This is a genomic window from Afipia sp. MLSD5-FHT05B12, assembly GCF_058793355.1.
Genome location: NZ_JBXAFS010000002.1, coordinates 1 through 57,469, shown reverse-complemented (window position 1 = coordinate 57,469; position 57,469 = coordinate 1). Strand labels below are relative to the sequence as shown.

General features: G+C 63.0%; 49 protein-coding genes, 1 other RNA gene, 1 pseudogene and 1 riboswitch. Of the genes and pseudogenes, 21 read left to right on the top strand and 30 right to left on the bottom strand.

Annotated features, from left to right (window positions below):
- Positions 1 to 30: 30 nt before the first annotated feature.
- From ligA to AC1Q6J_RS02555, 8 genes are all read right to left on the bottom strand, one after another.
- Positions 31 to 2,190, bottom strand: a complete 2,160-nt coding sequence (gene ligA, locus AC1Q6J_RS02590) for an NAD-dependent DNA ligase LigA (RefSeq protein ID WP_492277775.1) — start codon at positions 2,188 to 2,190, stop codon at positions 31 to 33.
- A 6-nt stretch (positions 2,191 to 2,196) separates the two neighbouring features.
- Complete coding sequence (gene recN, locus AC1Q6J_RS02585; protein ID WP_492277774.1) at positions 2,197 to 3,870, bottom strand: DNA repair protein RecN; 1,674 nt, start codon at positions 3,868 to 3,870, stop codon at positions 2,197 to 2,199.
- A 126-nt stretch (positions 3,871 to 3,996) separates the two neighbouring features.
- Complete coding sequence (locus tag AC1Q6J_RS02580) at positions 3,997 to 4,890, bottom strand: outer membrane protein assembly factor BamD (protein ID WP_492277773.1); 894 nt, start codon at positions 4,888 to 4,890, stop codon at positions 3,997 to 3,999.
- Between the two features lie 266 nt (positions 4,891 to 5,156).
- Complete coding sequence (lpxC, locus tag AC1Q6J_RS02575) at positions 5,157 to 6,116, bottom strand: UDP-3-O-acyl-N-acetylglucosamine deacetylase (RefSeq protein WP_492277772.1); 960 nt, start codon at positions 6,114 to 6,116, stop codon at positions 5,157 to 5,159.
- 365 nt (positions 6,117 to 6,481) lie between these two features.
- A complete protein-coding gene (gene ftsZ, locus AC1Q6J_RS02570) occupies positions 6,482 to 8,239 on the bottom strand; it encodes a cell division protein FtsZ (RefSeq protein WP_492277771.1) in 1,758 nt (585 codons plus the stop codon).
- Between the two features lie 87 nt (positions 8,240 to 8,326).
- Positions 8,327 to 9,649 carry a cell division protein FtsA gene (gene ftsA, locus AC1Q6J_RS02565; protein ID WP_492277770.1) on the bottom strand — a complete coding sequence of 441 codons (1,323 nt, stop codon included), beginning with the start codon at positions 9,647 to 9,649 and terminating at the stop codon, positions 8,327 to 8,329.
- On the bottom strand, positions 9,646 to 10,629 hold the full coding sequence (locus AC1Q6J_RS02560; RefSeq protein ID WP_492277769.1) for a cell division protein FtsQ/DivIB: 984 nt from the start codon (positions 10,627 to 10,629) through the stop codon (positions 9,646 to 9,648). The genes ftsA and AC1Q6J_RS02560 overlap by 4 nt, the downstream gene beginning before the upstream one ends.
- The gene (locus tag AC1Q6J_RS02555; protein WP_492278146.1) at positions 10,596 to 11,522 is read right to left on the bottom strand and encodes a D-alanine--D-alanine ligase; all 927 of its coding nucleotides are present in this window, start codon (positions 11,520 to 11,522) and stop codon (positions 10,596 to 10,598) included. The genes AC1Q6J_RS02560 and AC1Q6J_RS02555 overlap by 34 nt, the downstream gene beginning before the upstream one ends.
- Positions 11,523 to 11,648: 126 nt before the next feature.
- Between AC1Q6J_RS02555 and AC1Q6J_RS02550 the strand changes: the two genes are divergently transcribed.
- A complete protein-coding gene (locus tag AC1Q6J_RS02550; RefSeq protein ID WP_492277768.1) occupies positions 11,649 to 12,446 on the top strand; it encodes a bestrophin-like domain in 798 nt (265 codons plus the stop codon).
- Here AC1Q6J_RS02550 and murB read toward each other — a convergent pair.
- From murB to AC1Q6J_RS02530, 4 genes are all read right to left on the bottom strand, one after another.
- Positions 12,443 to 13,366 carry a UDP-N-acetylmuramate dehydrogenase gene (murB, locus tag AC1Q6J_RS02545; RefSeq protein ID WP_492278145.1) on the bottom strand — a complete coding sequence of 308 codons (924 nt, stop codon included), beginning with the start codon at positions 13,364 to 13,366 and terminating at the stop codon, positions 12,443 to 12,445. The genes AC1Q6J_RS02550 and murB overlap by 4 nt on opposite strands.
- Positions 13,363 to 13,842: a DUF6653 family protein gene (locus AC1Q6J_RS02540; RefSeq protein ID WP_492277767.1), complete on the bottom strand. Its 480-nt coding sequence runs from the start codon at positions 13,840 to 13,842 to the stop codon at positions 13,363 to 13,365. Before AC1Q6J_RS02540 ends, murB begins: the two co-directional genes overlap by 4 nt.
- A 12-nt stretch (positions 13,843 to 13,854) precedes the next feature.
- Positions 13,855 to 15,258: a UDP-N-acetylmuramate--L-alanine ligase gene (gene murC, locus AC1Q6J_RS02535; protein WP_492277766.1), complete on the bottom strand. Its 1,404-nt coding sequence runs from the start codon at positions 15,256 to 15,258 to the stop codon at positions 13,855 to 13,857.
- A 143-nt stretch (positions 15,259 to 15,401) separates the two neighbouring features.
- Positions 15,402 to 16,595, bottom strand: a complete 1,194-nt coding sequence (locus AC1Q6J_RS02530) for an MFS transporter (protein ID WP_492277765.1) — start codon at positions 16,593 to 16,595, stop codon at positions 15,402 to 15,404.
- Between the two features lie 113 nt (positions 16,596 to 16,708).
- Here AC1Q6J_RS02530 and AC1Q6J_RS02525 point away from each other — a divergent pair, with 113 nt between their 5' ends.
- The gene (locus AC1Q6J_RS02525) at positions 16,709 to 17,614 is read left to right on the top strand and encodes a LysR family transcriptional regulator (RefSeq protein ID WP_492277764.1); all 906 of its coding nucleotides are present in this window, start codon (positions 16,709 to 16,711) and stop codon (positions 17,612 to 17,614) included.
- A 166-nt stretch (positions 17,615 to 17,780) separates the two neighbouring features.
- Here AC1Q6J_RS02525 and murG read toward each other — a convergent pair whose 3' ends face one another.
- The 9 genes from murG to rsmH all read right to left on the bottom strand — a co-directional run bounded on the left by murG (position 17,781) and on the right by rsmH (position 29,112).
- Positions 17,781 to 18,881, bottom strand: a complete 1,101-nt coding sequence (murG, locus tag AC1Q6J_RS02520) for an undecaprenyldiphospho-muramoylpentapeptide beta-N-acetylglucosaminyltransferase (RefSeq protein WP_492277763.1) — start codon at positions 18,879 to 18,881, stop codon at positions 17,781 to 17,783.
- A 10-nt stretch (positions 18,882 to 18,891) separates the two neighbouring features.
- The gene (gene ftsW, locus AC1Q6J_RS02515) at positions 18,892 to 20,043 is read right to left on the bottom strand and encodes a putative lipid II flippase FtsW (protein ID WP_492277762.1); all 1,152 of its coding nucleotides are present in this window, start codon (positions 20,041 to 20,043) and stop codon (positions 18,892 to 18,894) included.
- Between the two features lie 175 nt (positions 20,044 to 20,218).
- On the bottom strand, positions 20,219 to 21,616 hold the full coding sequence (gene murD, locus AC1Q6J_RS02510) for a UDP-N-acetylmuramoyl-L-alanine--D-glutamate ligase (protein WP_492277761.1): 1,398 nt from the start codon (positions 21,614 to 21,616) through the stop codon (positions 20,219 to 20,221).
- A gap of 4 nt (positions 21,617 to 21,620) precedes the next feature.
- Positions 21,621 to 22,706: a phospho-N-acetylmuramoyl-pentapeptide-transferase gene (gene mraY, locus AC1Q6J_RS02505; protein WP_492277760.1), complete on the bottom strand. Its 1,086-nt coding sequence runs from the start codon at positions 22,704 to 22,706 to the stop codon at positions 21,621 to 21,623.
- A gap of 10 nt (positions 22,707 to 22,716) precedes the next feature.
- On the bottom strand, positions 22,717 to 24,153 hold the full coding sequence (locus tag AC1Q6J_RS02500) for a UDP-N-acetylmuramoylalanyl-D-glutamyl-2,6-diaminopimelate--D-alanyl-D-alanine ligase (RefSeq protein ID WP_492277759.1): 1,437 nt from the start codon (positions 24,151 to 24,153) through the stop codon (positions 22,717 to 22,719).
- Complete coding sequence (locus tag AC1Q6J_RS02495; protein WP_492278144.1) at positions 24,150 to 25,598, bottom strand: UDP-N-acetylmuramoyl-L-alanyl-D-glutamate--2,6-diaminopimelate ligase; 1,449 nt, start codon at positions 25,596 to 25,598, stop codon at positions 24,150 to 24,152. The genes AC1Q6J_RS02500 and AC1Q6J_RS02495 overlap by 4 nt, the downstream gene beginning before the upstream one ends.
- 181 nt (positions 25,599 to 25,779) lie before the next feature.
- Positions 25,780 to 27,519, bottom strand: a complete 1,740-nt coding sequence (locus AC1Q6J_RS02490) for a peptidoglycan D,D-transpeptidase FtsI family protein (RefSeq protein WP_492277758.1) — start codon at positions 27,517 to 27,519, stop codon at positions 25,780 to 25,782.
- Complete coding sequence (gene ftsL / locus AC1Q6J_RS02485; RefSeq protein WP_492277757.1) at positions 27,516 to 27,926, bottom strand: cell division protein FtsL; 411 nt, start codon at positions 27,924 to 27,926, stop codon at positions 27,516 to 27,518. Before ftsL ends, AC1Q6J_RS02490 begins: the two co-directional genes overlap by 4 nt.
- A gap of 1 nt (position 27,927) precedes the next feature.
- Entirely contained in the window at positions 27,928 to 29,112 is a 1,185-nt protein-coding gene (rsmH, locus tag AC1Q6J_RS02480; protein ID WP_492277756.1) for a 16S rRNA (cytosine(1402)-N(4))-methyltransferase RsmH, read from the bottom strand.
- Between the two features lie 527 nt (positions 29,113 to 29,639).
- Between rsmH and AC1Q6J_RS02475 the strand changes: the two genes are divergently transcribed.
- From AC1Q6J_RS02475 to rnpB, 3 genes are all read left to right on the top strand, one after another.
- Complete coding sequence (locus AC1Q6J_RS02475; protein WP_492277755.1) at positions 29,640 to 30,413, top strand: N-acetylmuramoyl-L-alanine amidase; 774 nt, start codon at positions 29,640 to 29,642, stop codon at positions 30,411 to 30,413.
- 188 nt (positions 30,414 to 30,601) lie between these two features.
- Positions 30,602 to 31,567 (top strand): Dyp-type peroxidase, encoded by a 966-nt coding sequence (locus AC1Q6J_RS02470; RefSeq protein WP_492277754.1) that lies wholly within the window; start codon positions 30,602 to 30,604, stop codon positions 31,565 to 31,567.
- Between the two features lie 88 nt (positions 31,568 to 31,655).
- Positions 31,656 to 32,087: RNase P RNA component class A (gene rnpB / locus AC1Q6J_RS02465), an RNA gene on the top strand.
- A 295-nt stretch (positions 32,088 to 32,382) separates the two neighbouring features.
- On the opposite strand, the pseudogene AC1Q6J_RS02460 reads toward rnpB, so the two are convergent.
- The 5 genes and pseudogenes from AC1Q6J_RS02460 to AC1Q6J_RS02440 all read right to left on the bottom strand — a co-directional run.
- Positions 32,383 to 32,844: pseudogene (locus tag AC1Q6J_RS02460) on the bottom strand (ATP-binding cassette domain-containing protein); the annotation flags it as partial.
- 280 nt (positions 32,845 to 33,124) lie between these two features.
- Complete coding sequence (locus AC1Q6J_RS02455) at positions 33,125 to 33,487, bottom strand: Zn-ribbon domain-containing OB-fold protein (RefSeq protein WP_492277753.1); 363 nt, start codon at positions 33,485 to 33,487, stop codon at positions 33,125 to 33,127.
- Positions 33,484 to 34,620, bottom strand: a complete 1,137-nt coding sequence (locus AC1Q6J_RS02450) for a thiolase family protein (RefSeq protein ID WP_492277752.1) — start codon at positions 34,618 to 34,620, stop codon at positions 33,484 to 33,486. Before AC1Q6J_RS02450 ends, AC1Q6J_RS02455 begins: the two co-directional genes overlap by 4 nt.
- Before the next feature lie 57 nt (positions 34,621 to 34,677).
- Complete coding sequence (locus tag AC1Q6J_RS02445; RefSeq protein WP_492277751.1) at positions 34,678 to 36,270, bottom strand: DHA2 family efflux MFS transporter permease subunit; 1,593 nt, start codon at positions 36,268 to 36,270, stop codon at positions 34,678 to 34,680.
- Positions 36,271 to 36,312: 42 nt separating this feature from the next.
- Positions 36,313 to 37,566: an HlyD family secretion protein gene (locus AC1Q6J_RS02440; RefSeq protein ID WP_492277750.1), complete on the bottom strand. Its 1,254-nt coding sequence runs from the start codon at positions 37,564 to 37,566 to the stop codon at positions 36,313 to 36,315.
- Between the two features lie 204 nt (positions 37,567 to 37,770).
- Between AC1Q6J_RS02440 and AC1Q6J_RS02435 the strand changes: the two genes are divergently transcribed.
- Positions 37,771 to 38,403, top strand: coding sequence for a TetR/AcrR family transcriptional regulator (locus AC1Q6J_RS02435; protein WP_492277749.1), 633 nt, complete (start codon positions 37,771 to 37,773; stop codon positions 38,401 to 38,403).
- A gap of 9 nt (positions 38,404 to 38,412) precedes the next feature.
- Here the strand turns inward: AC1Q6J_RS02435 and AC1Q6J_RS02430 are convergent, their stop codons facing one another.
- Positions 38,413 to 39,654: an extensin-like domain-containing protein gene (locus AC1Q6J_RS02430; protein ID WP_492277748.1), complete on the bottom strand. Its 1,242-nt coding sequence runs from the start codon at positions 39,652 to 39,654 to the stop codon at positions 38,413 to 38,415.
- Between the two features lie 348 nt (positions 39,655 to 40,002).
- Between AC1Q6J_RS02430 and AC1Q6J_RS02425 the strand changes: the two genes are divergently transcribed.
- The 4 genes from AC1Q6J_RS02425 (at position 40,003) to AC1Q6J_RS02410 (ending at position 45,153) form a co-directional block, all read left to right on the top strand.
- Positions 40,003 to 41,046, top strand: coding sequence for an MBL fold metallo-hydrolase (locus AC1Q6J_RS02425; RefSeq protein WP_492277747.1), 1,044 nt, complete (start codon positions 40,003 to 40,005; stop codon positions 41,044 to 41,046).
- Positions 41,047 to 41,227: 181 nt separating this feature from the next.
- On the top strand, positions 41,228 to 42,790 hold the full coding sequence (locus tag AC1Q6J_RS02420) for a FecR family protein (protein ID WP_492277746.1): 1,563 nt from the start codon (positions 41,228 to 41,230) through the stop codon (positions 42,788 to 42,790).
- 85 nt (positions 42,791 to 42,875) lie between these two features.
- Positions 42,876 to 44,429: a DUF4403 family protein gene (locus AC1Q6J_RS02415; protein ID WP_492277745.1), complete on the top strand. Its 1,554-nt coding sequence runs from the start codon at positions 42,876 to 42,878 to the stop codon at positions 44,427 to 44,429.
- Positions 44,430 to 44,655: 226 nt separating this feature from the next.
- Complete coding sequence (locus AC1Q6J_RS02410) at positions 44,656 to 45,153, top strand: transglycosylase SLT domain-containing protein (protein ID WP_492277744.1); 498 nt, start codon at positions 44,656 to 44,658, stop codon at positions 45,151 to 45,153.
- 18 nt (positions 45,154 to 45,171) lie between these two features.
- Here the strand turns inward: AC1Q6J_RS02410 and AC1Q6J_RS02405 are convergent, their stop codons facing one another.
- From AC1Q6J_RS02405 to AC1Q6J_RS02395, 3 genes are read right to left on the bottom strand one after another with little or no spacing between them, the layout of a single operon-like run.
- The gene (locus AC1Q6J_RS02405; protein WP_492277743.1) at positions 45,172 to 46,632 is read right to left on the bottom strand and encodes a hypothetical protein; all 1,461 of its coding nucleotides are present in this window, start codon (positions 46,630 to 46,632) and stop codon (positions 45,172 to 45,174) included.
- Positions 46,629 to 48,119 carry a hypothetical protein gene (locus tag AC1Q6J_RS02400; RefSeq protein ID WP_492277742.1) on the bottom strand — a complete coding sequence of 497 codons (1,491 nt, stop codon included), beginning with the start codon at positions 48,117 to 48,119 and terminating at the stop codon, positions 46,629 to 46,631. Before AC1Q6J_RS02400 ends, AC1Q6J_RS02405 begins: the two co-directional genes overlap by 4 nt.
- Entirely contained in the window at positions 48,116 to 49,615 is a 1,500-nt protein-coding gene (locus AC1Q6J_RS02395; protein WP_492277741.1) for a hypothetical protein, read from the bottom strand. Before AC1Q6J_RS02395 ends, AC1Q6J_RS02400 begins: the two co-directional genes overlap by 4 nt.
- A gap of 263 nt (positions 49,616 to 49,878) precedes the next feature.
- A riboswitch (TPP riboswitch) is annotated at positions 49,879 to 49,988 on the top strand.
- On the opposite strand from AC1Q6J_RS02395, the gene AC1Q6J_RS02390 reads away from it, so the two are divergent.
- The 11 genes from AC1Q6J_RS02390 to AC1Q6J_RS02340 all read left to right on the top strand — a co-directional run.
- Positions 49,977 to 50,996 (top strand): FAD-dependent oxidoreductase, encoded by a 1,020-nt coding sequence (locus tag AC1Q6J_RS02390; RefSeq protein WP_492277740.1) that lies wholly within the window; start codon positions 49,977 to 49,979, stop codon positions 50,994 to 50,996. Its footprint overlaps the riboswitch before it by 12 nt.
- Positions 50,987 to 51,184: a sulfur carrier protein ThiS gene (gene thiS, locus AC1Q6J_RS02385; protein WP_492277739.1), complete on the top strand. Its 198-nt coding sequence runs from the start codon at positions 50,987 to 50,989 to the stop codon at positions 51,182 to 51,184. The genes AC1Q6J_RS02390 and thiS overlap by 10 nt, the downstream gene beginning before the upstream one ends.
- A gap of 168 nt (positions 51,185 to 51,352) precedes the next feature.
- Positions 51,353 to 52,135: a thiazole synthase gene (locus AC1Q6J_RS02380; protein WP_492277738.1), complete on the top strand. Its 783-nt coding sequence runs from the start codon at positions 51,353 to 51,355 to the stop codon at positions 52,133 to 52,135.
- On the top strand, positions 52,122 to 52,730 hold the full coding sequence (locus tag AC1Q6J_RS02375; RefSeq protein ID WP_492277737.1) for a thiamine phosphate synthase: 609 nt from the start codon (positions 52,122 to 52,124) through the stop codon (positions 52,728 to 52,730). The genes AC1Q6J_RS02380 and AC1Q6J_RS02375 overlap by 14 nt, the downstream gene beginning before the upstream one ends.
- A gap of 10 nt (positions 52,731 to 52,740) precedes the next feature.
- The gene (locus AC1Q6J_RS02370) at positions 52,741 to 53,127 is read left to right on the top strand and encodes a hypothetical protein (RefSeq protein WP_492277736.1); all 387 of its coding nucleotides are present in this window, start codon (positions 52,741 to 52,743) and stop codon (positions 53,125 to 53,127) included.
- Positions 53,128 to 53,157: 30 nt separating this feature from the next.
- Positions 53,158 to 55,056, top strand: coding sequence for a phosphomethylpyrimidine synthase ThiC (gene thiC, locus AC1Q6J_RS02365; protein ID WP_492277735.1), 1,899 nt, complete (start codon positions 53,158 to 53,160; stop codon positions 55,054 to 55,056).
- A 10-nt stretch (positions 55,057 to 55,066) separates the two neighbouring features.
- A complete protein-coding gene (locus tag AC1Q6J_RS02360; protein WP_492277734.1) occupies positions 55,067 to 55,357 on the top strand; it encodes a hypothetical protein in 291 nt (96 codons plus the stop codon).
- Between the two features lie 236 nt (positions 55,358 to 55,593).
- Entirely contained in the window at positions 55,594 to 56,148 is a 555-nt protein-coding gene (locus AC1Q6J_RS02355) for a dTDP-4-dehydrorhamnose 3,5-epimerase family protein (protein ID WP_492277733.1), read from the top strand.
- A 38-nt stretch (positions 56,149 to 56,186) separates the two neighbouring features.
- The gene (locus AC1Q6J_RS02350; RefSeq protein ID WP_492278143.1) at positions 56,187 to 56,669 is read left to right on the top strand and encodes a YeeE/YedE family protein; all 483 of its coding nucleotides are present in this window, start codon (positions 56,187 to 56,189) and stop codon (positions 56,667 to 56,669) included.
- 2 nt (positions 56,670 to 56,671) lie between these two features.
- The gene (locus AC1Q6J_RS02345) at positions 56,672 to 57,139 is read left to right on the top strand and encodes a DUF6691 family protein (protein WP_492277732.1); all 468 of its coding nucleotides are present in this window, start codon (positions 56,672 to 56,674) and stop codon (positions 57,137 to 57,139) included.
- Positions 57,140 to 57,236: 97 nt separating this feature from the next.
- The coding region (locus tag AC1Q6J_RS02340) for a collagen-like triple helix repeat-containing protein (protein ID WP_492277731.1) at positions 57,237 to 57,469 on the top strand (233 nt) is incomplete at its 3' end.

Here is a 57,469-nt window from a genome sequence, read left to right as displayed (position 1 = left end):
GCACCTCAGGATGACGATTCTTCGTGTATCCTACGCTCCCCCGACCAGCGCCAGCCATTCGTCTTCGGTCAGCACCTTGACGCCGAGCTTGTTCGCTTCGGCAAGCTTTGAGCCCGCGCCCGGCCCCGCCACCACGTAATCGGTTTTCTTCGACACCGAACCGGAAGCCTTCGCGCCAAGCCGCTCGGCCGTGGCCTTGGCCTCATCGCGGGTGAATTTCTCCAGCGATCCGGTGAACACCACGATTTTTCCCGCGATGGGCGAGTCGGTTTTCGCCTTCTCCGCAGGCTGGACCTCGATCTCGCCGAGCAGATCGTCCACCGCCTTGACGCTGTGCGGCTCCGCGAAAAACTCGACGAGCGCATTGGCAACAACGCTGCCAACCCCTTCGATATCGTTGAGGTCGCGATAAGCCTCGGACTCCGCCCCCTCACCCGCCGCGATCATCGCCGCGCGGAACGCCTCGACAGTGCCGTAGTGCCGCGCCAGCAGCTTGGCGTTGCCCTCGCCGACATGGCGGATGCCGAGCGCGAAGATAAAGCGATGCAGCGCGATGGTTCGCCGCGCATCGATCGCCGCGAACAGGTTGCGCACCGACGTCGCACCGAAGCCCTCGCGGTTCGCGAGCTTCTTCTGTGATCGCGCATCGCGCTTCTGCAAGGTGAAGATGTCGACCGGCGACATCACCAGACCGTCGGCGAAGAACTCCTCGATCTGCTTGTCACCAAGGCCATCGATATCAAAAGCATTGCGGGCGACGAAATGCTTCAACCGCTCCATCGCCTGCGCCGGACAAGCCAGCGTGTTGGTGCAGCGGCGCACCGAATCCGGCCTGCCTGTCTTTGGATCTTCTTCCCGCACCGCATGGCTGCCGCAGGCCGGGCACACGGTCGGAAACTTGTAAGGTTTTGCATCCTTGGACCGCCTGTCGAGTACGACGCTGACGATCTGCGGAATCACATCGCCCGCGCGCTGCACGACGACCGTGTCACCGATACGGATATCGACGCCCTCGCGGATCGGCTGGCCGTCGTTGCCAATGCCCTTGATGTAATCCTCATTATGCAGCGTCGCGTTCTGCACAACGACGCCGCCGACAGTCACCGGCGCAAGCTTCGCCACCGGCGTCAGCGCGCCGGTACGGCCAACCTGAATTTCGATATCGTTGAGTACAGTCGTCGCCTGCTCGGCTGCGAATTTGTGCGCGATGGCCCAGCGCGGCGTGCGCGTGATGAAACCAAGCCGCTCCTGCCAGTCGAGCCGATCGACCTTGTAGACCACGCCGTCGATGTCATAGCCGAGCGATGCGCGCTTGGCTTCGATCTTGCGGTAGAATTTCAGAACATCTTCGACACTATCGCACAGCGTCGTCAGGGGATTGGTCTCAAAGCCGGCCTTGCCAAGCCATTCGATCATCCTGAACTGGGTCTTCGCCGGCATCTCGCTCATCTCGCCCCACGCATAGGCGAAGAATTTGAGCGGCCGCGACGCGGTGATCGACGCATCTTTCTGGCGCAGCGAGCCCGCCGCCGAGTTGCGCGGATTGGCGAACACGGTGTCTTCGGCTTCGGCCTGCCGCTTGTTCAGCACCAGGAAATCCTTCTTGAGCATGTAGACTTCGCCGCGGATTTCGCAGACGGCGGGAACATTGCGGCCTTTCAGCTTGTGCGGAATGTCGGCGATGGTCCGCACGTTGGCGGTCACATCCTCGCCGGTGAACCCATCGCCGCGAGTGGCGCCGCGCACCAGAATGCCATCCTCGTAACGCAACGACAGCGAAAGACCATCGATCTTTGGCTCCGCGACAATGGCCGGAATCTCTTCCTCTCCAAGCTTCAGAAAACGCCGCACCCGATCGGCGAAATCGGTGACGTCCTCGTCGCTGAACGCATTGCCGAGCGACAGCATTGGCACACTATGCGGCACCTTGGCGAAACGGCCCGTGGGAGCAGCACCCACTTTCTGTGACGGCGAATCCCGCGTGACGAGACCCGGAAACCGCGTCTCTATCGCGTCGCTGCGCTTGCGCAGTTCGTCATAGGCCGCGTCCGAAATTTTCGGCGCGTCCTCGTTATAGTAAGCCTCGTTATGACGCTCGATCTCGAGTGCAAGGCGCACAAGTTCGACCTTGGCCTGGGTCTCGGTGAGTTTGTCGACGGCGACGGGGGCTTTCTTCGGTTTCGCGGCCATTGTTCGTCACGCCGTTGCGGCTTTGAGCAGACGCTCCGCCGCTGCGCGCGCCTCGGCGGTGATCTCCGCGCCGGCCAGCATACGCGCGATTTCCTCGCGGCGATGATCCTTGGCCAGCAGCGCCACCCGCGTGGCGACGCGCTTGCCCTTGTCGAGTGCATCCTTGGAGATCAGCAGATGCTGATCCGCGCGCGCCGCCACCTGCGGCGCATGGGTCACGGCCATGACCTGAACCTTCTCGGCCAGCCGTCCCAGCCGAGCGCCGATGGCGTCGGCCACAGCACCGCCCACGCCGGTATCGATTTCGTCAAACACCAGCGTCGGTGCCGAACCGCGATCCGACAGCACGACTTTCAGCGCCAACAGGAAACGCGACAGCTCGCCGCCGGACGCGACTTTCATCAGCGGCCCCGGCTTGGTGCCCGGATTGGTCTGCACCCAGAATTCGACGCGGTCGAACCCTTGAGGCCCCGGCGATGCGGGATCACTCTCGATCTGCGTGGAGAACTTCGCACGATCGAGCTTGAGCGGCGCGAGTTCGGAATTGACCGCCTTGTTGAGTTTCTCGGCGGCCTTGTTGCGCGCGGCGGACAGCTTCTGCGCGGCGGCATCGTAAGCCTTGTCGGCGGCGGCCGCCACCTTTTCCAGAACCTTCAACTGGTCGGCGCCTGCATCGATCAGCGCGACGTCCGATGCATAACGCTGCGCCAGCGCCGCCAGCCCATCCACCGGCGTCGAGTATTTCCGCGCAGCTCCGCGCAGCGCGAACAGCCGCTCTTCGATCCGTTCGAGTTCGAGGGGATCGAAGTCAGCTGCGATGAGCGCCGCGTTGAGATGCTGGTCAGCTTCTTCCAGCGCATTGATCGCGGCGTCCATCGCCTTCACTGCGGGCTCGATCAGCGCGGGCGCGGTGCCCGCACGGCGCTCCAGCCGGCGCACGGCCGCCGCCAGCGACGACACCGGCGACTGCGGACCGCCGACCGCGGCCTGCGCCTCGCGCAAATCCTCGGCGATCTTCTCGCCCTGCATCATCACGGTGCGGCGTTCCGCCAGCGAGGTCTCCTCGCCTTCCAGCGGATTGAGTTTTTTCAATTCATCCGAGGCGTGGCGCAGATAGTCCGCCTCGCGGGCGGCGCGTTCCATCCCGGCGCGATGCTCGTCCAGCGCCGTGCGGGCCGCGCGCCGCGCATCCCAGAGCACCTCGACCGCGGTCACGTCTTTCTCAAGCGCAGCAAAAGCGTCGAGCAGCCGGCGGTGCGTCGCAGTGTCCACCAGCGCGCGCTCGTCATGCTGGCCGTGGATTTCCACCAGCGTGGTGCCGACCGCCTTCAGGGTCTGCACGCTGATCGCCTGATCGTTGAGGAAAGCACGGGTGCGCCCGTCGGCAAGTTGCACCCGCCGCAGGATCATCTCGCCGGTATCCTCAAAGCCATTCTCGCGCAGGATGGCACTTGCGGGATGCTTCTTCGGCACATCGAACACCGCCGTGACCTGGCCCTGCTCCGCCCCGTTGCGCACCAGACTCGCATCACCGCGCCCGCCTAGCGCCAGAGCAAACGCGTCCAGCAGAATGGATTTGCCCGCGCCGGTTTCACCGGTGAGGACAGCCAGACCTTTGAGGAAATCGATATCGAGCCGCTCAATCAGGACGATGTCGCGGATCGAAAGCCGGGCCAGCATGCGGGGTTAGTCCTGCGTCAGAGTATTTCCGGCGAAGAATCCGGTTCGCCGCTGCAATACTCTAATCAAAAGCCGGCGCGGATTCGAATCGCAAAACCCGTTTCCATCATGTGGAAAACCCGCAGGTTAGCCGAGGCCGACCTTCTTGAAAGCCCGGCTGATCCAGGATGCCTTGTTCTCGGCCGGCTCGCTTCCACCGGACTTCACAAGGCTGTAGGCGTCCTTGTACCAGCGGCTGTCGGGGAAGTTATGGCCTAGCACGGCAGCCGCGGTCTGCGCCTCTCCGACGATACCGATCGCCATATACGCCTCGGTGAGGCGTGCCAGCGCTTCTTCGACATGCCGGGTGGTCTGGTACTGCGTCACCACGACCTTGAAACGGTTGATCGCCGCCGTGTAGTCCTTCTTGTCCATGTAGTAGCGGCCGACGGTCATTTCCTTGCCAGCGAGCTGGTCGCGGGCGGCCTCGATCTTCCGCTTGGCGCTGGTGGCGTATTCCGAGGTCGGATACTTGCGGATCACTTCCTCAAGCGCGGCAATGGATTTCTCGGTGCGGCCCTGATCGCGCGAAACGTCCGGAATCTGGTCGAAGTTCGAGGCGGCGATCAGATACTGCGCATAGGCGGCGTCCGGGCTGCCCGGATGCAGCGCGACGTAACGGTTGGCGGAAGAAATGCACTCGTCGTAGTCGCCGTTCTCGTAGGCCGCATAGGCCGACATCAAGAGAGATTTACGCGCCCATTCCGAATACGGATGCTGGCGGTCGACCTCTTCAAACTTCTTCATCGCCGACTTGCGGTCACCCTTCTTGTTCATCAGGTACAAGCCCTCGTTGTAGAGCTTGTCCGCCGGTTCATCGACGAAGGTTTCTTCCTTGGCGAAATACTTGTCCCACAGGGCGCCAGTGCCGCAGCCGCTGAGCGGCACGGCCAGAATCATCAGGCCGAATGCAAGGCGCGCCTGACGGCCGATACGGCTCATCAGGGACGGGTCGGGACTATTGCGCAGTTCGAGCGTCATACGTTTGGGCCGACCTGAATATGAATCCGACGCGGGTTTGGGTAGCTGACCAGCCTGCTGCCGTCATCGCGGCACAAACAATCCCCAAAGGCTCGTTCAGTGCGCCTATGTAACTGAAAAACGGGCCTTAACCAACCGGATAGGAGGACAATTCGCCGGGATTAAGGCGGATTTCGGCAGTTCAACAAGGGCTTGGTTAAACGGTACCTTGGTCAAACGACCATTTGGTTAAACCGGGAGTTCCGAAACCATCAGCGCACGAACGCTCAGGAGACGTCGGGAGCGTAGGCTACCGCAACCATGCCGCCTGCGACATCGGCGTGGCCTCGCGCGGCGCGGCGCGCAACCGCCGGGCGTTCGAGTACCGGCTCGATGGCTTCCACGATCCGCCAGGCGTGACGGTCGGCCATCAGCGCGGTGAGCACGGAATGGTTGAGCTTGTGGCCGCCGCGCACCGAACGATAGAGACCGATCAGCGGCAGACCGGCCAGCGCCAGATCACCGACTACATCGAGAACCTTGTGACGGACGCACTCGTCGGCGTAGCGCAGGCCTTCGGTGTTCAGCACGCGGGTGTCATCGAATACGACGGAATTCTCAAGCGAAGCGCCAAGGGCATAGCCCGCGCTCCAGAGCTTGTTGACGTCGCTGACGCAGCCGAAGGTACGGGCGCGGCAGATATCGCGGCGGAAGCCGCCGGCGTCGAGGTCGAAGGCGTAAGCCTGTCGCCCGATTGAAGAATTGGCGAAGTCGATTTCGAGTTCAACGCGGAACCCGCCGGCATGGGGGCGCAGTTCGCCGAAGGATTCGCCCATCTCGACCTGTATGGGCTTTAGAACTTCGATGAAACGGCGAGCGGCGTTCTGCTGCACGATGCCGGCCTGATCGATGGCATCCACGAAGGGAGCGGCACTGCCGTCCATGATCGGCACTTCGGGCCCATCGACTTCGATGGTGGCGTTATCGACGCCCATGCCGCGCAGCGCGGCCAGAACATGTTCGGCGGTGGAAACGAGCGGACCCTGATGGTCGCCCAGAACGGTCGCGAAATCGGTTGCAACGACGGAGGCCGCGACGGCGGCAACTTCACGATCGGCGCGGATGAATACGAAACCTGAATTGATCTCTGCGGGTCCGATCGTCAAGCTGACCGGAGATCCAGAATGAACGCCGATGCCCGTCACGGTGACCTGCGACCGGAGCGTTGTCTGCCGACTCGATTTCATTCCCGCTTGCCCAAAGTTTTAGTCATCCCAAGTCGCTGTAACCGAACTGGTTTCGCCTGTTGAGCCGGCGGTGCGACCGTGGATCGTCCCCAAAGTGCGAGAACCTTAACCTCTGCAACAAAGAGCGCCACTCACGCTTGTTTACAGATTGTTACCCCAAACTCGCCGCATTCACGCCGCCGGTCTGGCCATTTTCCCCGGTCCCCGGACCGGCTTCCACCCCGCCAAGGGCGGCCTGTAACTCAATGATTTTATCAGGAAAAACAAATATTTAATTTATCTTCCGGCAGCGAGGCCGGTGCCCTCATGCAAAATGCCCCGGCTTGTGACCGGGGCATTGTTGCGTTCAGCGATTGTAACAATCGTCAGTTGGCCTGACGCCGCAAAAAGGCGGGGATATCCAGATGGTCGTCCCCACCGCCCTGCGGTGCGGCGGGAGCCGGACGTCCGTGCGAATCAAGCCCCTGAGGCGCTGGGCGGCGAGCGTATTCAGATACCGGACCACCGGGTCCGCCGAACTCGGCGGGAACCGGACGCTGCGGCTTGCGCTCGGGCAGCGGCGGCATCGACGGCATCGCCGGACCGGACGCACGGGCGGCGATCGGCGGCTCGGTTTCCTCGTCGCGGCGGCCGAGGCCGACATTGGCCAGGCGCTGCAGCAGCGAAGCGCGCTTCTGCGGCGGATGCTCCTCGGCGGTCTCGCCGCGGGCCTGCCGGATCTGGTTCTGCGCCGGAACCGGCAATTCCTCGAACTGCGGCATCCGCGGCGCGCGGAGCGGCATGCGCTCGGCAGGCTGCGGAATGAACGACGCAGGCGGAGCGGCTTCCTGGAGGTTCATCGGCTCGTCGTGATCCGGGAACAGCGAGGGCTTCGGCGGGATCGGACGCACGCTGACGTCGCCATAGGCAGCGGGCTGCATCGGTGCCAGAGCCGGACGCTCGGTCGGAGACACGGCTTCCGCGATGGCGGCGAGCGCCGCGCGGTCGATCTGGTCGGCGGTGGCGCGCACCGGCGCAGGTGCGGCAGCGGTCTTCTGCTGCTGCGCGCGCTCGGCCATACGCTGGTTGTCGGCGCGCAGACGCGCGGTCAGCTCGGCAAGGCGGCTTTCAGGCGCACCCGAGGTGACCTGAGGCGCCGACGCGGCGCGGCTGGCGGCCACCGTGTCGATGCCGGTGGCGACCACCGACACGCGGATGATGCCGTCGAGGCTCTCGTCGAACGTCGCGCCGACGATGATGTTGGCGTCGTTGTCGACTTCTTCGCGGATGCGGGTAGCGGCTTCGTCGACTTCGAACAGCGTCAGATCCTTGCCGCCGGTGATCGAGATCAGCAGGCCGCGCGCGCCGCGCATGGAACTGTCGTCGATCAGCGGGTTCGCGATCGCAGCTTCCGCCGCGGTCAGCGCACGCTTCTCGCCCGTCGATTCGCCGGTGCCCATCATCGCCTTGCCCATTTCGCGCATCACGGCACGGACGTCGGCGAAGTCGAGGTTGATGAGGCCTTCCTTGACCATCAGGTCGGTGATGCAGGCGACGCCCGAATAGAGCACCTGGTCGGCCATCGCGAAGGCGTCGGCGAACGTCGTCTTCTCGTTGGCAACGCGGAACAGGTTCTGGTTCGGGATGATCAGCAGCGTATCGACCACCTTCTGAAGCTCGGTGATACCGGCCTCGGCGGTGCGCATGCGGCGCTGGCCTTCGAAGTGGAACGGCTTGGTGACAACGCCGACGGTGAGAATGCCCATCTCGCGCGCGGTGGCGGCGATCACGGGTGCAGCGCCGGTGCCGGTGCCGCCGCCCATACCGGCGGTGACGAACACCATGTTCGCGCCCGAGAGATGATCCTTGATCTCATCGATGACTTCCTGGGCGGCCGCGGCGCCAACGTCCGGCTGCGAACCCGCGCCGAGACCCTGGGTGACCTGGGTGCCCATCTGCACGATGCGCTCGGCCTTCGACATGGTGAGGGCCTGCGCGTCGGTGTTGGCGACGACGAAATCGACCCCCTGCAAACCGGCGGAGATCATGTTGTTGACGGCGTTACCGCCCGCGCCGCCGACGCCGAACACGGTGATGCGTGGCCTCAGCTCGCGAACATCCGGGGGGGTGAGATTGATGGTCATGGTTGCCTCTCGATTATGCGCGCGCGTGGGGGCTTGGGCTGCACGCCAAAGCGGTTGATGAATTGGTCCGATCCGGTGTTGAGATCATCAGAAGCCCTCTCGAAGCCATCTGCCGACCTTTCCGAAATAACCGTTAGTCCCTGTCATGAGCTGCCGCGTGTGCCGCGGTTCGACGTGTTCAAGGTGTGCGAATTGCGGATAAACCAGCAGGCCGGTCGGCACCGCGAACGATGCGCTCTTGGCCTCGTTGGGCAGCCGGCCAAAGCCGAGCGGGCGCCCGATACGCACCTCGCGGCCGAGAATCCTGCTGGCAAGATCTGGAATACCGGTGAGCTGCGATGCGCCGCCGGTCAGCACCACTCGCGCCCGCGGCTCTGCCGCAAAGGGGGAATCCGCGAGCCGGTCCCTGACCATCTCAAAAATCTCCTCGACCCGCTGCTTCACGATGTTTGCAATCGTGGCGCGGGATACAATCTGCGGCGCGTCACCGTCGTGACCACCCACCGTCGGCACACTCATGACTTCGCGCGCGTCAGAACCGCCGGTCAGCACGGTGCCATATAACGTCTTGATTCGCTCGGCATCCGCAATGCAGGCCCCCAAGCCGCGCGCCAAATCCATCGTTACGTGTTGCCCGCCGACTGCAAATCCGCTGGCGTGAACACACTGGCCGGCTGAATAGGTCGCGATCGTCGTGGTGCCCGCGCCCATCTCGACCACGGCAGCGCCGAGATCGGCTTCATCATCGGTCAGAACCGCGAGTCCGGCCGCGTAAGGCGCGCAGGCCATGGCCTCGACGTTGAGATGACAACGCTCGACCACCAGCATCAGGTTCTTTGCCGCCGTCGCGTCGGCGGTAATGACGTTCATGTCGATGCCGAAATGGCGGGCGACCATTCCGCTCGGATCGCGGACGCCCTTGACGCCGTCCAGCGAGTAAGTGGCGGGCAGAACATGGAGCACGGTGCGTCCTCGCGGCGTCGCATGATGCATGCCTGCGCTGATGACACGGCTCATATCGGCGGTCGTCACCGCACCGCCGCGCAATTCAGAGGAGGCCTCGACCATATCGCCTTGCAGGCGGCCAGCGGAAACCGACAGCAGCACCGATTCGACGCGGACCTTGGCCATCCGCTCGGCGAGCGCCACGGCCTGACGCACGGCCTGTTCGCATTCATTGAGGTCGACCACCGCGCCGGCCTTGACGCCGCGCGACTGGATGTGGCTCAGCCCGATCAGTTCGACGGCATGGGTCCGCCCGCGCAGGGCGTCACTCGGCGGGCACGGCTTCAGCCGCGCGATCAGACAGGCGATCTTGCTGGTGCCGATGTCGAGCGCCGCAACCAGCGCCGTCTTGTTCGGCGGCATCTGCCGGGTCTTCGGGGTCTGGACGCCGTCGAGACTGGTCATGCGCTTCCAGCCTTCTTGGTTTTCTTGTCCTTGAGCAGATCGTTGCGGGCCTTCGCCGCGTCTTCCGACAGGCGCACGGTCAGACGATCCGGTAGCCGCATGTCGATGGCGGTGATGTCGCGCGAGAACAGGCCGGTCTCCTTGTCCATCCTGGACAGGGTGGCCAGCGCCTTCTCAACCTCGAATTCCGGCAGACGAACATCGACACCGTCAGCCAGACGCAGATTCCAGCGCCGCTCACCGACGAACACGATCGCCTTCACCTGGGAACGCACCTGCGGGTATTGCGCCAGCAGTCCGAGGAAATCCCTGGCGCGGGTTTCGGCGCCCTTGCCCACCACCAGCGGCAGCGACACAAAACGCCGCGCCACATAGGGCTCAAGCACCGTGCCGTCGGCCGAAATCACCGACACCCGGCCGTTTTCCTGCCACAGCGCGAAGGGCGAACGCTCGGTGATGTCGATCTGCAAGCGGCCCGGATAAAGCTTCTGCACGGTGGCGTCGGAGATCCACGGATCGGCTTTCAGCTTGTCGCGCGCGGTCGCGGCATCGAGGAACAGCAGCGACGAGCGGCCATTGACCCCGCCGACGGCGAGAATCTCATCCTGCGTGAGCTGTTTGCGGCCCGTAATCGCGACGCTGGTAATTCGGAAGCCGACCGAATTGGCCGCGGCGTTGCGGGTGTCGCTCAGCGCACCCAGCACTTCGTCGGTGTGACCGCCCTTGACCACGCCCAGCACGGCGGCGCCGATCAGCACAACAGCGGTTGCAAAAAGTCCGAAACCGCGCGGACGGCGGCGTTCCAGCACGGCGATCCAGTGCGGCTCTTCGTATCGGGCGACGGGTGCGGCATTGGCGCGGCGAGCCGCACCCTGCGCGCGGGCACGCGGACGCTGGGCTGCGGAAGCGCCCCTCGTCTGAGGATTAGATTGGGGCCTCTGCGATCTCACCGATCGAGAGAGGCGTCCTCCACCATCCATTGCACCAACTCGTCAAATGTTACGCCTGCGTGAGCCGCAAGCTCTGGAACAAGTGACGTCTCGGTCATGCCGGGTTGGGTGTTTACCTCGAGGCAGGTCAGTCCCCCTGTTCCCTCGATGCGATCGTCGTAACGGAAATCCGCACGGCTTACGCCCCGGCAGCCAAGCGCCACATGCGCCGCCAGCGTTAACCTTCGGACTTCCTGGTAAACAAAAGGTAAAATAGGTGCAGGCAGGATGTGTTTTGATGCGCCCGGAGAGTACTTTGCCTCATAATCGTAGAATTTGATTAAAGGTACGATCTCGATCACCCCGGTCGGCTCGCCGTTGATGACGGCGCAGGTGAGTTCCTTCCCGGCGATGTATTTTTCGACCAGGAGTTGCTCGCCATGGGGCCAGTCCTCACGGAACAGCTCCTGCGGAGGGTGGGCATGAGCCTCGGTGACGATGAAAACCCCGACGCTGGAGCCATCCGCGACCGGCTTGATGACATAAGGCGGCGCCATGGCGTGCCCCTTGGCTACTTCGGCGCGGGTCAACGTCAGCCCTTCCGGCACCGGCACCCCCGCCGTCGCCATCACCGTCTTGGCGAGATCTTTCTGCATCGCCAGCGACGAAGCCAGTACGCCGGAATGCGAATAAGGAATCCCGACCGTTTCGAGCACGCCCTGAATGGTGCCGTCCTCGCCCGGCCGGCCGTGCAACATCACCAATGCCGCATCCGGCTTCAACTGTTCGAGAACGGTCGCGATGTTGCGTTTCACATCAATGCGCGTGACCTGATAGCCCTTGCGCTCCAGTGCATCGGCGCAAGCCTTGCCTGAACGCAGCGAGACCTCCCGCTCCGATGACCATCCGCCCATCAGCACCGCGACGTGTTTGAATCGAGTCATGACCGCTCCCAATGAGCCCTACCTACGCTGATTTGGGCCGATGACCAAGCCGCGGCAATTCGGGTATTGTCGCCGCGACACAAGAATCGGGCGCCGGCAGAAGGGCTCAACAAAGAGGCTATTTTCATGATCCGAGCCTGGCTCGACCTGTCCGCCACCGGAATTTTCGCGATCCTTATCGTACTTTATTTCGGCTTCTCGCTGGTTTTGGCGCTGATCGCTTTTCGCCGTCCCCTGGCCGGGCATGTGCAATCGCTGACCGGCGTGGTCGCGCCATTCTTCGGTTCGGTTGCAATCCTGTTCGCACTGCTAACCGGCTTCCTCGCCAACGATGTCAGCGAACGCAACCGCCGCGCCCATCGCGCCGTCGAAGCGGAAGCTGGCGAAATACATAACCTTCATACGCTGAGCGTGGCGTCGGTCTCGGACATGCAGTCCATTCGCAGGGCCATCAAGGCGTATGTCGCATCGGTCGTTACCGACGAATGGCCGGCGCTCGACAAGGGCCGCACCTCGCCGATCACGGGGACCGCATATGACGGCCTGCTGCACGAAGTGAGCGTCCCGTCCATCGGTAAAGCGTCAGGCTCCGCCGTCCAATCCGCGATGCTCGGCTCCGCGCTGCGGATCGGCACAACGCGATACGAGCGCATCGCCATTTCGTCGGACCACACCAACGATCTGAAATGGCTTGTCGTGATTCTGCTGGCGCTCTTCACACAGGTGGCGATCGCTGTCGTTCACCTCGAACGCCCACGCGCATTCGCAGCTTCGATGATCGTGTTTTCGAGCGCGGTGATTGTCACACTGGGAATCATCGCGCTGCAGGAATATCCGTTCAACGGCGCGTTCAGGGTCTCGCCTGCGCCCCTCACGCAGCTTCTGTCGTTACCCGAAGAGATCGCGCCGCGCCCTTTGAACTAGGGCAGCGGGATACCGATCCGCTTTATTTCCCAGTGCAAATCGATACCTGAATTCTCCATCACCCGCGCGCGCACCGTTTCGCCCAGCGTTTCGATGTCGTGGCCGGTCGCGTCCCCGGTGTTGATGAGAAAATTGCAGTGCATCTCGGATACCTGCGCGCCGCCAACGCGGAAGCCGCGCAGCCCCGCCGCGTCGATCAGTTTCCAGGCGCTGTGACCGGGCGGATTCTTGAACGTCGATCCGCCGGTCTTTTCGCGGATCGGCTGCGCCGTCTCGCGATGGTTCTGGACCTCGGCCATGCGGGCGCGGATCGTCTCGGGATCGGTGACGCGCCCGCGATAAAGTGCGGAAGTGAAAATCACCGACGTATCGACGCCTGAATTGCGGTAGACGAATTTCATGTCGGCGTTGGAGAACGTGACCTTCTCCCCTGTACGCGTGATGCCCCTCGCCTCGACCAGGACATCCTTGGTCTCGCCGCCGTTGGCGCCTGCATTCATGCGCAGCGCGCCGCCGATCGAGCCGGGAATTCCGAAGTAAAATTCGAGCCCGCCGATATTGGCGGCGGCGGCGGCTTCCGCCACGCGCTTGTCCAGCGCGGCCGTGCCGGCACGAACCGTATCGCCCTCGGCTTTGGTCTCGCCGAAGCCTCGCGGCGAGAGGCGAACAACGACGCCGCTGACGCCGCCGTCACGCACGATCAGGTTCGATCCCACGCCAACAGTGTAAACCGGAATATCGCCCGGCAGCTTCGACAGGAAATAGGCGAGATCGTCTTCGTCCGCCGGCGTGAACAGGATTTGCGCCGGGCCGCCGACGCGAAACCATGTCAGCGGCGCGAGTGACTCGTTCGCGAGCAGACGGCCTCGCAGATCGGGCATCGCGGATTTCAGATCGGCGCTGATGTCGGGGAAAGTCAGTACAGCCAAGAACGATACTCCGGCTTGGTGTCTTTCATGTCGTCAAACAACCATACCATGCGATCGACAAACCACGTCTTGGCGGCAATCACCAGCAGCATCGCCAAAACGGTGACAGGCGCGTCGAACATGACGAGCCCCCATATCAGAGCAACGGCGCCGACTGCTGAGAAAAAGGCTGCAACGCGAGGAGCTACGCGGTGATGCGGCGGCACTTCGTCTTTCTTCAGGCCTACCCAGATGCGCTCGCCGAGCACCGCCTTCGAAGCCCAGTTGTTCGTGGAAGCCGGAGGCGGAAACGCGCGCGGATTCCAGATCAGCCATGCAACGACAACCGCAACCGGAAACACTGCCCACCAGCCGAGCCACATGCGGCTCCACAGCGACGCAACAAGCACCGGGAACGCAGCGTAGCGCGTCCACACGCTCCACGGGTTGGCATGCCGCCGCCAGGTCTCGTCGCTGAGAACGACCATCGGCATCTCGCGTTATTTCAGCGCCTGCAACTCACCCGGCAGTGCGTAGGCCCATTGCGTGATGTTGCCCGCACCGAGAAGAACGACAAAATCATCGGGTCTGGCGACGTCGCGCACCACCGACGCAAGCTTGTCGACACCCGGCAGCGGGATCACTTCACGATGGCCATGGGCGCGCAGGCCGAGCACGAACGAATCCCGGTCGACGCCGGGGATCGGATCTTCGCCTGCCGCATAGATGTCCGCGACGATGACCGTATCCGCGTCGTTGAAGCAGGTGCAGAATTCCTCGAACAATGATTGCAGCCGGGTATAGCGATGTGGCTGCACCACGGCGATCACCTTGCCCTTGGTGGAATCACGCGCGGCCTTGAGCACGGCGGCGATCTCCACCGGATGATGCCCGTAGTCGTCGATAATGGTGACGCCATTCCATTCGCCCGTTCGGGTGAAGCGCCGCTTCACACCGCCGAATCCGGCCAGCGCCTTGCGGATCACGTCATCGGAAATGCCGACCTCGTGCGCCACGGCGATAGCTGCCGTCGCGTTTAGCGCGTTGTGACGGCCCGGCATCGGCAGCACGAGATCCGAAATCTCGTGAGCGGCATTGGTCTTGCGATGGCGGAACGCGACCTTGAATTTCGAGCCGCCGCTGAACGGCACCAGATCGACAAGCCGCGCGTCGGATTGCGGGTTTTCGCCATAGGTAATGATGCGCCGGTCCTCGATCTTGCCGACCAGCGCCTGCACCACCGGATGATCGATGCACATCACGGCGAAGCCGTAGAACGGCACACCCTCAACGAAAGCCCTGAACGCATCCTGCACCGCCTCGAAGGTCTTGAAGTGATCGAGATGCTCGGGATCGACATTGGTGACAATGGCAACGTCGGCGGGCAGCTTGAGGAACGTGCCGTCGCTCTCGTCGGCCTCCACCACCATCCAGTCGCCCGCGCCGAGGCGCGCGTTGGTGCCGTAGGCATTGATGATGCCGCCGTTGATGACGGTGGGATCCATATTGCCCGCATCGAGCAACGTCGCGACCATCGAGGTCGTGGTGGTCTTGCCGTGGGTGCCAGCGATGGCGATGCAGCTTTTCAGCCGCATCAGTTCAGCCAGCATCTCGGCGCGGCGCACCACCGGAATCCGCAATCCGCGTGCGGCGATCAGTTCAGGATTGTCGCGCTTGATCGCGGTGGAGACCACCATGACATCCGCGCCGTTCACGTTCTCGGCCTTGTGGCCGATGCAGATCTTGATGCCCTTGTCGCGCAGCCGGGTGACGTTGGCGTTCTCCGCGGCGTCCGAGCCCTGCACGGTGTAGCCGAGATTGCACAGCACCTCGGCGATGCCGCTCATGCCGATGCCGCCGATACCGACGAAGTGAATGGGTCCGATCTCGCGCGGCAGTCTCATCAATTTCTTCCAGTCATGGGGGATGCCGTCTCAGGCATCCATGGCGTCCTTCAAACAGACGAAGCTGGCCGGGACAAGCCCGGCCAGTTCGGAAAAATACACGATTCTTTTCAAATCAGGCCGGAAAGGCCCAACGCCGTCCGCTACTCGGCGGCCTCCGGGCAAACAGCCGCCGGAACCGGCGTGGCGCGCCGCATTTCCGCCCGATGGCTGGCTATCGCCAGCGCCAGACCAGCCAACGGCACCAGCGCCGCAATCCACGGCACCGATTCGAGGCCCGGCCCGTGGTCGATGACGGTCCCGCCCAGCCACGCACCGATGGCATTGCCGAGGTTGAACGCTGCGATGTTGAAACTCGAGGCCAGCGACTGGCCCGCACCATGCGCCCTGTCCAGCACCCACATCTGGAGCGGCGGCGCCGTTGCGAAGGCAGCAACACCGAACAGGCCGGCGAACACAACCATCGCGATCTTGTGGTGGAGCACGAACGTCATCAGGGCGAGTACCAGCGCCAGCGCGAACAGACTGCCGAACACGGTTGGCATCAGCCGCTTGTCGGCAAACCGGCCACCGAGCAGGTTGCCGATCAGCAAACCGATCCCGACCACCAAAAGGATCGGCGACACGGCAGCATCGGAGAAGCCGGTGACTCGTGTGAGCAACGGCGCGAGATAGGTGAAGACCGCGAACACACCGACCCATCCGAGAACGGTGGTGAGCAGTCCCGCGAGTACGGGGCCGCGCTTCAAAACCGCCAGGTCTTCCCTGAGATTGAAGGCTTCAGGCGCCGACTTACTGGCCGGAACCAATGCTGCAATGATCGTGAAAGCAACCACGCCAACGAGGGTGACGGCCCAGAATGTCGCGCGCCAGCCAAAATGCTGACCGAGCCATGTCCCGAACGGCACACCGAGGATGGTCGCGACGGTGAGGCCCGTGAACATGATCGCGATGGCCGATGCCTTCTTGTCCGATGCGACAAGCGAGGTAGCGACCACCGAGCCGACGCCGAAGAACGTGCCGTGCGCAAACGCGGTGAGCACGCGGGCCGCCATCAGGGTCCAGTAGTTTGGCGCGATCGCGCAGGCGAGATTGCCGATGGTGAAGATCGCCATCAGAGCAAGGAGTACGGTTTTGCGCGGCCAGCGGGCAGTGGCAATGGTCACGATCGGCGCACCAACCACGACTCCGAGCGCGTAGCCGGAGATCAGAAGACCAGCGGCCGGGATCGAGACGCCGAGATCGGCGCCGACCTGGATCAGCAGGCCCATGATGACGAATTCAGTGACGCCGATTCCGAAAGCGCCGGCGGTGAGCGCATAGAGTGCGAGTGGCATGGAGCATCCCTCAGACGAATCCGGCCAACCGCCGGCAACTTCGGAGAAGTGGACGCAAAGCCATTCATGAACTAGATTGCCGTAAGTAACAATATTTGTGAACCAAAGTCACAATGGCACGTCAGGACATCAACCGATCCGGTGAAATGGAAGTGTTCGCCCGCGTGGTGGAACTAGGAGGCTTTTCGGCTGCGGCGCGCGCCTTCCGGATGACGCCCTCCGCGGTGAGCAAGCTGGTTGCGCGACTGGAAGCACGGCTCGGCGTGCGCCTTATCAACCGCTCGACCCGCAAACTGCAACTGACGCCGGAAGGCACGGCGTATTACGACCGCAGCATCCGCATCCTCGACGACATCAACACGGCGGAACGCGAAGCCGCAATTGGCGCAACACCGCGCGGCCGGGTACGGGTCAACACCAGCGTGCCGTTCGGGCTGCACTGGCTGCTGCCGCTGCTGCCAGGATTTCTCAAACTGCATCCCGGCGTCAGCGTCGACGTGGCGCTGACCGATACGGTGGTGGACCTGATGGAAGAGCGCGCGGACATCGCGATCCGCGTCGGGCCGCTGCGCGAGTCCCGTCTGCTCGCGCGCAAGCTCGGCGAGAGCCGGATGGTCGTGGTCGCCGCTCCCGCCTATCTCGCGGAACACGGAACGCCGCGCACGCCCGCCGATCTTGCCAAGCACAACATGCTTGGATTCTGCTTTTCAAAGCAGATCGATGGCTGGCCGTTTCGCGACAGCAGCGGCAGCAGCGTCTCGGTGCCGCCTGTCGGCAATGCGCTGGTCTCCGACGGCGAAGCCATGCAACGGCTGACGGCCGCGGGCGCAGGGCTCTCACGCCTCGCCCGCTTTCACGTCGATGCGGATATCAAGGCAGGACGTCTGGTGCCGGTGCTTGAAGACTTCAATCCGGGCGATCTCGAACCGATCCACGCTGTGTTCGTCGGCCACGGCGGACAATTGCCGGCGCGGGTGCGCGCGTTTCTGGATTATCTGGTCGAGAACGTGAAGCTGTGAAACGGCGATAGATAGCACCGACCAAATATGGCCTACGGCCAGCCGTCCTCCCATCGAGGGGAGGGATAAACGCAAAGCGCGCATTTCACTTTCTTTTCCCTCCCCCCTTGTGGGGAGGGTCGGCGCAACGCGCCGGGGTGGAGGTCACAACCCCGAAGTTTGATTTTCAAATGCCCGCGACCTTGATCAACAGGTCAGCAAGGCGCTCCGCCGCGTCGAGCTTGCCGATAGCGCGTGAAGCCTGCGCCATCGCGGTCAGCCGCGCGGGATCAGCAGCAAGCGCGGATATCTCTGCCGCGAGGCGATCCGGCGTGAACTCGGCTTGCGGAATCCGGATCGCACCGCCCGCCTTCTCCAGCACACCTGCATTGGCGAACTGGTCCTGATCGATGGCGCCGGGCAGCGGCACCAGGATCGATGGCCGTCCAATTGCTCCGAGTTCGGCAACAGTGCCCGCGCCCGATCGCGATATCACGAGATGCGTTGCCGCCAGCCGCGCCGGCAAATCAACGAAGAACGGCGCCAGCTCGGCCTCGATCTTGAGGCGATCATAAACCGCGCGCACTCGCGTCATGTCTTCCTCGCGCACCTGCTGCACGAGACTCAGCCTGCGCCACAGCGCCGGCTCCAGCCGCTCGATCGCCGGCGGCACGATGTCGGCCATGATGCGCGCACCCTGACTGCCGCCGACGACGAGCAGACGCAATGGCCCCGTTGTATCCGGCGAGGCGTAAGGCACCGCGGCGGCGGCCAGGATCGCAGGCCGCATCGGTGTGCCGGTAACAATCGCTTTTCCAGCCAGCACCGGATCACGGTCGAGTGCGCCGGGCAGCGATGTCGCGATTGCGCTGACTCGCGTCGACAACAAGCGGTTGGCGCGGCCCAGCACGGCGTTGGAATCGTGAATGATCGTGGGAATGCCGAGCAATTTCGCCGCGATCAAAGGCGGCAGCGTGGGATAACCACCGAAGCCGATGACCGCCTTGGGTTTTTGCCGCAGCAGCAGCGCGAGCGACATCGCGCCGCCGGCCGCCAGAATCGCGCCGGTACGCGCGAGCGCCCAGGGCGTGCGTCCACGCACGGTTTCGCTCGGCACCACATCCATCATGTCGGGGGTGAACATTCCGCCGTAGCGCACAGCGCGCGAGTCCGTTATCAGCCGCACGCGCACGCCGCGCTTCATCAGCGCCACGCCAAGCGCCTCGGCGGGAAACAGATGTCCGCCCGTTCCGCCTGCCGCCAGCATGATCAAAGGTGTGTTGGGCATGACTGCCTCGTCAGGCGAAGCCGTGCGCGACGTTGGCAGCGCCGATCGATTCCATTTCGACGCGCGGGCGCTGCCGTGTCAAGGCGAGCAACATGCCGACGCCATAGGCCAGCGAGATCATCGACGATCCACCGTAGGAGATGAACGGCAGGGTCATGCCCTTGGCTGGCATCAGATGGAGATTCACCGCCATGTTGATCGATGCCTGGATGCCGAACATGATCGCGAGACCCGCGGCGGCGAAGCGCGCGAACATATCCTCGCTGGCATAGGCGCGCGACAGCGCACGAATCACGATGAACGCGAAAAGCGCGAGCAGCGCGAGACACAGGATGATTCCGAATTCCTCGGCCGCGACCGCGAACACGAAGTCGGTGTGGCTATCGGGAAGAATGCGCTTCACTGTGCCCTCGCCCGGCCCCTGCCCGAACCAGCCGCCATGCGTGAAGGCTTCCATCGCGGTGTCGACCTGGAATGTATCGCCCGATGCAGGGTCCATGAAGCGTTTGATGCGGCCTGCCACGTGGGGCACCATCATATAAGCACCGAACAATCCGACAGCACCCGCGCCCATCAGCCCGAATACCCAGATCATCCGCATCCCGGCAATAAAGAACAGCGTACCCCACACCATCAGGATCAGCATGGTCTGGCCGAAATCCGGCTCCAGCACCAGCAGCGTCACTGTCATCAGCAGCAAGCCGAGCGCCATCGACGTTGCCGGCATTTCAGGCCGCTTGGCGGATTCGGCGAACAGCCACGCCACCAGCACCACGAAGGCGGGCTTCAGTGACTCTGACGCCTGAATGTTGATGCCGACAATGGTGATCCAGCGCTTTGCACCCTTCACCTCCGGCCCGAGCAGCAGCGTCGCCACGACCAGCAGGATGCTGATCGTGAACACGACCAGCGCGGTGCGGCGCACCTGACGCGGCGACAGGAACGACACGCCAAGCATCACAACCAGCGATGGCACCAGAAACAGCACGTGCCGGTTGAAGAAATGAAACGGATCGAGCCCGATGCGCGCCGCCACCGGCGGGCTCGCGGCCAGCGACAGGATCACACCGCCCAGCATGAGCGTGATGAAAGCGGCCACCAGCAGCCGATCCACCGTCCACCACCATTCGCTCAGGGGCGTGCGTTGCTCGCGGGAGATCATGTGCGTGTCCTGCGCAAAAGATTAACGGGGTATTACTCCCGCATCATGGTTTCAGGAGGGTTAAGGATGGGCAAATACGAGAAAAATTCTCGTCAAAGTGTCTGCGATGCCCTGATCGCGGCAACGATGGTCAGCTCCCTCTCCCCGCTGGAGAGAGGTGAAGGAAGACATCGCCCTACGCCGGCGTCAGACCGCCCGGCAGTGCGTTGGCGACCTCACGAAAGCGGTCGCCGCGCTTCTCGAAATTTGGAAACTGGTCGAACGACGCGCAGGCCGGAGACAGCAGGACCACCGGCTCTCCGGCTCCGGACGCTTCCGCGTCGCGTGTGGCGTGCGGCACCGCTTCCTCGAGCGTCCTGCTGATTTCGTGCGGTACATCGCCGAGCGTCGCCGCAAATTCCTGCGCTGCCTCACCGATCAGATAGGCCTTGCGTATGCGCGGAAAGAACTCACGCAGGGATTCAATACCTCCGGTTTTCGGCTTGCCGCCGGCGATCCAGAAAATATCCTTGAACGACGACAATGCGCGTGCGGCGGCATCGGCGTTGGTACCTTTGGAGTCGTTGATGAACAGCACGCGGCCATTGCGGCCGATCTGCTCCATGCGGTGCGCAAGACCCGGAAAACTGCGCAGCCCGTGCTGCAACATCTCATGGCTGACGCCGAGCGCCAGCACCGCCGCCGACGCACACGCCGCGTTCTGCGCGTTGTGCAATCCGCGCAGTGAACCGATCTCATTGATGCTTGCAATCCGCGACCGGGCGCCACTGTCGACGCGGACGATAGTATCGCCTTCAAGGCAAATGCCGTCGGCTACCGGATGCTTCACCGACACGCGGACCACGTTCTTTCCCCTGCGTGCGACGCGGTCGGCAATCGCCATGCACCAGTGATCGTCGACGCCGACAATGGCGGTCCCGTCCTGCTGCACGCCTGCCACCAGCCGCTCCTTCACCGCGGCGTAGTGTTCGATGCTGCCGTGACGGTCGATATGATCCTCGGTGACATTGAGCAGGATGCCGACGCTCGGATCGAGCGATGGCGTGAGATCGATCTGGTACGACGACATCTCGATCACATGAACGCGGCCCGTCGCAGGCGGCTCCAGCGACAGGATCGCGGTGCCGATATTGCCGCCCATCTGGGTGTCATAACCAGCCTCGCGCATCAGGTGCGCAACCAGCGCTGTCGTGGTGGACTTGCCGTTGGTGCCGGTGATCGCAACGAACGGTGCGTCAGGTGCATGGCGCTTGCGCTCGCGGCAGAACAGCTCGATGTCGCCAATCACCTCGACGCCTGCCTGTTTCGCGGCAACCACGGTCCAGTGCGGCTTGGGATGCGTCAGCGGCACGCCCGGCGTCAGCACCAGCGCCGCGAAATCCGCCCAGGAGACGTTACGCAAGTCGGCCGTGGTGAAACCGGCCTTCGCCGCTTCCGCCATCTTCGCAGGCGTGTCGTCGCTGGCGATCACCTTCGCGCCGCCAGCCTTCAATGCATGACAGCTCGCGAGCCCCGACCCGCCGAGGCCGAACACCGCAACCGTCTTGCCTTTGAAGGAAGTGACCGGCGTCACGCGTTCACCGCAGCTTCAGCGTCGAGAGGCCGGCCAGCGCCAGCATCACCGAGACGATCCAGAACCGGATCACGATCTGCGGTTCGGTCCAGCCTTTCTGCTCGTAATGATGATGGATGGGCGCCATGCGGAAGAAGCGCTTGCCGGTGAGCTTGAACGACGCCACCTGCACGATGACGGACAGCGCCTCGACCACGAACAGCCCGCCGATCACCGCCAGTACGATCTCATGCTTGGTGGCGACCGCGATCGCGCCGAGCATGCCGCCGAGCGCGAGCGAGCCGGTGTCGCCCATGAAGATCGAGGCCGGCGGCGCGTTGAACCAGAGAAAGCCCAAGCCCGCCCCGAGTACCGCGCCGCACAGCACCGCGAGTTCGCCGGTGCCGGGGACATAGCGGATTTGCAGATATTCGGCGAACACCGCGTTGCCGACGAGATAGGCGATCATGCCGAAGCTTGCGGCCGCGATCATCACCGGCACGATGGCGAGGCCATCGAGACCGTCGGTGAGATTCACGGCGTTGCCGGCACCGACGATGATGAACATGCCGAACATCACGTAGAACCAGCCGATGTTGAGCATGAACTCCTTGACGAAGGGAATCGACACCGCGGTGACCGATGCATTGCGGCCGAACCAGACAATGCAGCCGCAAGCGATCAGCGCGATAAGTCCCTCGACCGCGAGGCGTGAGCGCCCGGAGAATCCCTTGTCGGTCTGCTTGGAGACTTTCAGATAGTCGTCATAGAAGCCGACGAAGCCGAAACCCAGTGTGACCAGCAAGACGATCCAGACATAGGGATTACGCAGGTTGGCCCACAGTAATGTCGCGACGATCAATCCCGACAGGATCATCAGGCCACCCATGGTCGGCGTGCCTTTCTTGGTCACCAGATGCGTCGGCGGCCCGTCGGCGCGAATCGGTTGGCCCTTGCCCTGCGCCAGACGAAGCTGGTCGATAATCCAGGGCCCGAACATGAACACGAACAATGCACCGGTGACCATCGCGCCGCCGGTGCGGAAGGTGATGTAGCGAAACACATTGATGCCGGGGATGGTGCCGGCCAATTCAGTGAGCCAATAAAACATTCCAATTGCCTTAGTGTGTGGCGCCGTCGAGTGCGGCTTTTTCTGGAAAACGCTTTCGCAGCGCGGTCACAATAACTTTCATACGAGAACCAAGCGAACCCTTGACCATAATGGCATCGCCGGCGCCGATAGCAGCGACAACCTGCTGTTCGAGCGCGGCTGAATGATCGGCATAGCCGCCCTTCTTGGCGGAAGGAAGGGCTTCCCAGAGATTGAGCATCAGCGGACCACAGCAAAATACCGCATCAATATTGTTCGCCTTGATGGCCTCGCTGAGGCCGCGGTGCAGATCGGGGCCGGCCACGCCAAGTTCCAGCATGTCGCCGAGTACCGCAATGCGACGCCCGCGCGGACCCACATTGGCCTGACCGAGGACGTTGATCGCGGCCTTCATCGAAGCCGGATTGGCGTTGTAGCTTTCATCGATCAGTGTGGCAGCGCCTTCCGTGAGGGTTAGCACCTCGCGCACCCCGCGCCCGGCGGCCGGCTTGAGTTGTGCCAGCGCCAGCGCCGACAGCGCAAGATCGGCACCCGCGAGCGAGGCTGCGGCGAGCACCGCTAGCGAGTTCATCGCCATGTGCCGTCCCGGCATGCCAATCTTGTAGGTGATGTCCTGGCCGAGAATACTGGCGTGGATCGCCGAGCATGCGGGATGCAGCGACACATCGATCAGCCGCGCATCGGCTTTTTCGTCACCGCCGAACGAGACGATGCGTTTGATTCCGGCCTTCGTCGCGTTCTTGCTCAACCGCGCGAACTGCGGATTGTCGCGATTAAGCACCACGGCTCCGTCCGGCTCGACACCCGAGAAGATTTCAGCCTTTGCGTCGGCAATCGCCTCGATCCCGGAGAAGAACTCCAGATGCACCGGCTCGACCGTGGTGATGATCGCCATATGCGGCCGCACCATCTTCACCAGCGGCTCGATCTCGCCGGCATGGTTCATGCCGATCTCGAAGATCGCGAACTTTGACGACGCCGGGCAGCGCGCCAGGGTCAGCGGCACACCCCAGTGATTGTTGAACGAGGCGACCGACGCATGCGTCTCGCCCTGCGCGCCGAGCACGGCGCGCAACGCTTCCTTGGTCGAGGTTTTGCCAACCGAACCGGTGACGGCGATGACCTTTCCGTCAAGCCGCGCCCGTGCCGCACGGCCGAGGTCCACCAGTCCGGCGAGTACGTCCTCGACCACCAGAAGCCGCGCATCGGCGGCGAATTTGTCCGCATGCGCCTTGGAGACCACCGCGAGTCCCGCGCCGTTCTTCAGCGCGGCCTCGACGAAGTCGTGTCCATCATGCACATCACCCTTGATAGCGAAATAAGCCTCGCCCGGCGTCAACGTGCGGCTATCGATGGATATGCCGGTGATCGCATCCGGCAAAGCGCCGCGCGTTGAGGCCTGCATCGCCATCGCCATCGCTGCGCTCGTCCACAATGGCGCATTCATGCGGCATGCTCCGCCAATGCCGCCGCGGCGGCGTCGTGATCGCTGAACGGCAACACTTTATCTCCAACAATCTGACCGGTCTCGTGGCCCTTGCCTGCGATCAGCAGCGCATCGCCCTGTTGCAGGCCTGCGATAGCAGCGCGGATCGCCTCGGCGCGGTCGGCGATATCCTTCGCGCCTTTCGCAGCCGCCATGATGGCGGCACGGATCGAAGCTGGATTCTCCGACCGCGGATTATCGTCGGTAATGATGACAGTATCAGCATTCTCAGCGGCGATCGCCCCCATCAGCGGACGCTTGCCGGCGTCGCGGTCGCCACCCGCGCCGAACACCACCACGAGCTTGCGTTTTGTATAGGGCCGCAGCGCTTCCAGCGCCTTCGCCAGCGCGTCGGGCTTGTGCGCATAGTCCACGAACACCGGCGCGCCGTTGTGCTCGCCGACCAGTTCAAGACGACCGGGCGCGCCTTCAAGATGTTCCAGCGCCGCGAAGACACGCGCTGCATCGCCGCCGGTGGCAATGACCAATCCTGCCGCGACCAGCGCATTCTCGATCTGGAATTCTCCCACCAGCGGCAACCGCGCCTGATAGCGCTTGCCGTCGTATTCAAGCGTCAGCTTTTGCGCGAACCCGTCCACGCCAGCATCGAGAAGCTTGATGCCTTCGCCCTTGCGTCCGACCGTGACAATCCGCAGCTTGCGGATGCGCGCGGCATCGATCACGGCCTGCGAATGTTCATGATCGGCGGCGATCACCGCAGTCCCGCCATCGACGATCAAATCCGTGAACAGCCGCAGCTTCGCCGCAAGATAGTGCTCGACGGTTGGATGATAATCCATGTGGTCGCGCGACAGGTTGGTGAATGCACCGGCGCTGACGCGCACCCCATCGAGGCGATGCTGGTCGAGACCATGCGATGACGCCTCGAACGCCAGATGGGTCACGCCCTCGCCCGCGATTTCGTCGAGCGACCGATGCAGCGCGATCGGATCGGGTGTGGTCAGCGAGCCGTAGACCGTGCGTTTCGGCGACACGAGACCGATGGTGCCGATGCTCGCGGCCGCATGGCCGAGACGCTGCCATATCTGCCGCGTGAATACAGCGACGGACGTCTTGCCGCTGGTACCGGTGACGGCGGCGATGGTCGCGGGCTGGCGCGGGTAAAATCTCGCGGCGGCGAGCGCCAGCATGCGGCGCGGGTTCGGCACGGCGATGAACGGAACACGATTGTCGCTCTCAGGAATACGGCCGCTGACGACTGCGACAGCGCCGGACGCAATCGCCTGATCGATGAAGCGCGCGCCGTCGGTCTTGCCTCCGGCCAGCGCGAAGAAAACATCACCCGGCTTCACCGCGCGGCTGTCCACGGCAATGCCCGTGACCGCAACATCGGCATGTTGCGCGCCGACCACGGCATCCCCGCTAAAAAGGTCGCGTAGTTTCATTTCACCCTGGAACCTGACCGAATGAAGGATCGAATCCAACACACGCACGATAGAACTCTCTCTCCCCTATGGGGAGAGGGCTGGGATGAGGGGTACCAGACATCGATCTGAAATTCGAACCCCCTTCCCCGCTCGCTTTGCTCGCGACCTCTCCTCCACGGGGAGAGGTGGAGAGTCGCGGTTACCGGCTTTCCTTCGATGCCGCAAGAATAAGGCGGTCGGACGGCGGCAAGTCGAACCGCGGCACCATCCCGAGCAGCGGGGCGATCCGTTCGATCACCTTGCCGCCGGTCGGGACCGTGTTCCAGCCCGACGTGATAAAGCCGTGGGTTTCGGGCAGCGGCTGCGGCTCATCCAGCATAATCAGCAGCTGATATTGCGGTTTGTCGGCCGGCATGATGGCGGTGAAGGAATTCAGCACCTGCTTCTTGGAATAACGGCCGTTGACGACCTTTTCCGAGGTGCCTGTCTTGCCGCCGACATAGTATCCCTTGACGTCGGCCTTGCGCGCCGTGCCTCGCTCCGCGTTCAGCCGCATCATGTAGCGCATACTGGCGCTGGTCTCCGGCTTCACGACCTGCTTGGCGACCTGCATCGCATCCTCACGCGACCGCTTCAGGAACGTCGGCGGAATCAGATAGCCGCCATTGACCAGCGCATTGATACCCATCACGGCCTGCAACGGCGCCACCGCCATGCCGTGTCCGAACGCGATGGTGATGGTGTTCAGTTCACCCCAGCGCTTCGGCACCAGCGGCTCCGCGCTTTCGGGCAGTTCGGTGCGCAGCCGCGTCAACTGGCCTAGCTTGCGCAGGAACGCCTTGTGCGCCTCGACACCCATCGACAGCGCGACACGCGCCGCGCCGACGTTGGAGGATTCCGTGAAGACCTCCCACATCGGAACCGAGCGGCCGAGGTTGTGGGTGTCGTGAATCTTGAACTTGCCGTAGGTGAGCGGCGCACGTGCATCGTAGAGTGTGTTGATGGTGGCGCGGCCGGAATCGAGCGCCATCGCGAGCGTCAGCGATTTGAACGTCGATCCCATTTCATACACACCTGTGGTCAGGCGGTTGATGCGGGTCGGGTCGTTGGCTTCGCGCGGATTGTTGGGATCGTAGTCCGGCACCGAAACCATCGCGATGATCTCGCCGGTGTTCACATTCGAAACCAGACCCGCGGCCGCCTTGGCCTTGTACTTGTCCTTGGCCTTGAGCAATTCGTCGCGCAACGCATGTTCGACGCGCAGATCGACCGCGAGATTCACAGGCTCCTGCTGCCGGTCGGTGGCGAAGCCGGCCCGATGCAGGTCAGCGAGGCCGTTGCTGTCCAGCCACTTCTCGATGCCGGCAATGCCCTGGTTGTCGATATTCACATGGCCGATCAGATGGGACACCACGGGGCCGCTCGGATAAACGCGCTTGTTCTCGCGCAGGAACCCGACGCCGGGGAGACCCAGACGATAAATCTCCTTCTGCTGCGTCGGCGTGATTTCGCGCTTCAGCCAGACGAAGCCTTTTTTCGACGAGAGACGGTCGCGCACTTCGCCGGCGTCGAGATCCGGCAGGGTCCCGGTGAGAAGCTCGATGGCCTCGTCCTTGTCGATGATGCGGCGCGGCTCGCCGAACAGCGACGGCGTTTTGACGTCGGTGGCGAGGACCATCCCGTTACGGTCGAGAATGTCGGGCCGCGCGGTGGCGATGGCATCCTGCGAGGCCGTGCGCCGCGCACCGTGACCGTCGCCGCCGATCGCGAACATGACGAGGCGGCCCGCGATGATCGCGTACACCGTCGCGAATGCGACGATCGCAAGGCCGACGCGCGCGCGCGCCTTGGCCGAACGGTCCACATTCTTTCCGTAAAGCAGCGTGCGGATCAGCCGTTGCCGCCAAGGCTCAGCAGGCCGCGTGATCTGATCGGTCACTGCGCGCCCTCCGGCCTGGGTATCGACCCTGTCAGCGATTCATCCTCAGAGGCCGCGGCGGCGAGGGCTTCGAGATCGACGCTTTCGATCATGGTGCCGATCGGATCGGGATCGCCCGGCCTGGCGAAGTTCGGCGGACGCGGCGGCAGGTTCTTCAGCGAGTCATACTGCGTGGCCTCGATCGAGCGCAGCGACAGGTGGCGCGAGGCCAGTTCCTGCAAGCGCTTCGGCGATTCAAGCTTGGCCCATTCCGCCTTGAGGCCGGCGATGGCATCGCGCTCCTTGCGGATGTCGGCACGCAGCCGCAGAACGCTTTCGGTCCGCACCGTCGATTCCATCTTGATGCGGTAGACGTAAGCCGCACCGAAGACCAATGCGCAGATGACGAAGAGGTGGACAAACCGCATGTCAGCCTCCCCTCATCACGTCGGCGAGTTGCGGCCAGTCGAATGACGCGGTCTCCGATTGCGCGGGCGCCTCGGTACGTGCAGCAGCGCGCAGCTTCGCGGAACGCGCGCGCGGATTGGCGGCGACCTCCTGATCGTCCGCCACGACCGGACGCCTGGTGAGGATTTCAAAGCTCGGCGACGCCTGATCCACTTCGGGCAGATGCCGCGAACCGCCGCCGCGCTTGCCGCGCTCGTTGAGGAAATTCTTGACGATGCGGTCTTCGAGCGAATGGAACGACACCACCGCCAGCCTGCCGCCGGGCTTCAGCATCTGCTCCGCGGCGACCAGCGCCGCATGCAGTTCGTCCAGTTCCTCGTTGACGAAGATGCGCAGCGCCTGGAACGTCCGCGTGGCGGGATGAATCTCGTTCGGCTTGGAGCGCACCACGCGCGAGACGATGTCGGCCAGTGCGCGCGTCGTCGTGATCGGCGCTTCTTTACGCGCCGCAACGATGGCGCGGGCGACGGCGCGGGAATGCCGCTCCTCGCCGAAGATATAGATGATATTGGCCAGATCGGTTTCGGACGCCTTCGCCACGACATCGGCCGCGGTCGGCCCGTCCTGGCCCATCCGCATGTCGAGCGGGCCGTTAAGGCGGAAGGAGAAACCTCGCTCGGACTGATCGAGTTGCATCGACGAGACGCCGACATCCATGACGACGCCATCGACGGCAGTAACACCCTGTGCCGCGCAAACATCAGCCAGATTGGAAAAGCGATCCTGGACCAGGGTCAGCCGTCCACCCGAGGAATCCACAAGATCAAAGCCACCGGCGATTGCGGTGCGATCGCGGTCGATGCCGATCACGCGGGTTCCGGGAACTTTCAGGATTGCGCGGCTGTAACCGCCGGCTCCGAACGTCGCGTCCACGTAAACGCCGCCGTCGCGCGGCGCGAGCGCCTCAACCGCTTCGCGGCCGAGAACCGGGACGTGACGTACAGGTGCATCGTCGGGCGACATTTCAAACGCCTGCCGGTGAAAGACGGCCGCATGCCGGCCGGAATATCCGGGCCGATCCGCGAGATCGCGGCCGAACAGCCCCAGATTGGCCCTTTCCGGCACCCAAATCGACCTGAACGCGGAAGCGCTGGCGATGACCCGCCTTAAATTCGAGGTTCCGCATGGGATTTTCTGGCCAGCCATCGAGCTTTTCGCGGGGCTTTTTGCGCATTTAAGGACCACAGCCGGACCCTTTCCGGCGCGACTCTCCACCCTTCAGTAGCGGCAGTTATCGTTAAGGAATGGTTGACGCAGAGGATTGCCTTTGAAGAAGGTGTCTTCCGCGGCGCCGGTGAGCAACCCGGCCATGCGCAATGTTCTGGGGGCAAGAACCAGCCATGGAACCCGCGCGGATTGCACCGGATAGGCATTGCCGTATCACTAGCGGAGTGGATTTGACATTCGCTACGCCAACAAGCGGCGATTCCGCGAGGCGAATGTCAAATCCAAAACTCCACTGGAAACTTATAATTGCTGGTGGTCCGTCGATTCCAGCATTCGCATGATGCCCGCTGAAATGGGGGGCGAATGTTAGAATCGGACCACCAGCCCGCTACCGCCCTTCTCTTGCCCCGTTTTGAGTACCTCTATGCCGCGAGGATCGTTTGAGTCTGCTGGATATGGTTCGAAGCGTCAGCGTCCCGATTGTTCACCTGGGGGAATCTGCTGAGATGCTGAACTTCGTGCCGGACTCGTCCGTCGTTTCCAATGTGACGCCGTCGCCGAACTACGGCGACCGCAAGGGCGTGCTGTCGCCGAACATGATCGTGCTGCACTACACCGGCATGGCGGACGCAGCGAGCGCAATCGTGCGGCTCTGCACGACAGGCACCGAAGTCTCCGCGCATTATGTCGTGCTCGAAGACGGCAACATCGTTCAGTGCGTGCGCGAATCCGATCGCGCATGGCATGCGGGCGCATCGTCGTGGGGCAATGAGACCGATATCAACTCCCTTTCGATCGGCGTCGAGATCGTCAATCGCGGCCACGACCTCGGCTACACCGATTTTCCGTTGCGCCAGACCGCGGCGGTGATCGCGCTGTGCAAGGGCATCATGATCCGCCGCGACATTCCGAAGCATCGCATTCTCGGACATTCGGATGTCGCACCGGGCCGCAAGAAAGATCCCGGCGAGAAATTCCCGTGGCGGCTGCTGGCGGATTCCGGCGTCGGTCTCTGGGTCGAGCCGGCCCCGATCGTGCGCGGCGTGCAGACCATGCTGGGGCAGTCCGGCGACGATGTTCTCGCCTTGCAAAAACTGCTGGCGAGCTTCGGGTACGGCGTTCCGCTGAACGGACTCTATGACGCCGCCACCATGGACGTGGTCGCAGCCTTCCAGCGGCACTTCCGTCCGGAGCGAATCGACGGCATCGCGGACACCTCGACGTTGACCACGTTGAACGATCTGCTCGCGCTGATGCCGAAAGAAGCATTGGTCAGCTAGGCACTTCTCAAAAGCAACTTACGCCTGTCTCATCAGGCTATCCCCTGTCGTCGTGCGCAGGCACATCGCCGCAACGCGCCTAAACCCGGCGGCGCTGTTGCGCGTCCGCTTGTCATCGCGATAACGTGCCTTGACCGTATCCTGATGGTGTCCGGTCAGTCATTTGACGCCAAAGGCGGGGATGCGGCATGTCGGAAAAAAACTGGGACAGAGTGCCGATCGATGCACAAAGCATCGACGCTCCGCTGTCGCTGGCGGCGATCTTTCTCGTGGTCACCGTCTCAAGCGAACAGACCGCCCTTGCGAAGGTTTGTTCAGTGTTCGGCGAACTTGACGACCTCGTCAAGACTGTCGGATTTCGGGATCTGTCCGGCCACCTGTCATGCATTGCAGGAATCGGCCACGACCTCTGGAATCGTCTCAGCCCGGATGCCCGGCCGAAAGAACTGAAGCCGTTTGCGGCGATCAAGGGAGCGGTTCATAACGCACCATCGACCACGGGCGACCTTCTCTTTCATATCCGGTCCGAACGCCCCGATATGTGCTTCGAGTTTGAACGCATCCTGCTCGACAGTCTCGGTACGGCAGTGACCGTCGTCGATGAAGTTTCGGGCTTTCGATATTTCGATGCGCGCGACCTTCTTGGATTCGTCGATGGGACGGCCAACCCCACCGGTCTCGATCTGCCGGCCTCGGCGCTCGTCGGTGACGAGGATGCCGCCTTCGCCGGCGGCAGCTATGTCGTCGTCCAGAAGTATCTGCACGATCTCAGCGCCTGGAAACAAACTCCCACGCACCTCCAGGAAGAAATCATCGGCCGGACGAAGATCGACAATATCGAAATCGACGATGACGACGCTCCGCGCAAATCGCACAAGTCGCTGGCCACCATCGTGGACGCCGACGGAAACGAACACGACATCCTGCGTGACAACATGCCTTTCGGCCGGCCGGGACGGCAGGAATTCGGGACCTACTTTATCGGTTACTCCCGATACCTTTGGGTGACCGAGAAGATGCTCCAGCGGATGTATGTGGGCGATCCGCCGGGAGCCTATGATCGCCTGCTCGATTTCTCGACGCCGCATACCGGCACGACGTTTTTTGCTCCGGCCCGCACCATGCTGCAAACGCTCGTTCAGGCGGCGGATTAACCGCTCAACACTTAACGGACAGAACCGGCCGTCGATGGAGCCGCATTTGGCTTGACCGCGCGGCAGATAACGCTCATGTCCTCTGGCGTCAGTCGGCTGGACGGCCGCCCCGGCAAGGATCGAAAGGTCGCCGGGGAGGAAAGTCCGGGCTCCATCGACATACGGTGCCGGATAACACCCGGCGGGGGCGACCCCAGGGAAAGTGCCACAGAGAACGAACCGCCTTCACTCCGGTGAAGGTAAGGGTGAAAAGGTGCGGTAAGAGCGCACCGCATCTCCGGCAACGGAGATGGCATGGCAAACCCCACCGGGAGCAAAACCGAATAGGGACGGCACAGTGGAAAGTTCGCTCCAGGCTAATACCCTGGTGCGATAACTCCGCGGGGCGATGTCAGGCCCGCTGTCCGGGTAGGTTGCTTGAGGCGCATGGTAACTTGCGTCCCAGAGGAATGGCCGTCACGTCTGCGTGGTGCGAACCATTCAGGCCCTACAGAACCCGGCTTACAGGCCGGCTGATATTGATCGCATGATCCGGAAAAGTGGAAACCGGTTTTCCGATAAGATCATGCGCAAGAATGAGGGGTTCGGCGGAATACGCCGGACCCCTCGCCATTTGGCTCCTGCTAGCCCGGCGCCGTGAAGGCGGACGAGGGCGCATCGCATTTCATGATCCTGACTCACGCTGAGGACTCCGCGCGCGCAGTCGCCAACCACATCACCAGCGTCGAAAAGCGTTACGTGTTAGACGGCTGCGCCGCAGGGTGACGAAGCCGGAACCTTTCGATTCCGGCCTCGCATTCTTGTGGGGCGAGGCCTTACTCGGCCGCCGATATGCGGTCGAGTTCGAGCACCTGCCGCTCGAACAGCGTGCGGTAGATGCCGCCGGGACGCCTGGCGAGCGACGCGTGCGTCCCCTCCTCGGCGATCCGGCCCCGGTCGAACACCAGGATGCGGTCGAGGCTGCGCACGGTCGAAAGACGGTGCGCGATCACGATCGCGGTGCGGCCCTGAATCAGGCGGTCCATTGCCTCCTGAATCAAAGCCTCCGATTCCGAGTCGAGGCTCGAGGTGGCCTCATCAAGGATCAGGATCGGCGCGTCCGCGAGGAAGGCGCGCGCCAGCGCCACACGCTGACGTTCGCCGCCCGACAACTTCACGCCGCGCTCACCCACCAGCGTCTCGTAACGCTTCGGCAGCCGCATGATGAAGTCATGGGCGTTGGCAAGCCGCGCCGCTTCCTCGATGTCGGCCATGCTGGCGCCCGGCCTCGCATAGGCGCCTCGGACAGACCATCGGAGAACCGATGGCAGCCGGTAACCTTGCGCGGAGGACCGCGGGGTTAACCGATGGGGTATCCGGATGCCGAGGCGCGAATGCGCATGACTCGCGGGGTCGCGATAAACGCAAACTTCAAATCCATGCGATCCTCCCGCGTTCGAGCAAACGCAGACTTACATTGCGCAAGCCGCTGATGATGTATTGGGCAATAATTGCGGCAAATTTTGTACCGGCCGTTTAAAATCCGGCAATGTCAGCGCGGCGACACGCCACACATGCTTATACCTTGACGAAATACGGCGTGCGCAGGCCGGTGAACGGCCTGAATTCTGCGACGACATGATCTCCGATGCGCAAATCGTTGTCGCCGTGCGCCATCATGCGAAAACCTTCCGCCATATCGATCAGCAGGATCGCATACGGCACGTGCGCCTTTGCTTCCGGCGTCGCGGCGCGCCGAACGATTGTCGCGGCATAGACCACGCCCTTGCCGCTTGCCTTGTAAGTTTGCGGCGAACCGTTGCCACATGCGGGACAAAACGCGCGGCGGAAATACCAGAGATGGCGGCAAGCATCGCACGACTGATAGAGAATCGCGTCGGCGCCGCCGGTCCAGCCCTTCATGTCAGCCGCTTCGCTCATCGCATCCGCTCCAGAAACATGCTGACATGAGAGGACATCACGCCGCCATCGCCATGGAGCAACGCCAGCGATGCGTCGCGCACCTGCCGCGGCCCTGCCCGGCCCGTCATCTGCAATTGCGTTTCGACCAGATGCGCCATCGCGCCGCCGCAACCGCAGTGGCCGTAACTTAAAAGCCCGCCGTGCGTGTTCAGCGGCAGCGCGCCTCCGATACCAAAATCGCCGGAGCGTGCGCGCGCCGCAGCCTCACCGCGCTTCGCGAGACCAAGCTCCTCGATCAGGATCGCGAGCGTGATGGTGAAGCTGTCGTAGATGCCGGCGTATTTGATACTGCGCGGATCGACGCCCGCCTTCTCCCCCGCCCGGCTCATCGCAACCGCCGCGCCGACATCCGAAAGCGACTTCGCCGCCGTCACATGCTGGTGCAGGTGCGCCTGCCCGCAACCCATGATGCGCACATGACGGTCGCCGGTCGGTTCGCGGCTGACAATGAAGGCCGCGCCACCGTCCGACACCGGACAGCAATCCAGCAGCTTCAGCGGCGAGGAAATCTCGCGCGACGCCATCACCTCGGCGACCGTGATCGGATCGTGAAACTGTGCGCCAGGATGCAGCATCGCATGCCGACGCATCAGCACCGCGAATTCCGCCATGTCCTCCTGCCTCAAGCCGTAGTCGTGCATATAGCGCGAGGCGAGCAGGCCGTAATAGGCGGGGATGGTCGGGCCGAGCGGCACTTCGTAGTCAGGATGGCCGACCTGCGCCAGCGTGCTCATCGCCGAATCGCGCGCCTGTCCGGTGAGACGGTTTTCACCCGCGACGACCAGAATTGTTTTCGCGACTCCCGCCTCGACCAGTTCATGCGCCAGCATTGCCATCGCAAGTCCGGTCGCGCCGCCGACCTGAATGGCATGTGCGTAGGATGGCTGCACGCCGAAATGCTCGGCGAATACAGTGGCCAGCATCAAATGGGGCATGGTGGTGGAATAGCCGGTCAGGAGGCCGTCGATATCCCCGCGCCTGAGGCCTGCATCCGATAGCGCGCCTTCGGCCGCCTCGGTCATCAGATCAAGCGTCGAGCGGCCTTCATGCTTTCCGAATGTGGTCAATCCGACGCCGCTGATGAAGCTCATTCGCCACTCGTGTCATTGAGATACCGTGCCGTGGTTTGCCACGGCTGCCGATGATCTTCAATGTGCGTCAGGCGGAGGGCCCATCATGTTGGGCTTCTTAACAAAGAACACCAGCGCGCTGAGCCCCAGATAGAAGCATGTCAGGATGAAGAAGGCGTCGCCAAAGCTCATAACCACAGCCTGCCGATGCACGATCATCGACAGTTGCTTCAGCGCCATCAGCGAGGCGTTGCCCGCCCCCTGGAATTTCTGGGTCAGCATGTTGAGCGTCTCGACCGCGACAGGGTTGCCCCATGTCACCCGATCATGAAGCCGCGAGATATGCAGGTCGGTGCGGCTGTCGAGCACGGTGTTGATGACGGCGAGACCGACCGCGCCGCCGAGATTTCGCGTCAGATTGAACAGACCCGATGCGTTTTTCAGCCGCGAGGGCGCCAGCGTGCCGAGCGCGATGTTGTTGACCGGCACCATCGCCATCATGATGCCGACGCCGCGCAAAATCTGCGGCACCAGCAGCTCATAGAAGTCATAGTCACGCGTGATTCCGGTCATCATCCAGGAACTGACCGCGAAGATGACCAGTCCCGCGGCAATCATCACCCGCAGATCGGCCTTCGTCATCAATCGCCCGATAATCGGCGCACTAACAAACATCGCCGCACCGGACACAAACACTGTCTCACCAATCATCAGGGCACTGTAGCCGCGCACTTCGGCGAGATAGCGCGGATAAATGTAGGTCAGACCGTATAGCCCGATGCCGACGCAGAACGAGAACATGCAGCCAAGCGCGAAGTTGCGGTCGGTGAAGGCCCGGATATCGACAATCGGCTCCTTCTGCGTCAGCGCACGATAGAAGAAAATCATGGCAGAGATCACGCAGACGATCGCGAAGAAAAAGATCGACTCGTCCTGAAGCCAGTCGTTACGCGGCCCCTCTTCCAGCACATATTCGAGCGAGCCGAGGAACCCGGCCATCGAGGCCAGCCCCCACCAGTCGAAATGCTCGAGCAGTTCGAAGTGCGGCTTGTCGAAATCCACCAGCGCCAGCACACCGATGGTGATGCCGATGCCGGGAACGATGTTGATGAAGAACAGCCAGTGCCACGACATCAGGTCGGTGATGTAACCGCCGACCGTCGGGCCGATGGTCGGCGCCAGCGTGGCGACAAGACCGATGATTGGGCCGACAATGTGAAACTTGTTGCGCGGGAAAACCGTGTAGGCCGACGCGAATACGGTCGGGATCATGCCGGCGCCAACGAATCCCTGGATCGCGCGCCACAGGATCATCTGCTCGATGGTCGAGGTCAGACCGCACATGAAGCTCGCGAAAGTAAAACCCGCGGCGGAAATCGCGAACAGCAGCCGCGTGCCGAACGCACGCGACAGGAATCCCGAGAGCGGGATCGCGATCACTTCTGCGATCAGGTACGAGGTCTGCACCCATGCGACTTCGCTGGTGCTGGCCGACAGGCCGGCCTGGATTTCGGACAGCGATGCCGAGACGATCTGGATGTCCAGGATCGACATGAACATCCCGAACACCATGATGAGAAACGCGATCAGCCGGCGTGTGCTGATCGTTTCCGCCGGAGCCGGTGCGGCCGGGGCGCCATCCATGGCCGGCGATGCGGTGTTCGACGCCATCACACTGTCCCTGGGGTCCGCGATGCCAGACCGCGCACGCGGTTATCGCGCGGCGATCGGATCGACGCCGTCCGGATTCGGCTTGGTGTTGACCGTGGTGATCACCGACATGCCGGGCCGCAGCAGGTTTTCACGCGCCACGGAGAACGGCACGCGGATGCGAACCGGCACGCGCTGAACCACCTTGGTGAAGTTACCGGTCGCATTGTCCGGAGGCAGCAGCGTGAACACCGAACCCGACGCCGGTGCGAGACTGTCGACGATGCCCTTGATGGTGCGCCCGGACACCGCATCGACCGTGATCGAAACCGGCTGCCCCGCCTTCAGACGGCCAAGCTGCGTTTCCTTGTAGTTGGCGTCGATATAGACGTCGTCGATCGGAACGACATTGGCGAGCCGCTGGCCCGGCTGCACATAGTCGCCGACATTGACGATGCGGTTGGAAAAGATGCCGTCGACCGGCGCACGCACCACCGTAAATGAGAGATCGCGCACGGCCTTGGCGAGCGCCGCGCGCAGTTCCTGCAACTGGCCTTCGGCTTCCGCCTTCTGCGCCTTGATGACATCGATCTGGGTCTGCGCCGCGTCCAGCGCAGCCTTTGCACCTTGCACCGCAGCCAGCGCCTGATCGCGACCGGCTTGCGAGACGTCGAAGGTCGCCTTCGAAGCGAAGCCCTTTGTGCTCAGGCTTTCCTGACGCGCGAAGTCCGCCTCCGCACGCTTGATGGCAGCCTCTGCCGAAACCAGTTGCGCCTGTGCCTGCTCGGCCGCGCTTTCCTGTGCCTTGGCCTGACGTCCGATGCGCGCAATGGTCGCTTCCTGGGTCGTAACCTTGGCCCGCGCGCTCTCGACCGCGAGCTGATAATCGCCGTCGTCGATCTGGAACACGACGTTACCGGCGCCGACGCGCGCGTTGTCGCCCACCATCACCTTTGCAATGTGCCCGGCAATCTTCGCGCCCATGGTAGAGTTATTGGCGCGGACATAGGCGTCGTCGGTGGTGACCATGTAACGGCCAACGACCACGTAGTGGTAACCGAAGTAGATGCCGGCGAGCGCAGCAACCGCGCCGACGCCGACCAGAACGCGCCTGCGCGCCGCGGATTTCGGTTTCGCGGACGCACCTTCCATATCGGCGGAAGGCGGCGCTTCAGGCGATACGGTGGCCGGTTCTTCCGCAGGGCGCGAACGCTGCTCGATCTGCGCCACCGGAACGGCGCGCGATGCATCGGTGTCGGATGCGTCAGGCTCGGGGTGGACAACCCTTGCAACCTGATCTCGGGCAGGCACGGCCATAACGGCCTCCATAATTTTTAAAACTCAAACACAAGCGGCAGGTGCCCAGCGCCCGAAGGCAGCGCTCGGTCTGCGACAAAATTATCATTGACCGAACGGTTCGGTCAAATGTAAATTTGAATGATACTTGGATACCGCAGCCTGGGTTCCCGCACTGTTTCCAGCGGCGCGATCCACAGCGAAACGAACGAACAGACTAAACAAATGGTTGCACAGACCCACCTTTCGGTCGCTTCCGGCGACGAGGACAGCGCCAAGCGTCACCAGATCATGGATGGCGCGCGGCGAGTGTTCATGGATCTGGGTTTCGACGGCGCCAGCATGAACGAGATCGCCCGCGCCGCGGGTGTCTCCAAGGGCACGCTCTACGTCTACTTCACCGACAAGAACCGGCTGTTCGAAGCCATCGTCGAGCGGGAAAGCCTTGAACACGGCAAGAAGGCGTTCAATTTCGACCCGACGCAGGACGCTGAAACGAGCCTGCGCGCTTTTGGCCGCGCTTATATTGAAATCGTCTGCCGGCCGGATGGCGGCTCGGCGGTCAGAACCGTGATGGCCATCGCCGAACGGATGCCCGACGTCGGCCGCCGGTTTTATGACCGCGTCATCGCCCATACGATGCGCCTCCTTGCGAACTACCTTGAGGCACGGGTCAGGGTCAAAGAACTCGCGATCGACAACTGCGAACTTGCTGCCGCGCAGTATATGAGAATGTGCCAGGCGACGTTGTTCGAGCCTTACGTCTTTCAGGCCAAGCCTGCACCCACGAAAGAACAGATCGCAACGGTGGTCGACAGCGCGGCGCGGGTTTTCCTCGCCGCCTATCGCGCCCGCTAGGAACCGGGGTCAGCGATCCTTGATCCGGGATTCATCTTCGATCGAGTCCCGGTCTTCCTTCGACAGCGGGCCGCGCGCGAACATCCGCTTCACGCGCTGTCCGATCGAACCGGTGACGCCGCCATCACGCAACGCATAGCCGCGCGGTGCGGCGCGCGCGGCAATCTCCTCACCTGACACCGCCGCCGGCTGGCAGATGATGCGTCCGCTGGCGCGGCGCATCAGATCGACGTGAATGTGATCGTAGTGATAGACGTTCGATCCCGGCGCCAGCACGGTGTTGAACGTCTGACAAGCAGCGGCCTGCACGTCGCGCAGGAAGCCCTGCTCTTCCGGCAAGCCCTTCCAGCCGTCCTTCACAGAAATACGCCGTCCGTCCGCGAGCGTGAATGAGGCGATGTCGAGCGCATTGCCGAAGGCATGTTCGGAAATATGCGCGCGCGAGTTTCCGTTCATGCCGCGGCATGAGTAGGCCGAAATCTGCTTGATCTCCGCGACCGGCGATCCGAACCAGCGCTGCGCCGCAGGCTGAACCGCGTCCGCCAGCCAGCGGTCGAGCGCGGATACAATCGGGCATGCCAGCGTCGCGGTTGGCTTCATCGCGACAGCGCCAAACCGGTTCACCGGCGAACCCTGCGAAGGGCCAAGGCGCGGCGGTGTGTAGGGCTGGCTCGCGGGAGGATAAGGCTGCGCCGCATAGGGCGCGCGGGTTTGCGGGCGGCTGATCGTCGGCGACGCGGAGTCAGGTGCCGCCGCCAGATCTTCTTCGTCAGGCGGCTCTGTTCCAGGCGCATTCAACCGCATCGGCGCGCCGGCCTGCGCAGGATACGACGACGAACGCGCCTCCGGATACGGCTGCTGCGATGGATAAGATGACGACGGATAAGACGGTGGCTGCGACGACGAATAAGATGGCTGATAGGCCGGAGACTGCGGTTGCGAGACCGGCCAGCGCGGCTGGTTGCCGATGCTTCCGGGCGGACGCAGATCGTCTGCATAACCGAGGCTGCTCATTCCCTCGCCCAGTGCCGCCACCTTCAACGGGAACTCAGCGCCGCAGGCACCGGGACCGGAAATCGGATCGATGCGAACGAGATCCGCCGTCTCCTTGACCGCGCCGGACTTCAGACACGCCTTCTCCGCCTCAGCCCGCCAGGGTTCGCGTTCGGCGGTCATGAACCCCCGGCCGCAACCCGCCAGCGCAACGAGGACAAGGGAGCCGACTACGAACCAACTCACTCCACGCGTCATCCGCGCAAGTTCACCGAAGATAATTAAGGACTCTTCAACGCATTGTTATTCAAGCTTTTTTAACCATGTTGAAGCGCCGCGGCCGGCGATCAGTCAGCAGGTCTGACTTTTTTGGGCGGGGAACGTCTTGGTAGCGTCCGCGTTACATGACCCAGCGTTGAGCCAAGGGAGATTCCCCATGACCATCGTCGGACCTCTGAGCGTCGTTGCAGCGTATGCGTCGTTTATTCTGGTTGGCGCGATCGTGCTGGGCATGTTCTAGACGGGAATGCCACCACTGATTGGATCATCAGATCGAGTGAGGCGGTCCACCCTTGATCGCCCACGGAAATCTGCAATCATGGTTCCATGATTTTCCGACAGCTCTTTGACAGCGTTTCCAGCACTTACACCTATCTTCTTGCGAGCCGCCGAGGCGGCGAAGCACTGATCATCGATCCTGTGCTGGAAAAGGTCGACCGCTACATCCAGCTTCTGCATGACCTTGATCTCAAGCTGATCAAGGCAGTCGATACCCATATCCATGCCGACCACATCACCGGGCTCGGTGCGCTGCGCGACAAGACCCATTGCATCACTGTGATGGGCGAGCAGAGCGGCGTCGATGTCGTCTCGATGCGCGTCTCCGACGGCGACAAGATCGATATCGAGGGCCTCAGCCTCGACGTGCTCTATACGCCGGGCCACACTGATGATTCCTACAGCTTCATCCTGCCCGACCGGGTGTTCACCGGCGACACGCTGCTCATTCGCGGTACCGGCCGCACCGACTTCCAGAACGGCGACCCTCGCGCGCAATACGAATCGATCTTCGGCCGGCTGCTGAAGCTGCCCGACCAGACGCTGATCTTTCCGGCGCACGACTACAAGGGCGACACGGTCTCGACCATCGGCGAGGAAAAGGCCTGCAATCCACGGCTTCAGGTCAAGTCGATCGATCAATACGTCGACCTGATGAACAGCCTGCACCTGCCGAATCCGAAGATGATGGATGTGGCGGTGCCGGCCAACCTGCATATGGGCCTGGCGCAAGACGAAGTCGCGCGGCGCGGCTGGGCGCTGACGGCATCGCAAGCCAGGGACTTGGCGGGCCGGCCCGATGTGGTTCTCATCGATCTGCGCGAACGGCGCGAGCGCGAAAAACACGGCGTCATTCCGGGCTCGCTGCATGCGCCCTACCCTGCTCTGGAAGACAACGTGAAGCCCGGCGGCGTGCTTCACCAACTCGGCACGACCACCAGCAATCAGTTGCTGTTCTATTGCGCGTTCGGCGAACGCTCCGCGATGGCCGTGCAGGCCGCGCAGGAAGCCGGGCTCACCACTGCCCGTCATATCCAGGGCGGCATCGAGGCCTGGCGCATCGCTGGTGGCCGGATCGCGCCGGAGCGATGACGCGCGGGGTTTGAACCTTTCGCGCTCCTGCGTACACATAAAGAGGCACACTGGGAAACGCCGACATCATCCCCCCATAAATGCAATGGAAAGCGGCTCCAACGGATCGCATGGCGTTGCATCGTCCTGCGAGGGCTGCCAAAAACAGCCGTTGCGGGCCTTCCGATTGCTCCTTGAGCAGGTGAATATTTTGACGCGTTCTACCCTGCTCGTTGCATCGATGCTGTGCGGCCTCGCCTTCGCGCCCGCTCATGCGGCACAAACCATTCGGCTCGCACAAGCAACTCCCGCACAACCGGCGAGCCCCGCACCTGCGCCAGCGGATTCGTCCGCAACTCCTCCGCAAACGAGCCAACCCGCGCCAGCCGACCAGCCCGCAGCTGATGCGTCTCAATCAGCCGCCGATGAACCCGCGGGCAACGTCGCCACCCTGAAAGGCACCGCGACGGTCACGCGGGGCGGCATGACCGGTCCGCTGAAACTGCAAGATGAAATTTTCAAGGGCGACATTCTTCAGACCGCAAAGAATTCGACACTTGGCGTAACATTCTCTGACGACACAACGCTCAACCTCTCCGCGAGTTCGCGCGTTGTCGTGGACAATTTCGTCTACCAGGAAGGGGCGAAGGACAACGCCGCGCTTCTCAATGTCACGCGCGGCACCATGGCTTTCGTCGCCGCCGCTGTTGCCAAGACCGGCGACATGAAAATCGAAACGCCGACCGCAACGCTCGGCATTCGCGGCACGACCGGTGTCGTCGAAGTGCCGGAAGGCGCTGCGGCCAGTACCGCCAATGCCAACAACGTCGGGATCAAACTTTATCCAGATGCCGATGGCAGGGTCGGCCGCATCGATGTCAGGGGCCGCGACGGCGCGCCGCTCGGCATGCTGACACAGGCCGCGAGCGGATTCACCGTGCGTGGCACGATGGTGCCGGGCTTCGGCATGCGCATGTCGGCAATGCCGATGGTGATGTCCGCACAGATGATCGCGCGCGATCGCGGGTTCATGCAGCGCGTTCACACCATGCAGGGCATCGGGCGCAACATCGTCTTGCAGCAGCGCAACTTCCGCATGCAGAATCCGAACCGTCCGCCGGCCTTCGGACGGCCCGGCTTCAATCAACGCGGCGGACTTAACCAACCCGGACAGCGCGGCGGTCTCAACCAGCCCGGCCAACGCCCCGGTTTGAATCAACCGGGTCAACGTGGCGGCCTTAATCAAAACCAACCGGGCCTGAACAATAGACCAGGTCAGCCGAACCATCCTGGCCTGCGCAATCAACCCGGGCACCCCAATCGTCCGGGCCTGAACCAACCAGGCCAGCCGGGACGGCCGGGTCTGCAAAACCAGCCGGGGCAGCGCGGCAATTTGCAACCAGGCTTGCAGCGGCAGCCCGGCAATCTTCCCGGTCAGCCCGGACCTCAGCGCACGCCCGGCGCACCGGGTCAGTTGGGTTCAAGGCCACCTCTGCCGAACCAGCCGGGACTCGCAAACCGGCCCGGACTTCAACAACACCCCGGCGTGCCGGGCGGATTCCAGCGGCCATCTACAGTGCCCAGCGCACCGGCGATGCAAGGCCCGGCGGGAATTCTCAACCGGCTCGGTGTGCCGAATCGTCTCGGCATCCCGCAGGTGCCCTCCGCAGCACCCCGTCCCGGCCAGCCGGCAATCCCTGCCTTGCAGAAAAAGCTACCGCAAACGCCGAAGGACAAGCTGCCGCCGAAAGAGTTGCTCCGGTAGGTTGATCCATACCGCCGCCCCGCGCGGGGTGGCGTGCATCGGACGCGGGCTGTAGCATCGCCGTTGTGATGCTGCCGGAGTCGTTATGCGCTTGAAATTCATCCTGCTCGGGTTGGCGGTGCTTGTCGCATCGTTCGCCGCCAGTCTTTACGTGATGAACAGGTTCTGGCCGGCCGAGGTTCAGAAACCGGTGTTGGCGAAACTGCCGCCGCTCCCGCCGGTCTCGCGCAATTCCGAAATCCTGACGCCGATTTCCATATCGATCGCCGCGCTCCGCGACGGGCTCGATCGCGCCGCGCCGCACAATGTCGGCGGCAAGGCGGACAATCCCGTCAGCCAGATTCTTCAGAACGCCGACATCAACTGGACAGTGACGCGCGGGCCGATTGCCGCAAGCGGCGTGCAGAACGCGCTGTCGCTGTCGACACCGCTCGACGGCAAGCTGACGGTGCTTGGCTCGCTGTCAGCAGCAAGCGGCACCGCGCTCGGCAATGCCCTGGGGAACGTGCTCGGCAGCAACGCCGTCAAGCAACTCGGCAGCGTGTCGATCAAGCAGTTCAACGCCAGCGCTGCCATCCACGGCAATGTCGCCATCACATCGCGCCCCGAAGTTCTGCGGGAGTGGCGCATCGATCCGAAACTGACCGCTCAGGTCTCGATCGGCGACAGCAGCCTGACCATCGCCGGCGCGAAAGTCGCGGTGCCGGCGCAGGTCAAGCCGGTGATCGACAAGACCGTCAACGAACAGATGGCACAGTTGCAGGCGCGGCTGCGTAACGACCGCTCGCTCGAACAGAACGCCCGGCGCGAATGGACGAAACTCTGCCGCTCGATTCCGCTGCCGCCGGCGGCAGCCGGAATGCCGACACTCTGGCTGGAGATGCGCCCGGTTCGTGCTATGGCGGCGCAGCCGCGCATCGATCCCAACTCGGTGAACTTCATGCTCGGCTTGCAGGCAGAGACGCGCGTTCTCCCGACCGAGACCAAACCGGATTGCCCCTTCCCGGCAAGTCTCGACATCGTACCGCCGCCGGATCGCGGCCGCGTTGCCATTGGGGTTCCGATCGATCTGCCCTTCACCGAAGTCAACAAGATCGTCGAGGTGCAACTGAAGGGCCGCACCTTTCCTGAAGACGGCAGCGGCTCGGTCGATGTCACGGTAAAAAGCGCAAATGTCACCGCCGCCGGTCAGCGGCTGTTGATCTCGCTGCTCGTCAACGCCAAAGAGAAAAAGAGCTTCCTCGGACTCGGCGGGGAAGCGACGATCCACATCTGGGGCCGCCCGGTGCTGGATCAGGCGCAGCAAATCCTGCGGCTGACCGATCTCGAACTCGCGGTCGAATCCGATTCCGCATTCGGCTTGCTCGGCGCCGCTGCGCGTCCGGCGATCCCATATTTGCAGCGTGCGCTCGAGCAGCGCGCCACCATCGATCTGAAAACATTCGCGGCCAACGCGCAGCAGAAAATTTCGGCGATCGTCGCGGACTTCCGCAAGAACGATGAAGGCATTCGCGTCGAAGCCTCGGTGTCGAGCGTGCGTCTCGGAAGCATCGCGTTCGATTCCAACACGCTGCGCATCATCGCCGAAGCCGAAGGTTCGATCAGCGTGGCCGTGACATCGCTGCCGAATTTGCAGTGAATGCCCGCGCATAGCTCGTCCGCGCATTCGCATAGCTGCAAGCCGCTCATATCAGTGCGTTAATTTCCGCGAGTTCCCGCGTTAATTCTTACGACACTTTCTCTCCACATTTGCTCCGCATTGGAACCGCTCGCGCCCGTTGCCATTGAGCCGGGCCCCTCGTCGCGCCGGCACAGATGCCCGCGCTGAACCCATCCCCCAAAATTCATCGCTGAGGATTTACATCATGAAACGATTCCTGCTCGCCGCAGCCGCGGCGATGATGCTGATTCATCCCGCCAGCGCCCAGCGCGCCAACTACGAGTCGATGGTCGCCAGTCACGCCGCCGCAAACGGCGTTCCCGCGGAACTCGTGCATCGCGTGATCGTGCGCGAGAGCCGCTACAATCCGCGCGCCGTCAGCAAGGGCAACTACGGCATGATGCAGATCAAGCTCGCGACCGCGCGCGGGCTTGGCTACACCGGCTCTGCGCAGGGCTTGCTCGATCCCGACACCAATCTCACCTACGCCGTGAAGTATCTCGCCGGCGCGTATCAGGCGGCGGGCGGTAACCACAACCGTGCGGTCGCCTACTACGCCGGCGGCTATTACTATGCGGCGAAGCGTCAGGGATTGCTGCCGCGTCAGCAGATGCAGACACAGGCCGAACCGTCGATCACGCTGTTCGACGCGAATGCGCAGGAGATTCCGCGCCGCGCGCGGCGGCATCGCCATCATCACTGATAAGAGAACAGGCCGGCTTCAGTTCGAAGCCGGCTTTATTTCCGGCTCGGCTGAGTGGCGCGCCGACAGATCGCGCACATGCGCCACGACATTGTCGTCGGCGAAGACCTTGCGCCAGCCGTCGACATGATCGAGCAGTTGCGCGGCCGGCGTCCCCCGCCACAGCAGCGTCGCATCGATGCGATGTGACTTGAGCATGCCGAACAATGCGTCGGGACTCTTCAGCATCATGGCACGGTCGAGCTCCACCATGAAGTGCTCGCCGTAAAGTTCGGTCCGCCCGTCGATCGCAACCGGAACTCCCGACCAGATCAGGTAGCCGCCAAGGTCGTAATCGTTCAGCACGCGCGACACGCCGCGCTCTTTCAATGCTGCAACGGCGGGCGCGATGCCCGACGGCGGCGCGTATCGACCCGGCACAATAACGAACGCCGTGCCGGCGATTACGAGCACCAGTGCTACCAAAGCAGGTATCGGACGCAACCGCGTGCAATTCGATGGCGCCACCGCCACCTGTCCGAAGCGGGCTGCCAGGGGCGCAGCCAGTACGATCGGCAGTAGCAGCGCCAGCACGGTCGCATTGCGTGCGCTCGCCAGCGCCATGTGAAGCAGCCCGAGCATCAGCACGATCTGCATCAGCGGGAGCTTCAACCCCTTGAACAGGATCGCTCCCAGCCCAAGCAGCAGAACACCCTCGAAAGCGCCAAAGCGCGTGAAGTCGGCCGGTCGCCATTCAGTAATCATCGACAGCGCCGCGCCGAGATTGAGAATGTTGCGGGCCGCGAGCAGCGAATTCCAGCCATAGGGCGTGATGCAGCTCGCCGCCAGCGCAACCAGTCCAAACACGAACCAGCGTAGCAGCAACTGCGCGCGCGCCGGCCGCTCTACCCTCATCACAGCGTCGAGCGCGATCGCCCCGATCAACACCAGGCCGAAGACAAAACTGCCGTGAAGATTCGCCCAGAGGGTCATGAGCGGCAGCAGCCAGAACGATGGCGCGCCGCCACGGTCGGCCGCCGCGATCAGGCCCGCGACCCAGGCCACCATCACCGGCAAGGCCAGCGCGTGCGGCCGCACCAGAAAGTGCGGCGAGGCAACAGCGAGCGCCGCCATCAGAAGAGCGAGGACGATAAAAGTATCCAAACGCCGTTCAAGAAACCGTGCGAGCAGCGCAAATGCCGCCGCGATCGACACCGCGGTCAACACCACCGGACCGGCCCAGCCCGCGACCGAGAAAGCGAGCGCGTAACAAGTTTGAGCCAGCCACTGCGTCGATATCCACGGCTGGCCGTGCATCGTGAAGGAAAAGATATCCGTTCGCGGAACGGCGGCGTTATCGAGAATCCACTGCCCAACCCTGATCTGCCAGAACGTGTCGGGATCGGCCAGCATGCGATTGCCCAGCGCGAGCAATCCCGCGTAGATGCACACGCCCGCCACCAGCCACTTTGCCGTAACGCCGCTGGTTTGCGTCGTCATCGCGCCGTGCCTTCCGGCGGTTTTACGTTGGGCTCTGCGGTGTGACGCGCATTCACATCGCGGACGTGAACAACGACATCGTCGTCGGCGAAGACCTTGCGCCAGCCATCGATCTGATCGAGCAACTGGGCTCCCGGTGTCGTCCGCCGCAGCAGCGTCGCGTCGATCCTGTACCGCTCCAGCAGGTCGAAGAAGCTTGCCGGATTGCGCAAACCTCTTGCCGCGCTGTGCTCAACCACAAATTTCTCGCCGTACAGTTCGGTGCGGCCATCGATGTAAGGCACCACACCCCGCGAGATCAGGTAACCGCCGAAATCGTAATCGTTGAACACCCGCTTCGCCTGATGCTGCTTCAATGCCTGCACCGCCGCGACCGGTGACATGTTTTCCGCCGGGCGATACTGGCCCATGGCAAGCGCCGCCACTGTCATCCCGAGCACCAGCACCACCGTGAGCGCCGTCGCGAAACCATGGGGCTGCGGAAAGGTCAGGCCGGCGTCGCTGCGCCCGCCGAACTGTGCGGCGAGCGGCGCGGCAACCACCATCGGCCCGAGAAGTGCAAACACGTCTGCGTTGCGGATGTGCGCCAGCGCCATATACAGCAGGCCGACAAACAGCACCGTGCGCATCAACGGCAGCTTCACACCCTTGAGGAATGCAAGCACGATAATCAGTAGTGCTCCAGCCTCCAGCGGGCCGAGGAAACTGAAATCGGCCGGCGCCCATTCGCGGATCAGGGTCAGCGCCTCGCCGAGATTGAGAATGGCGCGCGCCGCCAGCAGCGAATTCCAGCCGTAGGGCGTGAGGCAGCTCGCCGCCAGCGCAACGAGACCAAACGCGAACCAGCGCAATAACAGCCGCTGCCGCGCCGGCGCTTCGACGTTCAGCACCGCGTCCAGCGCGATCGGGCCGATCAGCATCAGGCCGAGAACGAACCCGCCGTGGAGGTTCGACCACAGCGTCATCAGCAGCACCAGCACGAATGGCGGTGCTTGCCGGCGTTCAGCTGCCGACAACAATGCCGCAACCCACGCCACCATCACCGGCAGCGCGAGAGCATGCGGCCGCGCGTAGAAATGCGGGAGTCCGACGAGGAACGATGCGGGAAGCAGGATCATCACCGGCGTGTCGCCGAAGTAGCGAACCAGGAAGCGCGTCAGCAGCATGTATGTCACGGAGATCGACAGAGCCGTCAACGCGACGAGGCCAGCCCATCCGAACCATCCATAGATCTGGCTGAAGATCACCTGCGCCAGCCACTGCGTGGACATCCAGGGCTGGCCTTGCATCGTGAACGAATATACATCGGTCACCGGCACTGTGCGGTGATCGACCATCCACTGCCCGACCGCAACCTGCCAGAATGTATCGGGATCGATCAGCAGCCGGTTACCCGCACTGAGCAGCACGGCGTAGACGATGAGGCCGACCCACAGTGGCAGCGTGCATCGTTGCGCCGGTGCTGCGTCGATCGCCTGAATGCTCATCGGCGAATGCCTTCCGGTTTGATTGTTGAATTCCCCGCGCCAGGCCTGCGAACATGAACGATAGCTATGTCGTCGGTATAAATGCGCTGCCAGCCATCGAGCCGGTCAAGAAGTCCGGCCGCAGGTGTGTCCGGTGTCAGCAGCGTGGCATCGATCTTGTAGCTGTCGAGCAGGCCGAGAAATCCGTCGACATCCCGGAGCGCAAGCGCATCGAACGTCTTCACGAGGAACGGCGCGCCATAGAGTTCGCCGCGCCCATCGAAGAAGGCCGGAATGCCCTGCGTGATGAGATAGCCGCCGAAGCCGGCATTGTGGAGAATCCGCGCCGCTTTGCGCGCCTTCAATACATCGACTGCGGCGGCCGGTGTCTGTGCAACCATCGGTGTAAAGGTATGTTTTGCGGCAAAGGCCGCTGTAGCGACAGCAACAGCGAGGATCGCACCGACAACACCAGCCACGCTTCCCGTCCACAGAGCAGCACGCTTGGACCTCCCAAGCTGCGCGGCAAGCGGACCAGCTACCACCAATGGCGTCAGCAGCGCGAACACTTCGATATTGCGGTTATGCGACAGCGCCATGTGCAGCAGGCCGAGTACCAGCAGGATGCGCGGCGGTGACAGCACAATGCCGCGCCAGAGCACCAGGGCCAGCGCCGTCAGCAGGCAAATCTCGAACACGCCGAGGCTGCTGAAATCGGCAGGCTGCCATTCGGCGATCAGCGGCATCGCCGCACCGAGATCAAGAATCTGGCGCGCGGCCAGCAGCGAATTCCAGCCGTAGGGCGTGATCCAGCTTGCAACCAGCGCACAGACGCCGAACGCCGCCCACCGCAGCGCCACCGAGACGCGCTGCGATGCATCCGCATTCCACAATGCATCGAAAGCAAACGGCGCGATCAGCGCGAGCCCGAGTACGAAGCCGCCATGCAGATTCGCCCACAACGTAATGAGCGGCAGCATCCAGAACGACGGCGCCCGGCGCGCATCGCCGGCGTTCACCAGACCGTAAACCCACGCCACCATCACCGGCAGCACCAGCAAATGCGGGCGTGCGACGAAATGATGCGCGGACACCAGAACCGCGGCCATCGCCACGATGACCGCATGCACCGCCGAGAAATACCGGCACAGGATATGGACCAGCAACGCGAATGCCGCCGCCGTTCCAAGCGCGGCAAGGATCACCGGTCCTGCCCAGCCGGCCACTGCATACGATGCCGCATAAAGAACCTGCGCCAGCCACGACGATGATATCCAGGGTGTGCCAAATTTCGTGAACGAGTAGATATCGGTATGAGGCAACGCGCGATGATCGATGATCGATTGACCGACAACGATCTGCCAATAGGTGTCGGCATCCTGAAGCGACCGGTTGCCGCCGATCACCATCAGCAGGAACAGCACGGCGCCGAACCACAGCCATGCCGGCACCTGGCCGAGGATTCTCTCGGCCGTGCCCGGCTTGTGCCCGATGTGATCGAGACCGGCGATACTCATCAATAATCCTGAATCGCGGAACCTGTTTCCGCGACCTAACCACCGGCGGCATAATTCCGGGTAAACTCAGCCCCGGTCTCCCCCCGGAAATCGGCGCGAAATGCTCTCGAATCGCGTCGCGGCAAGGTCAACGAACCCTTACCTGCTTTGTTCTGCGCTGCCTTTGCGATGCGAAATACGGAAACGCGTTTCCACAATGCGGAAAAGCCATGCCACATCGCGGGTCAGGCCATTGAAACCCCGGATCATCGGGGCTATCGTATTGATGTTCCGAGGGGGGCTCCGGCGTGGAGCTGAGATACCGCATGATGCGCGGTGACCCTTTGAACCTGATCCGGGTCATGCCGGCGAAGGGACAGGGATGCTACAGAAAGCCAAATCTCCGCGAGGGGAATCTTCCATCAATATTATCGGTGCGGGCATTGCCGGCTCTTGGCAGGCACTGCTGTTCGCGCGCGCGGGTTACGACGTCACGCTGCACGAGCGCAGCGACGCGGCGATGATGCAGGCAACCAGCCACTGGGCCGGCGGCATGCTGGCGCCGTGGTGCGAACGCGAAGGCTCCGAGCCGGTCATCACCCGCCTCGGCATCCGCTCGCTCGATTTGTGGCGTGAACAGCTTCCCGAGACGCCGTTCAATGGTTCGCTGGTGGTGGCGCATCCGCGCGACCGCGCCGATTTCGAGCGCTTCGCAAGGCTGACGACCGACCACGACCGCCTCGATGCCGATGGCATCGCCAGGCTTGAACCGTCTCTCGACGGGCGTTTTCGCGAGGCACTGTTCTTTCCCGGCGAAGGTCACGTCGAGCCGCGCACCGTATTGCCGAAACTGCATGCGAAACTCACCGAGGCTGGCGCAACGATCAAATTCGAGAGCGATTGCGATCCCGACAAGATCACATCCGGCATCGTGATCGATTGCCGTGGTCTCGGCGCACGCGACAAACATCCCGACCTGCGCGGCGTCAAGGGCGAGATGATCGTGATCGAAACACCCGATGTGCAGCTGTCGCGCCCGATCCGCTTCCTCCATCCGCGCTGGACGCTTTATGTGATCCCGCGTGACGGGAACCGCTTCATGCTCGGCGCCACCTCCATCGAGAGCGAGGATACCGGCGTCAGCGTGCGATCGGCGCTCGAATTGCTGAGCGCCGCCTATGCGGTGCATCCGGCGTTCGGCGAAGCACGCATTCTCGAATTCGGCGCGGGCCTGCGCCCCGCCTTCCCCGACAACCTGCCGCGCATTGCCATCGACAGCACACGCATCTCCGTCAACGGGCTCTATCGCCACGGCTTCCTGCTGGCGCCGGCCCTTGCGGAACTGACTCTGGCCTATGTCGAGCGCGGCGCCATCGACAACGAGGTGATGCAATGTTCCTGATCGTCAACGGCGAACGCGTCGAGACCAAAGCCACGCACGTCGATGCTCTTCTGGCCGAACTCGACTACGAAGGCACCCATCTGGCGGTCGCGGTGAACTACGACGTGGTGCCGCGCGCGCGCTGGGCCGAGACGCCGCTGAACGACAACGACGCGGTGGAAATCCTCACGCCACGGCAGGGAGGGTAAAATGAAGTCTCTCTACTGGTCGTCCCAGCGATACACCGCTCCATCTGCTCCCCTCCCCCTTGCGGGGAGGGAGCGGGGGTGGGGGCACCACAAACACCGTCCTTGCGGCTCACCCCCCTCCCCAACCCTCCCCCGCAAGGGGGGAGGGAGCTACGCGAGGAAAACATCATGCTGAAATTTTACAGCAAGGAATTCTCCTCGCGCCTTTTGATCGGCAGCGCGCTGTATCCTTCGCCGAAAATCATGCAGGACGCGATCCGCGCAAGCGGTAGCCAGATCGTCACGGTCTCCGTGCGCCGCGAAACCGCAGGCGGCAAGACCGGCGATCAGTTCTGGTCACTGATCCGCGAACTGAAAGTCACGGTGCTGCCCAACACCGCCGGCTGCAAGTCGGTGCGTGAGGCGGTGACCACCGCGAAGCTGGCGCGCGAACTGTTCAACACGCCGTGGATCAAGCTGGAAGTGATCGCCGACGACGAGACGCTGCAACCTGACGTGGTCGGCCTCGTTGAAGCCGCCGCCATCCTGATCAAGGACGGCTTCGAGGTGTTCCCCTATTGCACCGAGGATCTGAGTGTCGCGCAGCGGCTCGTCGATGCCGGCTGCAAGGTGGTGATGCCGTGGGCCTCGCCGATCGGCAGCGCGCGTGGCATCACCAACCGCGATGCGCTGAAGCTGCTGCGCGCCCGCCTGCCGGACATCACGCTCGTGATCGATGCGGGTATTGGCGCGCCATCGCACGCCGCCGAGGCCCTTGAGCTTGGCTTTGATGCCGTGCTGCTCAATACCGCCATCGCCAAGGCCGACAATCCGGTCGCCATGGGCAACGCCTTCCGCCTCGCCGTGGAAGCAGGCCGCGCCGGATATGAATCTGGATTAATGGGCGCGCGCGATTTCGCCTCTCCTTCAACCCCTGTCGTTGGGACACCATTCTGGCATGCCGTATCCTGATCGCTTTTATCCCGTGGTCGACAGCGTAGCTTGGGTCGCGCGGCTGACCAAACTTGGCGCCGGCACCATTCAGTTACGCGCGAAGAATCTCGATGACGCCGCGGCGCTCGCCATTGTCCGCGAGGCCCTCGCCGTCACCAAAGGCACGCCGACCAAACTCGTGGTCAATGATTACTGGCGCGCGGCCATCGACGCCGGCGCGCAGCATCTGCATCTCGGCCAGGAAGACCTCGACACCGCCGATGTTCACGCCATCCGCCGCGCCGGGCTGACGCTCGGTCTTTCGACGCATGATGAAACCGAGCTGGACAATGCGCTCGCCTACAAGCCCGACTACATCGCCCTCGGCCCGATCTACGAGACGACGCTGAAGAAAATGCGTTTCGCGCCGCAGGGCGTCGAGCGCATCACCGCCTGGAAGCTGCTGATCGGCGACATCCCGCTGGTCGCCATCGGCGGCATCAAGCTCGAACAGGCTGAAATGATTTTTGCCGCCGGCGCGAATTCCATCGCCGTCGTCAGCGATGTGACCCAGAACGCCGATCCGGATGCGCGCGTGCGCGCCTGGCTGGCGGATTATTCAGAGGCAGCATAGGAGAGCGGCGATGCAGACGTCGATCCTTATCGCAAGGCTGATTGGCCCGGTGATGCTCGCGGTTGGCATCGCCGTGCTTGTCAATGGCCGTGCGTTCCGCAGCATCGCGGAAGACTTCATGGCAAACCGCGCCCTGATGTTCGTCAGCGGCATGCTCGCCATGCTGGCGGGCGTCGCGATCATCGTCACGCACAATGTCTGGATCGCCGACTGGCGCGGACTGATCACGGTGTTTGGCTGGCTGACCGCGATCGGCGGAGCGTTCCGCCTGATCGTGCCGCAACTCGTCGTTGAGCGCGGCCGCATGATGATGAAGCAGTCTTTTATGCCGGTCGTCGCCGGAGCGATCTGGGCCGCGATGGGCTTGCTGTTTTGCTTTTTTGGATTTTTTCGCTGAACAAACTCACCTCCGAACGGGAGAAACGCCATGAACAAGCCCATCGCAACCGCCGACCTGAAACCCGCGGTGACCACCGGCGGCCTGACGTCGTCGCGCAAGATTTACGTGACGCCCGATGAGGCCCCCGATCTCAAGGTCCCTCTGCGTGAAATCATCCTGTCGGAAGGCGCAGGCGAACCCAATCTGCCGGTGTACGACACCTCCGGTCCCTACACCGATCCGAACGTCATCATCGACGTCAATGCGGGTCTTTCCCGCTCGCGCATCGCGTGGGTGAAGGAGCGCGGCGGCATCGAGGAATACGAAGGCCGCGAGATCAAGGCCGAGGACAATGGCAATGTCGGCGCATCCCATGCCGCTGCCGCTTTCAAGGCGCACCACAAGCCGATCCGCGGGCTCAGTGATGCGCCGATCACCCAGCTTGAATTCGCACGCAAGGGCATCATCACCAAGGAGATGATCTACGTCGCGGCGCGCGAGAATCTCGGGCGCAAGCAGCAGTTGGAGTGCGCGGAAGCGGCACTTGCCGACGGCGAGTCGTTCGGCGCCGAAGTGCCCGCGTTCATCACCCCGGAATTCGTGCGCAGCGAGATCGCCCGCGGCCGCGCGATCATTCCCTGCAACATCAACCACGCCGAACTGGAGCCGATGATCATCGGCCGCAACTTCCTGACCAAGATCAATGCCAACATCGGCAACTCGGCGGTGACGTCGTCGGTCGAGGAAGAAGTCGACAAGATGGTGTGGGCGATCCGCTGGGGCGCCGACACCGTGATGGACCTTTCCACCGGCCGCAACATCCACACCACGCGCGAATGGATATTGCGCAACGCGCCGATCCCGATCGGCACCGTACCGATCTATCAGGCGCTGGAGAAGTGCGACGGCGATCCGGTCAAGCTGACCTGGGAGCTTTACAAGGACACGCTGATCGAACAGTGCGAACAGGGCGTCGACTACTTCACCATCCATGCCGGCGTGCGCCTGCCGTACATCCACCTCACCGCCAACCGCGTCACCGGCATCGTTTCGCGCGGCGGCTCAATCATGGCGAAGTGGTGCCTCGCGCATCACAAGGAGAGTTTCCTCTACACCCACTTCGACGAGATCTGCGATCTGATGCGCAAGTATGACGTGTCGTTCTCGCTGGGCGATGGCCTGCGTCCCGGCTCGATCGCCGACGCCAACGACCGCGCGCAGTTCGCCGAACTCGAAACGCTCGGAGAGTTGACGAAGATCGCGTGGGACAAGGGCTGTCAGGTGATGATCGAGGGCCCCGGCCATGTGCCGATGCACAAGATCAAGATCAACATGGACAAGCAGCTCAAGGAGTGCGGCGAAGCGCCGTTCTACACCCTCGGGCCGCTGACCACGGACATCGCGCCGGGTTACGATCACATCACTTCGGGCATCGGCGCGGCGATGATCGGCTGGTTCGGCTGCGCGATGCTCTGCTATGTCACGCCGAAGGAGCATCTCGGCCTGCCGAACCGCGACGACGTCAAGGTCGGCGTCATCACCTACAAGATCGCGGCGCATGCCTCCGATCTGGCCAAGGGCCATCCGGCGGCGCAACTGCGCGACGATGCGCTGAGCCGCGCGCGCTTCGATTTCCGCTGGGAAGACCAGTTCAACCTCGGCCTCGATCCGGACACCGCGCGCAGCTATCATGATGAGACGCTGCCGAAGGAAGCGCACAAGGTCGCGCATTTCTGCTCGATGTGCGGCCCGAAGTTCTGCTCGATGAAGATCACGCAGGACGTGCGCGACTACGCGGCGACGCTGAACGATCCGAAAGGCGTCGGCATGTCGATCTCCGGCGTGATCGAGGACGGCATGGCGCAAATGAGCGAGAAGTTCGTCAAGATGGGCGGGCAGGTCTATGTCGAAGCGGACGCGGTGAAGGAAAGCAACAAGGTGTTGTGAGGCAGTTCAGATGAATGCACTTGAAAAAAATATCGCAGTGGCGCGAGGGGAAACGCTCGCCGCCAGCCTTTTGGCCTCTGCGGCGCTTCAGACGCTATTTATGATTATTTCTGCTGGTGACCGCGAGAATATTTTGAAAAGCGTTACCGCTTACATTGATGACACACTCAATATAAGTGGCCCCGGAAAGGGGAATGCGAACGATGAATTTAATACGCAACTGCGGGAAACTGCTCGGTTCATGGCAACGCAACATCTGGACGGGATCATGTCCATGATCCGTAACTCAAGTAAGCCATAAGCGGCGAGATTTGGCGCAACGAACTCACCGCGCCCTATACAGGGCGCTTTGACGCGCGTGATTAGACAACTAAAGGGCGGTGCTGTTTCTACCCTTTAGTTCCGAATTAGCGAGCGTAGCCCGGATGGAGCAAAGCGCAATCCGGGGTTACCTCACGCCCCACCCGTATTCTGCCCTGCTTCTTAAGCGCCACGAATTTGGTGTATACGTCCGCCTTCACATCAGGCGACACTCCTATGACCACCTCAAACAATACCACCCCCGGCCACGCTCTCACCCCGGACGATTTCGTGCAGGACAAGCCGGTTGCGGCGGCGCAGGCTCCTGCCGCAACGCCTGTCGCCGATCAGATCGACGGCGTCACCGTGACGCCGCTGGTCGCGCATGGAGATAATCGCGGCGCGCTGACCGAACTCCTCACCACACGCGACGGCCCGATCGAGCCGATTGTGCATGTCTATGAAGTGGAAGCGAAAGCCGGATCACTCCGCGGCTGGGTGTATCATCGCCATCAATTCGACCGGCTGGCTTTTACACGTGGCCGGTTCCGAATCGTGCTGTATGACATCCGGCAGGACAGCCCGACCTTCAACAAGCTTTCGGTTCTGAGCCTCGGCACGGAGCGGCCGGGCCTGCTGCGTATTCCGCCCTTGGTCGTCCACGCGGTACAAAATCTCGGCGAAAACGCGACGTTCATCAACATGCCGACCAGGGTTTACGATCCCCGCGATCCGGACAAGGCCCGCCTGCCGCTCGGCGACCCGCGCATTCCGTTCAGCTTCCAGGACTGACTTCCTGTGATTGCCGATCAAGAAGATGACGGCGCGCAATCGCGCGTCATGGTAGACTTGAAGGCGATGCGGCACGCCGCGATGGAGCGACCATGCATAACCTCACACCACTCTCCGGACTCATCGGCGGCGCGCTGATCGGGCTTGCCGCTGCGATGCTGATGCTGCTGACGGGGCGCATTGCAGGGATCAGCGGAATCCTCGGTGGGATTCTTTCACCCGTGATGGGCGATCGCGGCTGGCGGCTCGCCTTCATCGCGGGTCTGATCGCAGCGCCGCTGCTCGCGTCATTCTTCACCGGCGCGGCACTGCCCTCGCCCGCCATGCCCGCGAGCCTGATTGTGATCGTCATCGCCGGTCTGCTGGTCGGCTTCGGCAGCCGCATGGGCGGCGGCTGCACGTCGGGGCATGGCGTCTGCGGCACCGCACGGTTGTCCGCGCGTTCGCTGGTTGCCACCGCCGTTTTCATGATCGCGGCGATTATCACCGTCGCCATCGCGCGCCACATGATCGGAGGCTGACCATGCCGCTTTTTCTCGTAAGCTTTGCCTGCGGACTCATTTTCGGCGCGGGCCTTCTGATCTCCGGCATGACCGACACGGGAAAAGTGCTCGGCTTCCTCGATCTGTTCGGCGCGTGGGACGCGACACTGGCTTTCGTGATGGCCGGCGCCGTCGCGGTCTCAAGCATTGGCTTCGCGCTGGCAAAGCGGCGCAGCGGACCTGTCTTCGCTACGCAAAATCTCTGGCCGACGCGCAAGGACATCGACGCGCCGCTGGTGATGGGCGCTGTGCTGTTCGGGATCGGCTGGGGTCTGGTCGGTCTTTGCCCCGGCCCGGCGCTGGTGAACCTCGCCGGTCTCGGTCTTCCGGTGATCGCCTTCGTCGCCGCGATGGCCGCCGGGATGCTGGGTCATGACGCATGGACCAGATCCCGCGCATCCGCGCACGAGACCGCGCAAGCCACTATTGCCGCAGGCGGAGACGGCTAGCGCCGCCGATTTCAAAGGCTGCGTCCTTCCGCTGAATTATGGCAGTCATGAAAACGCTGCTAGAAGGACGGCGGAGCAAATCATTTGGAGTGCAGACGTGGCGAACGACGCGACCTCACGGCAACCTCGGAGCGGACCGCAAGGCCCGCAGGGCAAACCCGGAAAGCCGGGACCGCAAGGACATCCGGGCCGGCCCGGGCCGGAAGGTCCGCGCGGCAAGCCGGGCATGCCGGGTAAAGCGGGACCGCAGGGCAAGCGCGGCGAAGCCGGACCGTCAGGCAAGGCCGGCGCGCTGGGTGCGCGCGGCGCGGAAGGGCCTCAGGGCAAGCA

Bases quoted from the DNA above. Each gene is read 5' to 3' on its own strand.
- ligA (WP_492277775.1), bottom strand. From the start codon at position 2,190: ATGGCCGCGAAACCGAAGAAAGCCCCCGTCGCCGTCGACAAACTCACC.
- recN (WP_492277774.1), bottom strand. From the start codon at position 3,870: ATGCTGGCCCGGCTTTCGATCCGCGACATCGTCCTGATTGAGCGGCTC.
- AC1Q6J_RS02580 (WP_492277773.1), bottom strand. From the start codon at position 4,890: ATGACGCTCGAACTGCGCAATAGTCCCGACCCGTCCCTGATGAGCCGT.
- lpxC (WP_492277772.1), bottom strand. From the start codon at position 6,116: ATGAAATCGAGTCGGCAGACAACGCTCCGGTCGCAGGTCACCGTGACG.
- ftsZ (WP_492277771.1), bottom strand. From the start codon at position 8,239: ATGACCATCAATCTCACCCCCCCGGATGTTCGCGAGCTGAGGCCACGC.
- ftsA (WP_492277770.1), bottom strand. From the start codon at position 9,649: ATGACCAGTCTCGACGGCGTCCAGACCCCGAAGACCCGGCAGATGCCG.
- AC1Q6J_RS02560 (WP_492277769.1), bottom strand. From the start codon at position 10,629: ATGGATGGTGGAGGACGCCTCTCTCGATCGGTGAGATCGCAGAGGCCC.
- AC1Q6J_RS02555 (WP_492278146.1), bottom strand. From the start codon at position 11,522: ATGACTCGATTCAAACACGTCGCGGTGCTGATGGGCGGATGGTCATCG.
- AC1Q6J_RS02550 (WP_492277768.1), top strand. From the start codon at position 11,649: ATGATCCGAGCCTGGCTCGACCTGTCCGCCACCGGAATTTTCGCGATC.
- AC1Q6J_RS02540 (WP_492277767.1), bottom strand. From the start codon at position 13,842: ATGGTCGTTCTCAGCGACGAGACCTGGCGGCGGCATGCCAACCCGTGG.
- murC (WP_492277766.1), bottom strand. From the start codon at position 15,258: ATGAGACTGCCGCGCGAGATCGGACCCATTCACTTCGTCGGTATCGGC.
- AC1Q6J_RS02530 (WP_492277765.1), bottom strand. From the start codon at position 16,595: ATGCCACTCGCACTCTATGCGCTCACCGCCGGCGCTTTCGGAATCGGC.
- AC1Q6J_RS02525 (WP_492277764.1), top strand. From the start codon at position 16,709: ATGGCACGTCAGGACATCAACCGATCCGGTGAAATGGAAGTGTTCGCC.
- murG (WP_492277763.1), bottom strand. From the start codon at position 18,881: ATGCCCAACACACCTTTGATCATGCTGGCGGCAGGCGGAACGGGCGGA.
- ftsW (WP_492277762.1), bottom strand. From the start codon at position 20,043: ATGATCTCCCGCGAGCAACGCACGCCCCTGAGCGAATGGTGGTGGACG.
- mraY (WP_492277760.1), bottom strand. From the start codon at position 22,706: ATGTTTTATTGGCTCACTGAATTGGCCGGCACCATCCCCGGCATCAAT.
- AC1Q6J_RS02500 (WP_492277759.1), bottom strand. From the start codon at position 24,153: ATGAATGCGCCATTGTGGACGAGCGCAGCGATGGCGATGGCGATGCAG.
- AC1Q6J_RS02495 (WP_492278144.1), bottom strand. From the start codon at position 25,598: ATGAAACTACGCGACCTTTTTAGCGGGGATGCCGTGGTCGGCGCGCAA.
- ftsL (WP_492277757.1), bottom strand. From the start codon at position 27,926: ATGCGGTTTGTCCACCTCTTCGTCATCTGCGCATTGGTCTTCGGTGCG.
- rsmH (WP_492277756.1), bottom strand. From the start codon at position 29,112: ATGGCTGGCCAGAAAATCCCATGCGGAACCTCGAATTTAAGGCGGGTC.
- AC1Q6J_RS02475 (WP_492277755.1), top strand. From the start codon at position 29,640: ATGCTGAACTTCGTGCCGGACTCGTCCGTCGTTTCCAATGTGACGCCG.
- AC1Q6J_RS02470 (WP_492277754.1), top strand. From the start codon at position 30,602: ATGTCGGAAAAAAACTGGGACAGAGTGCCGATCGATGCACAAAGCATC.
- AC1Q6J_RS02455 (WP_492277753.1), bottom strand. From the start codon at position 33,487: ATGAGCGAAGCGGCTGACATGAAGGGCTGGACCGGCGGCGCCGACGCG.
- AC1Q6J_RS02450 (WP_492277752.1), bottom strand. From the start codon at position 34,620: ATGAGCTTCATCAGCGGCGTCGGATTGACCACATTCGGAAAGCATGAA.
- AC1Q6J_RS02445 (WP_492277751.1), bottom strand. From the start codon at position 36,270: ATGGCGTCGAACACCGCATCGCCGGCCATGGATGGCGCCCCGGCCGCA.
- AC1Q6J_RS02440 (WP_492277750.1), bottom strand. From the start codon at position 37,566: ATGGCCGTGCCTGCCCGAGATCAGGTTGCAAGGGTTGTCCACCCCGAG.
- AC1Q6J_RS02435 (WP_492277749.1), top strand. From the start codon at position 37,771: ATGGTTGCACAGACCCACCTTTCGGTCGCTTCCGGCGACGAGGACAGC.
- AC1Q6J_RS02430 (WP_492277748.1), bottom strand. From the start codon at position 39,654: ATGACGCGTGGAGTGAGTTGGTTCGTAGTCGGCTCCCTTGTCCTCGTT.
- AC1Q6J_RS02425 (WP_492277747.1), top strand. From the start codon at position 40,003: ATGATTTTCCGACAGCTCTTTGACAGCGTTTCCAGCACTTACACCTAT.
- AC1Q6J_RS02415 (WP_492277745.1), top strand. From the start codon at position 42,876: ATGCGCTTGAAATTCATCCTGCTCGGGTTGGCGGTGCTTGTCGCATCG.
- AC1Q6J_RS02410 (WP_492277744.1), top strand. From the start codon at position 44,656: ATGAAACGATTCCTGCTCGCCGCAGCCGCGGCGATGATGCTGATTCAT.
- AC1Q6J_RS02405 (WP_492277743.1), bottom strand. From the start codon at position 46,632: ATGACGACGCAAACCAGCGGCGTTACGGCAAAGTGGCTGGTGGCGGGC.
- AC1Q6J_RS02400 (WP_492277742.1), bottom strand. From the start codon at position 48,119: ATGAGCATTCAGGCGATCGACGCAGCACCGGCGCAACGATGCACGCTG.
- AC1Q6J_RS02395 (WP_492277741.1), bottom strand. From the start codon at position 49,615: ATGAGTATCGCCGGTCTCGATCACATCGGGCACAAGCCGGGCACGGCC.
- AC1Q6J_RS02390 (WP_492277740.1), top strand. From the start codon at position 49,977: ATGCTACAGAAAGCCAAATCTCCGCGAGGGGAATCTTCCATCAATATT.
- thiS (WP_492277739.1), top strand. From the start codon at position 50,987: ATGTTCCTGATCGTCAACGGCGAACGCGTCGAGACCAAAGCCACGCAC.
- AC1Q6J_RS02380 (WP_492277738.1), top strand. From the start codon at position 51,353: ATGCTGAAATTTTACAGCAAGGAATTCTCCTCGCGCCTTTTGATCGGC.
- AC1Q6J_RS02375 (WP_492277737.1), top strand. From the start codon at position 52,122: ATGCCGTATCCTGATCGCTTTTATCCCGTGGTCGACAGCGTAGCTTGG.
- AC1Q6J_RS02370 (WP_492277736.1), top strand. From the start codon at position 52,741: ATGCAGACGTCGATCCTTATCGCAAGGCTGATTGGCCCGGTGATGCTC.
- thiC (WP_492277735.1), top strand. From the start codon at position 53,158: ATGAACAAGCCCATCGCAACCGCCGACCTGAAACCCGCGGTGACCACC.
- AC1Q6J_RS02360 (WP_492277734.1), top strand. From the start codon at position 55,067: ATGAATGCACTTGAAAAAAATATCGCAGTGGCGCGAGGGGAAACGCTC.
- AC1Q6J_RS02355 (WP_492277733.1), top strand. From the start codon at position 55,594: ATGACCACCTCAAACAATACCACCCCCGGCCACGCTCTCACCCCGGAC.
- AC1Q6J_RS02345 (WP_492277732.1), top strand. From the start codon at position 56,672: ATGCCGCTTTTTCTCGTAAGCTTTGCCTGCGGACTCATTTTCGGCGCG.